The sequence below is a fragment of the Amycolatopsis sp. NPDC059657 genome, assembly GCF_042734395.1.
Taxonomy (GTDB): Bacteria; Actinomycetota; Actinomycetes; order Mycobacteriales; family Pseudonocardiaceae; genus Amycolatopsis.
This window is the reverse complement of the sequence record NZ_JBHWEB010000047.1, coordinates 1-56,082: the sequence shown is the minus strand read 5'-3', so window position 1 is coordinate 56,082 and position 56,082 is coordinate 1. Positions and strand designations below refer to the sequence as shown.

General features: G+C 68.5%; 55 protein-coding genes (1 of these 55 only partly in view). 27 read left to right on the top strand and 28 right to left on the bottom strand.

Annotated features, from left to right (window positions below; genetic code table 11):
- Together ACFV15_RS24915 and ACFV15_RS24910 are read left to right on the top strand one after the other, a co-directional pair.
- On the top strand, positions 1–291 hold the 3' portion of the coding sequence (locus tag ACFV15_RS24915; RefSeq protein ID WP_378352991.1) for a DUF3027 domain-containing protein. Its footprint begins 486 nt before the window's first position; 291 of the gene's 777 nt are visible here — the last part of the coding sequence; its start codon lies beyond the left edge, outside the window; it ends in the stop codon at positions 289–291.
- Positions 292–389: 98 nt separating this feature from the next.
- Positions 390–3,167 carry a sacsin N-terminal ATP-binding-like domain-containing protein gene (locus ACFV15_RS24910; RefSeq protein WP_378352990.1) on the top strand — a complete coding sequence of 926 codons (2,778 nt, stop codon included), beginning with the start codon at positions 390–392 and terminating at the stop codon, positions 3,165–3,167.
- Between the two features lie 142 nt (positions 3,168–3,309).
- Here the strand turns inward: ACFV15_RS24910 and ACFV15_RS24905 are convergent, their stop codons facing one another.
- Entirely contained in the window at positions 3,310–3,537 is a 228-nt protein-coding gene (locus tag ACFV15_RS24905) for a DUF2530 domain-containing protein (protein WP_378353012.1), read from the bottom strand.
- A 67-nt stretch (positions 3,538–3,604) separates the two neighbouring features.
- Between ACFV15_RS24905 and ACFV15_RS24900 the strand changes: the two genes are divergently transcribed.
- From ACFV15_RS24900 to ACFV15_RS24890, 3 genes are all read left to right on the top strand, one after another.
- Positions 3,605–5,047, top strand: a complete 1,443-nt coding sequence (locus tag ACFV15_RS24900; protein ID WP_378352989.1) for an NCS2 family permease — start codon at positions 3,605–3,607, stop codon at positions 5,045–5,047.
- A 122-nt stretch (positions 5,048–5,169) separates the two neighbouring features.
- Positions 5,170–5,601 (top strand): MarR family winged helix-turn-helix transcriptional regulator, encoded by a 432-nt coding sequence (locus tag ACFV15_RS24895; protein WP_378352988.1) that lies wholly within the window; start codon positions 5,170–5,172, stop codon positions 5,599–5,601.
- Positions 5,602–5,702: 101 nt separating this feature from the next.
- Complete coding sequence (locus tag ACFV15_RS24890; RefSeq protein WP_378352987.1) at positions 5,703–6,953, top strand: MFS transporter; 1,251 nt, start codon at positions 5,703–5,705, stop codon at positions 6,951–6,953.
- A 192-nt stretch (positions 6,954–7,145) separates the two neighbouring features.
- On the opposite strand, the gene ACFV15_RS24885 is transcribed toward ACFV15_RS24890, so the two are convergent.
- From ACFV15_RS24885 to ACFV15_RS24865, 5 genes are all read right to left on the bottom strand, one after another.
- On the bottom strand, positions 7,146–7,913 hold the full coding sequence (locus tag ACFV15_RS24885; RefSeq protein WP_378352986.1) for an arylamine N-acetyltransferase: 768 nt from the start codon (positions 7,911–7,913) through the stop codon (positions 7,146–7,148).
- 73 nt (positions 7,914–7,986) lie between these two features.
- Entirely contained in the window at positions 7,987–8,610 is a 624-nt protein-coding gene (locus ACFV15_RS24880) for a superoxide dismutase (RefSeq protein WP_091288052.1), read from the bottom strand.
- Positions 8,611–8,903: 293 nt separating this feature from the next.
- The gene (locus ACFV15_RS24875) at positions 8,904–9,566 is read right to left on the bottom strand and encodes a heme oxygenase (biliverdin-producing) (protein ID WP_378352985.1); all 663 of its coding nucleotides are present in this window, start codon (positions 9,564–9,566) and stop codon (positions 8,904–8,906) included.
- A 71-nt stretch (positions 9,567–9,637) separates the two neighbouring features.
- The gene (locus tag ACFV15_RS24870) at positions 9,638–10,240 is read right to left on the bottom strand and encodes a TetR/AcrR family transcriptional regulator (RefSeq protein WP_378352984.1); all 603 of its coding nucleotides are present in this window, start codon (positions 10,238–10,240) and stop codon (positions 9,638–9,640) included.
- A gap of 32 nt (positions 10,241–10,272) precedes the next feature.
- The gene (locus ACFV15_RS24865; RefSeq protein ID WP_378352983.1) at positions 10,273–11,772 is read right to left on the bottom strand and encodes a glutamate-cysteine ligase family protein; all 1,500 of its coding nucleotides are present in this window, start codon (positions 11,770–11,772) and stop codon (positions 10,273–10,275) included.
- A gap of 223 nt (positions 11,773–11,995) precedes the next feature.
- Here ACFV15_RS24865 and ACFV15_RS24860 point away from each other — a divergent pair, with 223 nt between their 5' ends.
- From ACFV15_RS24860 to ACFV15_RS24850, 3 genes are read left to right on the top strand one after another with little or no spacing between them, the layout of a single operon-like run.
- Complete coding sequence (locus ACFV15_RS24860) at positions 11,996–12,829, top strand: TrmH family RNA methyltransferase (RefSeq protein WP_378352982.1); 834 nt, start codon at positions 11,996–11,998, stop codon at positions 12,827–12,829.
- Positions 12,807–13,424 carry a DUF2537 domain-containing protein gene (locus tag ACFV15_RS24855; RefSeq protein WP_378352981.1) on the top strand — a complete coding sequence of 206 codons (618 nt, stop codon included), beginning with the start codon at positions 12,807–12,809 and terminating at the stop codon, positions 13,422–13,424. The genes ACFV15_RS24860 and ACFV15_RS24855 overlap by 23 nt, the downstream gene beginning before the upstream one ends.
- The gene (locus ACFV15_RS24850) at positions 13,421–13,786 is read left to right on the top strand and encodes an MmcQ/YjbR family DNA-binding protein (protein WP_378352980.1); all 366 of its coding nucleotides are present in this window, start codon (positions 13,421–13,423) and stop codon (positions 13,784–13,786) included. Before ACFV15_RS24855 ends, ACFV15_RS24850 begins: the two co-directional genes overlap by 4 nt.
- Positions 13,787–13,843: 57 nt before the next feature.
- Here ACFV15_RS24850 and sepH read toward each other — a convergent pair whose 3' ends face one another.
- The 3 genes from sepH to ACFV15_RS24835 all read right to left on the bottom strand — a co-directional run bounded on the left by sepH (position 13,844) and on the right by ACFV15_RS24835 (position 16,656).
- A complete protein-coding gene (gene sepH, locus ACFV15_RS24845) occupies positions 13,844–14,689 on the bottom strand; it encodes a septation protein SepH (protein WP_378352979.1) in 846 nt (281 codons plus the stop codon).
- A 159-nt stretch (positions 14,690–14,848) separates the two neighbouring features.
- Entirely contained in the window at positions 14,849–16,000 is a 1,152-nt protein-coding gene (locus tag ACFV15_RS24840; protein ID WP_378352978.1) for an ATP-binding protein, read from the bottom strand.
- Positions 15,997–16,656: a response regulator transcription factor gene (locus ACFV15_RS24835; protein WP_378352977.1), complete on the bottom strand. Its 660-nt coding sequence runs from the start codon at positions 16,654–16,656 to the stop codon at positions 15,997–15,999. Before ACFV15_RS24835 ends, ACFV15_RS24840 begins: the two co-directional genes overlap by 4 nt.
- Positions 16,657–16,810: 154 nt before the next feature.
- Here ACFV15_RS24835 and ACFV15_RS24830 point away from each other — a divergent pair, with 154 nt between their 5' ends.
- The 5 genes from ACFV15_RS24830 to ACFV15_RS24810 all read left to right on the top strand — a co-directional run bounded on the left by ACFV15_RS24830 (position 16,811) and on the right by ACFV15_RS24810 (position 21,928).
- A complete protein-coding gene (locus tag ACFV15_RS24830; RefSeq protein WP_378352976.1) occupies positions 16,811–17,356 on the top strand; it encodes a hypothetical protein in 546 nt (181 codons plus the stop codon).
- Positions 17,353–18,444: a peptidoglycan-binding protein gene (locus ACFV15_RS24825; RefSeq protein WP_378352975.1), complete on the top strand. Its 1,092-nt coding sequence runs from the start codon at positions 17,353–17,355 to the stop codon at positions 18,442–18,444. Before ACFV15_RS24830 ends, ACFV15_RS24825 begins: the two co-directional genes overlap by 4 nt.
- Complete coding sequence (locus ACFV15_RS24820) at positions 18,441–19,133, top strand: ABC transporter ATP-binding protein (RefSeq protein ID WP_378352974.1); 693 nt, start codon at positions 18,441–18,443, stop codon at positions 19,131–19,133. Before ACFV15_RS24825 ends, ACFV15_RS24820 begins: the two co-directional genes overlap by 4 nt.
- Positions 19,130–20,338, top strand: a complete 1,209-nt coding sequence (locus tag ACFV15_RS24815) for an ABC transporter permease (RefSeq protein WP_378352973.1) — start codon at positions 19,130–19,132, stop codon at positions 20,336–20,338. Before ACFV15_RS24820 ends, ACFV15_RS24815 begins: the two co-directional genes overlap by 4 nt.
- A gap of 114 nt (positions 20,339–20,452) precedes the next feature.
- Positions 20,453–21,928 carry an amidohydrolase family protein gene (locus tag ACFV15_RS24810; RefSeq protein ID WP_378352972.1) on the top strand — a complete coding sequence of 492 codons (1,476 nt, stop codon included), beginning with the start codon at positions 20,453–20,455 and terminating at the stop codon, positions 21,926–21,928.
- A 492-nt stretch (positions 21,929–22,420) separates the two neighbouring features.
- Here ACFV15_RS24810 and ACFV15_RS24805 read toward each other — a convergent pair whose 3' ends face one another.
- A complete protein-coding gene (locus ACFV15_RS24805) occupies positions 22,421–23,365 on the bottom strand; it encodes a CHRD domain-containing protein (protein ID WP_378352971.1) in 945 nt (314 codons plus the stop codon).
- 166 nt (positions 23,366–23,531) lie between these two features.
- Between ACFV15_RS24805 and ACFV15_RS24800 the strand changes: the two genes are divergently transcribed.
- Positions 23,532–24,767 carry a glycosyltransferase 87 family protein gene (locus ACFV15_RS24800; RefSeq protein ID WP_378352970.1) on the top strand — a complete coding sequence of 412 codons (1,236 nt, stop codon included), beginning with the start codon at positions 23,532–23,534 and terminating at the stop codon, positions 24,765–24,767.
- Here the strand turns inward: ACFV15_RS24800 and serC are convergent.
- The 6 genes from serC to ACFV15_RS24770 all read right to left on the bottom strand — a co-directional run bounded on the left by serC (position 24,678) and on the right by ACFV15_RS24770 (position 31,152).
- Positions 24,678–25,805 (bottom strand): phosphoserine transaminase, encoded by a 1,128-nt coding sequence (gene serC / locus ACFV15_RS24795; protein WP_378352969.1) that lies wholly within the window; start codon positions 25,803–25,805, stop codon positions 24,678–24,680. The two genes, ACFV15_RS24800 and serC, sit on opposite strands and share 90 nt — an antisense overlap.
- Positions 25,806–26,351: 546 nt before the next feature.
- Complete coding sequence (locus ACFV15_RS24790; RefSeq protein ID WP_378352968.1) at positions 26,352–27,701, bottom strand: serine hydrolase domain-containing protein; 1,350 nt, start codon at positions 27,699–27,701, stop codon at positions 26,352–26,354.
- A gap of 34 nt (positions 27,702–27,735) precedes the next feature.
- Positions 27,736–28,353, bottom strand: a complete 618-nt coding sequence (locus ACFV15_RS24785) for a response regulator (protein WP_378352967.1) — start codon at positions 28,351–28,353, stop codon at positions 27,736–27,738.
- Positions 28,350–29,528, bottom strand: coding sequence for a sensor histidine kinase (locus ACFV15_RS24780; protein WP_378352966.1), 1,179 nt, complete (start codon positions 29,526–29,528; stop codon positions 28,350–28,352). The genes ACFV15_RS24785 and ACFV15_RS24780 overlap by 4 nt, the downstream gene beginning before the upstream one ends.
- Positions 29,507–30,316 carry an ABC transporter permease gene (locus ACFV15_RS24775; RefSeq protein WP_378352965.1) on the bottom strand — a complete coding sequence of 270 codons (810 nt, stop codon included), beginning with the start codon at positions 30,314–30,316 and terminating at the stop codon, positions 29,507–29,509. Before ACFV15_RS24775 ends, ACFV15_RS24780 begins: the two co-directional genes overlap by 22 nt.
- Positions 30,313–31,152 carry an ABC transporter ATP-binding protein gene (locus ACFV15_RS24770; protein WP_378352964.1) on the bottom strand — a complete coding sequence of 280 codons (840 nt, stop codon included), beginning with the start codon at positions 31,150–31,152 and terminating at the stop codon, positions 30,313–30,315. Before ACFV15_RS24770 ends, ACFV15_RS24775 begins: the two co-directional genes overlap by 4 nt.
- Positions 31,153–31,283: 131 nt before the next feature.
- Between ACFV15_RS24770 and ACFV15_RS24765 the strand changes: the two genes are divergently transcribed.
- Genes ACFV15_RS24765 through ACFV15_RS24755 form a run of 3 tightly spaced genes read left to right on the top strand, consistent with a single transcriptional unit; the run spans position 31,284 to position 34,898 of the window.
- Positions 31,284–32,549, top strand: a complete 1,266-nt coding sequence (locus ACFV15_RS24765) for an MFS transporter (RefSeq protein WP_378352963.1) — start codon at positions 31,284–31,286, stop codon at positions 32,547–32,549.
- A 28-nt stretch (positions 32,550–32,577) separates the two neighbouring features.
- The gene (locus tag ACFV15_RS24760; RefSeq protein WP_378352962.1) at positions 32,578–34,290 is read left to right on the top strand and encodes an SDR family oxidoreductase; all 1,713 of its coding nucleotides are present in this window, start codon (positions 32,578–32,580) and stop codon (positions 34,288–34,290) included.
- A gap of 17 nt (positions 34,291–34,307) precedes the next feature.
- Complete coding sequence (locus tag ACFV15_RS24755) at positions 34,308–34,898, top strand: TetR/AcrR family transcriptional regulator (RefSeq protein WP_378353011.1); 591 nt, start codon at positions 34,308–34,310, stop codon at positions 34,896–34,898.
- A gap of 146 nt (positions 34,899–35,044) precedes the next feature.
- On the opposite strand, the gene ACFV15_RS24750 is transcribed toward ACFV15_RS24755, so the two are convergent.
- Entirely contained in the window at positions 35,045–36,199 is a 1,155-nt protein-coding gene (locus ACFV15_RS24750) for a citrate synthase 2 (protein WP_378352961.1), read from the bottom strand.
- A gap of 257 nt (positions 36,200–36,456) precedes the next feature.
- On the opposite strand from ACFV15_RS24750, the gene ACFV15_RS24745 reads away from it, so the two are divergent.
- The 6 genes from ACFV15_RS24745 to ACFV15_RS24720 are packed head-to-tail and all read left to right on the top strand — an operon-like array spanning position 36,457 to position 40,913.
- A complete protein-coding gene (locus ACFV15_RS24745) occupies positions 36,457–36,759 on the top strand; it encodes an urease subunit gamma (RefSeq protein WP_378352960.1) in 303 nt (100 codons plus the stop codon).
- Between the two features lie 13 nt (positions 36,760–36,772).
- Positions 36,773–37,069 carry an urease subunit beta gene (locus tag ACFV15_RS24740; protein ID WP_378352959.1) on the top strand — a complete coding sequence of 99 codons (297 nt, stop codon included), beginning with the start codon at positions 36,773–36,775 and terminating at the stop codon, positions 37,067–37,069.
- Complete coding sequence (locus ACFV15_RS24735; protein WP_378352958.1) at positions 37,066–38,784, top strand: urease subunit alpha; 1,719 nt, start codon at positions 37,066–37,068, stop codon at positions 38,782–38,784. Before ACFV15_RS24740 ends, ACFV15_RS24735 begins: the two co-directional genes overlap by 4 nt.
- Positions 38,784–39,464, top strand: coding sequence for an urease accessory protein UreF (locus tag ACFV15_RS24730; RefSeq protein ID WP_378352957.1), 681 nt, complete (start codon positions 38,784–38,786; stop codon positions 39,462–39,464). The genes ACFV15_RS24735 and ACFV15_RS24730 overlap by 1 nt, the downstream gene beginning before the upstream one ends.
- Positions 39,454–40,155: an urease accessory protein UreG gene (gene ureG, locus ACFV15_RS24725; protein WP_378352956.1), complete on the top strand. Its 702-nt coding sequence runs from the start codon at positions 39,454–39,456 to the stop codon at positions 40,153–40,155. The genes ACFV15_RS24730 and ureG overlap by 11 nt, the downstream gene beginning before the upstream one ends.
- Positions 40,152–40,913: an urease accessory protein UreD gene (locus ACFV15_RS24720; protein WP_378352955.1), complete on the top strand. Its 762-nt coding sequence runs from the start codon at positions 40,152–40,154 to the stop codon at positions 40,911–40,913. The genes ureG and ACFV15_RS24720 overlap by 4 nt, the downstream gene beginning before the upstream one ends.
- 37 nt (positions 40,914–40,950) lie before the next feature.
- Here the strand turns inward: ACFV15_RS24720 and ACFV15_RS24715 are convergent, their stop codons facing one another.
- Positions 40,951–42,051 carry a lipase family protein gene (locus ACFV15_RS24715; RefSeq protein ID WP_378352954.1) on the bottom strand — a complete coding sequence of 367 codons (1,101 nt, stop codon included), beginning with the start codon at positions 42,049–42,051 and terminating at the stop codon, positions 40,951–40,953.
- A 107-nt stretch (positions 42,052–42,158) separates the two neighbouring features.
- Between ACFV15_RS24715 and ACFV15_RS24710 the strand changes: the two genes are divergently transcribed.
- Entirely contained in the window at positions 42,159–42,776 is a 618-nt protein-coding gene (locus tag ACFV15_RS24710) for a TetR/AcrR family transcriptional regulator (RefSeq protein ID WP_378352953.1), read from the top strand.
- Between the two features lie 38 nt (positions 42,777–42,814).
- On the opposite strand, the gene ACFV15_RS24705 is transcribed toward ACFV15_RS24710, so the two are convergent.
- From ACFV15_RS24705 to ACFV15_RS24670, 8 genes are all read right to left on the bottom strand, one after another.
- The gene (locus ACFV15_RS24705; RefSeq protein ID WP_378353010.1) at positions 42,815–43,348 is read right to left on the bottom strand and encodes an ATP/GTP-binding protein; all 534 of its coding nucleotides are present in this window, start codon (positions 43,346–43,348) and stop codon (positions 42,815–42,817) included.
- Positions 43,349–43,385: 37 nt separating this feature from the next.
- Positions 43,386–43,742, bottom strand: a complete 357-nt coding sequence (locus tag ACFV15_RS24700) for a DUF742 domain-containing protein (protein ID WP_378352952.1) — start codon at positions 43,740–43,742, stop codon at positions 43,386–43,388.
- Positions 43,743–43,744: 2 nt separating this feature from the next.
- Complete coding sequence (locus ACFV15_RS24695; RefSeq protein ID WP_378352951.1) at positions 43,745–44,170, bottom strand: roadblock/LC7 domain-containing protein; 426 nt, start codon at positions 44,168–44,170, stop codon at positions 43,745–43,747.
- A complete protein-coding gene (locus tag ACFV15_RS24690; protein WP_378352950.1) occupies positions 44,167–46,818 on the bottom strand; it encodes a nitrate- and nitrite sensing domain-containing protein in 2,652 nt (883 codons plus the stop codon). The genes ACFV15_RS24695 and ACFV15_RS24690 overlap by 4 nt, the downstream gene beginning before the upstream one ends.
- 23 nt (positions 46,819–46,841) lie before the next feature.
- Positions 46,842–47,609, bottom strand: a complete 768-nt coding sequence (locus ACFV15_RS24685) for an ABC transporter ATP-binding protein (RefSeq protein ID WP_378352949.1) — start codon at positions 47,607–47,609, stop codon at positions 46,842–46,844.
- Positions 47,606–48,562, bottom strand: coding sequence for an ABC transporter permease (locus ACFV15_RS24680; RefSeq protein ID WP_378352948.1), 957 nt, complete (start codon positions 48,560–48,562; stop codon positions 47,606–47,608). Before ACFV15_RS24680 ends, ACFV15_RS24685 begins: the two co-directional genes overlap by 4 nt.
- Positions 48,559–49,557, bottom strand: coding sequence for an ABC transporter substrate-binding protein (locus tag ACFV15_RS24675; protein ID WP_378352947.1), 999 nt, complete (start codon positions 49,555–49,557; stop codon positions 48,559–48,561). Before ACFV15_RS24675 ends, ACFV15_RS24680 begins: the two co-directional genes overlap by 4 nt.
- A gap of 154 nt (positions 49,558–49,711) precedes the next feature.
- A complete protein-coding gene (locus ACFV15_RS24670; RefSeq protein ID WP_378352946.1) occupies positions 49,712–51,376 on the bottom strand; it encodes a purine-cytosine permease family protein in 1,665 nt (554 codons plus the stop codon).
- Between the two features lie 232 nt (positions 51,377–51,608).
- On the opposite strand from ACFV15_RS24670, the gene pdxH reads away from it, so the two are divergent.
- The 3 genes from pdxH (at position 51,609) to ACFV15_RS24655 (ending at position 54,159) form a co-directional block, all read left to right on the top strand.
- Positions 51,609–52,280 (top strand): pyridoxamine 5'-phosphate oxidase, encoded by a 672-nt coding sequence (gene pdxH, locus ACFV15_RS24665; RefSeq protein WP_378352945.1) that lies wholly within the window; start codon positions 51,609–51,611, stop codon positions 52,278–52,280.
- 103 nt (positions 52,281–52,383) lie between these two features.
- Positions 52,384–53,619: an MFS transporter gene (locus ACFV15_RS24660; RefSeq protein ID WP_378353009.1), complete on the top strand. Its 1,236-nt coding sequence runs from the start codon at positions 52,384–52,386 to the stop codon at positions 53,617–53,619.
- A gap of 9 nt (positions 53,620–53,628) precedes the next feature.
- On the top strand, positions 53,629–54,159 hold the full coding sequence (locus tag ACFV15_RS24655) for a DUF3558 domain-containing protein (RefSeq protein WP_378352944.1): 531 nt from the start codon (positions 53,629–53,631) through the stop codon (positions 54,157–54,159).
- A 284-nt stretch (positions 54,160–54,443) separates the two neighbouring features.
- Here the strand turns inward: ACFV15_RS24655 and ACFV15_RS24650 are convergent, their stop codons facing one another.
- Both ACFV15_RS24650 and ACFV15_RS24645 read right to left on the bottom strand, forming a co-directional pair.
- Positions 54,444–55,241, bottom strand: a complete 798-nt coding sequence (locus tag ACFV15_RS24650; protein WP_378352943.1) for an MBL fold metallo-hydrolase — start codon at positions 55,239–55,241, stop codon at positions 54,444–54,446.
- Positions 55,238–55,969 (bottom strand): MBL fold metallo-hydrolase, encoded by a 732-nt coding sequence (locus ACFV15_RS24645; protein WP_378353008.1) that lies wholly within the window; start codon positions 55,967–55,969, stop codon positions 55,238–55,240. The genes ACFV15_RS24650 and ACFV15_RS24645 overlap by 4 nt, the downstream gene beginning before the upstream one ends.
- Between the last annotated feature and the right edge of the window lie 113 nt (positions 55,970–56,082).

Genomic DNA, 56,082 nt, shown 5'->3' with positions numbered 1-56,082 from the left:
GCCCGCTGGCGCGGTGGCGAGTACGGCCCGCGCTCGGACATGGCGCGCAGCGCGCCCGGTCAGTGCGGGACCTGCGGTTTCTACGTGTCGCTCGCGGGTTCGCTGCGCGGCGCGTTCGGTGTCTGCACCAATGACATCTCGCCTGCCGACGCGCACGTGGTCAACGTCGAGTACGGCTGCGGCGCGCACTCGGAGATCGAGATCGAGGTGACCTCCTCGGTCCCGGTGGCCGAGCTGGTCTACGACGACTCGCTCATCGACCTTCTCGAAGACGACAGCGTCGACGCCTGATTTCTTCGCACTAGGGCCCCCGCCTTCCGGCCGGAGGCCCTATTGTCGCGCCGTCGAATACCCGCTGAACGTGAATTTGACTCAGGAGGAGCGCTCTCGTGGCGACGCTTGATCCTTTCGGCACGGAAGCACTGCGCTCGTCGGTACTGCGGGCATGGGCCGATTCGCCGACCCGCTTCACCGAGGACACGAACTCCGAGCACGACCTGCGCGTCGGTGGCTACCGCGACCGGCTCTTCGTCGAGCTCGCGCAGAACGCCGCCGACGCCGCGCTGCTCGCCAAGGAACCCGGCGTGGTCCGGGTGTCCCTTGTGGACAATGAACTCCGCGTCGCCAACACCGGCGCCCCGCTCGACGCTTCCGGTGTCGCCTCGCTGGCCTCGCTGCGCGCGTCCGCGAAGGGCGAGGGCACGGTCGGCCGGTTCGGCGTCGGCTTCGCGGCCGTACTGACCGTGACGTCCGAGCCGCGCGTGGTCTCGGCGGGCGGTGGCGTCCGGTTCTCGGAGGCGCTGACCCGCGAGGAGTCGGGGCGGACCGGTGACGTGCCGGTGCTGCGGCTGCCGTGGGCCTTCGAAGCCGTTGTCCCGCAAGGCTTCGACACTGAAGTGCAGCTGCCGCTGCGCGACGGCGTCGACGGTGCCGCGTTGCTGGAGGGGATTGCTTCAGAGGCGCCGGATCTCCTGCTCGCGTTGCCGTGGCTGGCGCGCGTCGAGGTGGGCGACCAGGTGTGGACGCGCTCGTCCGCCGAGGACGACATCGTCGAGATCGGCTCGCCGGACGGTTCGGTGCGGCGATGGCTGACCGAGGGCGGCTGGGCGGTTCCGGTCGACGCGGACGGTGTCCCGCAGCCGTTGACCGAAGACGTGCTGTACGCGCCGACCCCGACCGACGAGCGGCTTTCGTTGCCAGCGCGGTTGCTGGCGTCGGTGCCGATCGAGCCGTCGCGGCGCCGAGTGCTGCCGGGCGCGCGTGCAGTCTTCGAGGCCGCGGCGGGCGTTTACCCTGCCCTGGTAAGGAAACTGCCCGCCGAGCACCGGCTCGCGCTGGTGCCGGCCGGTGGCTTCCCTCTGTCCGAAGTAGACGGTCAGTTGCGTGAGCTGGTGCTCGCGGCGCTGAGTTCGTCGGACTGGCTTCCGTCGGCGGCAGGTCCGGAGCTTTCCGGTTCCCGCGCCAGGGTTTTGGATGCCGAGGCGCCCGAGCTTGTCTCGCTGCTCGCCGAGGTCGTCCCCGGTCTTTGTGCGCTGTCGGGGCTTCCGGTCGTGCGCGCGCTGGCCGTGGTCGGCTCGGATTCGTTGCCGGTGGCCGAAATCGTCGACCTGCTGACCGGGGTCACGCGGGAACCGTCCTGGTGGCGGTCGGTGTACGACGCGCTGCTGCCGCTGCTGGAGTCGCACGAGGTCACCGCCGACGACCTCGGCGCGCTGCCGGTGCCGCTCTCCGACGGCCGCACGCTGCCCGGCCCTCGTGGCGCGCTGCTGGTCGGCGGCTCGGCCGAGCTGCTCGAACTACTGTCCGATGTGGACATCGCGGGCCTGCGTCTTGTCCACCCCGAAGCGGCACACCCGTTGCTCGAACGCTTGGACGCCAAGCACGCCGAAGCCCGCGAACTGCTCGACGCGCCGGAACTGCTGGAGGCCGTCGAGCGCAGCGTCGAGGACGCGAACGCCGGGCTGGACGGCATGGCGCTGGCAGGCGCTGTACTGCGACTGGTCGCGGAGACCTCGGCCGACATCGACTGGCTGGGCGCGCTGGCGTTGCCGTGCGACGACGGCTGGCGTCGCGCCGACGAGCTGGTGCTCCCGAACTCGCCGCTGCTGGAGATCTTCGACCCCGAGGCGTTCGCCGAAGACGGCCCGGTCTCGGTGCTCGACGACGACTTCGCCTCGGACTGGCCCGCCGAGACGTTGTCGGCGGCCGGTGTGCTCGACACCTTCGCGGTCGTCTCGGATTCCGACCCGGTCGAGCCCGACCACGACCTCCCCGACGAAGAGGCCTGGTGGGACTCGCTCGCCAAGCCGCCGGCGCGCGTGCTCGCGATCCGCGACCTCGACCTGGTCGGCGACGACGCCTGGCCCGCGGCACTGCGCCTCATCGCGTCCCGCCCGGAAACCTGGCGCGCGCTGGCCGAGCCCGACGGCCACACCGCCTGGTGGCTCGCCCGCTACGCACTGCTCGGCGACGAACCGCCTCGCCACTGGCGGCTGGCGAGCGCTTCGGCGTTGGCCGGGTTGTACGACCCGGTCCCCGACGTCGGCCTCCCCGCCGAACTACTCGCGGCCGCCGGCGTCCGCGCTGCACTCGGCGGCGACGAGGAAGACCTGCTCGACCGCCTCGGCGACCCCTCGCGGACGATCCCGGCAGGACTGGTCGTCCACGCGCACGGCGCGTTGACCGGCGAACACGAGCCCGCCCGCATGCGCGCGATGGACGGCTCGGTCGTCGACGCCGAAGACGCGGTCGTACTGGACGTCCCCTGGCCGGTCGCGGTCGTCCCCCGCTCCCGCCTGATCGGTGTGGTCGAGGACCCGGCGGGCTTCGCGTCGCGCATGGACCTCGCGGTCGCCAGCGACCTCGCGGCCGAGGTGACCTCGGAAGGCGACTTCGTGCTGTGGGCCGACCTCGAAGCGGTCACTCTCGCGGCCGAGCTATTGGGCGTTCCGGTCCCCGACGGCGGCCTGCTGCTCCACGAGTCCCTGACCGTCTCGTTCGACGGCGCTTCCCACGACGCCCACTGGTGGCACGACTCCCGCCTCCACGCCGCCGACACCCCCGAAGGCCTGGCGAAAGCGTTCGCGTGGGCCACGGACCGCTGGGCCGACCGCCACGTCGTACTGGCCCTGATCAACGAACCCGACGCCACCACCCTGCTCGCGTAGGTGGCCCGGCCAAAAAAATCCCAATGCGGCTTTGGTCAGCTGTGGAACCCCCAATGTGGCTTTCGTCAGCTCTGAGCTGACGAAAGCCACATTTGGGAGGCTGAAACCTGACGAATGCCGCATTGGGATTTTTTTCCCAGGGCTAGAGGCGCTGGGCCGACTTCGAGCCACGCCGGGCGGCCGAGCGCTGCCACCAGATGATGCCGAGGCCGATGAAGCCGAGCACGATCCCGGCGAATGACGTCCACACCCACACGCCCTCGGACGAGACGAACAACACCACCAGCGCGACCGTCCAGATCACGGTGCCTACGATCACCACCGGCGTCAGGTCGGTCAGCCTTTTGGGCAGTTCCGGGGTCGGGCGCAGCGAGGAGTTGTTCGATTCGGCCACGTGGGGCAGGGTACCTGCCGTCGGGCGAAGGGCAGGGGTTGCGATGGTGTCCACACTGGACCGTTTCTTCAAGATCACGGAGCGTGGCTCGACGCCCGCGCGGGAGATCCGCGGCGGTGTGATCACCTTCGTCACGATGGCGTACATCGTCGTGCTGAACCCGCTGATCATCGGGAGCTTCGCGCCGGACGACGCGGCGGCGCACAAGGACGTGCTCGGCGGGATCCTGCCGGTGCCGCAGGTCGCCGCCGTGACCGCGCTGGTCGCCGGCGTGCTGACCATCCTGATGGGACTCGTGGCGAACTACCCGTTCGCCATCGCCACCGGCCTCGGCATCAACAGCCTGGTCGCGGTCACCATGGCGCCGAAGATGACCTGGCCGGAGGCGATGGGCCTGGTGGTCATCGAGGGCCTGATCATCGTGGCGCTGGTGTTCACCGGCTTCCGCACGGCCGTGTTCCGCGCGGTGCCCGCGCCGCTGAAGTCGGCGATCGCGGTCGGCATCGGTGTGTTCATCTGCCTGATCGGGCTGGTCGACGCCGGTTTCGTGCGGCGGCTGCCGGACGACGCGCACACCACGGTCCCGGTCGGGCTCGGCATCGGCGGCTCGATCGCGTCGTGGCCGACGGCGGTGTTCGTGGTCGGCCTGCTGGTCACCGGGATCCTGGTGGCGAAGCGGGTCAAGGGCGGCATCCTGATCGGCGTGCTCGTCACGACCGTGCTGGCCATCGTGGTCGAGACGATCGTCAAGGCCGGCCCGTCGAAGGGCACGAACCCCAAGGGCTGGAACCTCGGCTATCCCGCGCTGCCCGACCAGGTGGTCGGCCTGCCGGACCTCTCACTGGTCGGTGACGTGTCGTTCGGCGCATGGACGCGGCTGCCGATCATCACCGTGGTCCTGTTCGTGTTCACGCTCGTGCTCGCCGACTTCTTCGACGCCATGGGCACCATGACCGGCCTCGGCAAAGAGGCGGGGCTCGTCGGCAAGGACGGCCAGCTCCCCAACATCGGCAAGGCTCTCTTCGTCGAAGGCCTCGCGGGCGCGGCGGGTGGTTTCGGCTCGGCCAGCTCGAACACGGTCTTCGTCGAATCGGCGTCCGGCATCGCCGAGGGCGCCCGCACCGGGCTCGCGAACGTGGTCACCGGCGTGCTGTTCCTGGCGGCGATGTTCTTCACCCCGCTCTACCAGGTCGTCCCGGTCGAGGCCGCCGCACCGGCACTGGTGGTCGTCGGCGCGCTGATGATGAGCCAGGTCAAGGAAATCGACTTCACGGACTTCTCGATCGCGCTGCCCGCGTTCCTGACGATCGTGGTCATGCCGTTCACCTACTCGATCGCCAACGGCATCGGCGCGGGCTTCATCAGCTACGTCGCGATCCGTGCGGTCACCGGCAAGGCGCGCGGCGTGCACCCGCTCATGTGGCTGATCGCGGTGGCGTTCGTGGCCTACTTCGCGGTCGGGCCCATCCAGGACGCGTTGAGGTAAAAGGACTCGTGAGTGTTTTGGCCGGTTAGAACCGGTCAAAACACTCACGACCCACGCTCCTGGCGCTTGGTCGCGATGGAGATCACCGGTCCGGCCGATAGTTCGTGAGGTATGCTAACTATATGTCCGACGACGCCCACGAGCGCTCACTGGCGAGCCGCTTGCGGCTGGCCGTCGTCCGGCTCAACCGCAAACTCCGTGCGCAGCGGGCGGGTGAGGGCGTCTCTCTGACGCAGATCTCCGCCTTGTCCACTTTGCACAAGTGCGGGGCGCTGACCCCTGGTCAGCTGGCCGCCAAGGAGGGTGTGCAGCCGCCTTCGATGACGAGGGTCATCGCCGCGCTGGAGGAGCGCGGCTATGTCGAGCGGCGCCCGCATCCGACGGACGGCCGCCAGGCCATCGTTGAGGTTTCGGCCGCTGGGCACGCCTATGTCCAGGAGACGATCTCCGCGCGTGAGGCCTGGTTGGACGAAAAGCTAGCGGAACTGAGCGCGGACGAGAGAGTGACCCTCTCCCGTGCCGCCGAGATCATCGACAGGATGGCGGGGAACTAACCAAGGTGCGGGGCATAACGGGTAGCGAAACGGACAGTCGGCAGTCGACACCTATTCGGAACCCCGCCCCACCTCCACCGCCGCCGAAGTCGCGCGGCGCCATGTTCTCGTCGCTGCGGATCCGCAATTACCGGCTGTTCTTCACCGGCCAGGTCGTGTCCAACATCGGCACCTGGATGCAGCGCATCGCACAGGACTGGCTGGTGTTCAGCCTCAGCGACCACAGTCCGATCGCGCTCGGGATGGCCGTCGCGCTCCAGTTCACGCCGACGCTGTTCCTCTCGCTCTGGGCAGGCGTGCTCGCGGACCGCGTCGACAAGCGGCGGCTGCTGATCGGGATCCAAGCCGCCGTCGTGCTGCAGGCCACGGTGCTCGGCGTGCTCGACGTGACCGGGTTCGTGCAGCTGTGGCACGTCTACCTGCTGTGCTTCACGTTCGGCTGCACGGCCGCGCTCGAAGTGCCGACCAGGCAATCGTTCGTCGCCGAGATGGTGGGCAGGGAGCAGATCACCAACGCGGTCGCGCTGAACTCCTCGATCTTCAACATGGCGCGCATCGTCGGCCCTGCCATCGCCGGGTTCATCATCACCTGGGTCGGCACCGGCTGGCTGTTCATCGCCAACGCGGCCAGCACGGGCGCCGTGATCGCCGGTCTGGTCATGATGAACCCCGACAAGCTTTTCCGCGGCCCCGCCGTGCCCCGTGAGAAGGGGCAGTTGCGTGAAGGCCTGCGCTACGTGCGGCGGCGCTCGGACCTGATGACGGTGATGGGGCTGGTGTTCTTCGTCAGCACCTTCGGCATCACCTACTTCACCTCGCTCGCGATCGTCGCGGCGAACGTGTTCCACACCCAGGCCGACGGCTATGGCCTGCTGTCGACGCTGCTCGCGGTCGGCACGTTCACCGGCGCGCTGATGTCGGCGCGGCGCGGGACGCGTGGCGGGCCGAGTGTGCGGTTGCTGCTGCTCGCCGCGTTCAGCCTGGGCGCGCTGGAGTTCGCCACCGCGTTCATGCCGACCTACCTGGCCTTCGGCATTGCGCTCATCCCTCTCGGGTACGCCACGATCACCTTCCTCAACACCGCCAACGCGCTCGTCCAGACCGCGGTCAGCCCGGAGATGCGCGGCCGCGTGATGGGCATCTACGTGCTGGTGCTGATCGGCGGCAGCCCGCTGGGCGCGCCGATGACCGGCTGGCTGGCCGACACGCTCGGCGGCCGGTCCACCTTCTACGTCGGTGGCGGGATCTCGGCCATCGTGGCGGTGGTCGCGGCGATCATCCTGCTGCGCCGTGGCGGCGTGAAGCTGACCGCGCGCCGCTTCGGGCGGCAACGGGTACTGACTCGTCGCTGAGTTCTGTCGCGGTAGTCAGCATCTCGCGCGCACAGGCTCAGGCGAATGGGTGAGATGTGGATCTCCACGAACGCGGCCTTGCCTGACCATGTGAGGTTAGGCTAACCTCATACATGTCCGCTTCGTGGTGGGAGCGGCAGTCAGTTCGGGAACGGACGGAGCTCCGGGGCAATGCCTCGGAGCTCCGTTCATTTAGGAGAACGTGCGTACCCGTGGCACCTGGTCCAGCTCGATCCCGAAGCTCGTCCGGTAGGCGTCGAGGATCTCCGCGTCGCCGGTCAGTGTGCGCTCCTCGCGCACGCCGTCCACGGTTTCGATCAACTTGTCGCCCGAAAGGGTGACCCGTCCGGCAGGGGTCGGCCGTGAGCACGTCAGGCTCTTCGTGAAGTGCGACTTCGGCGAGGTCGAATGCCACCACGCCATCGGCACGAATTCGGCCAGCTCGCGCGGCCTCGGCTCGATCCGGTTCGCCGGCCTGCCGTTGTGCAGCACGTCGAGCTCGCCGAACGGCGCCTCGCGCACCTCGAACTCACCTTCCGGATCCGCCTGGACGCCCCGGAAATCGAGTCGCAGCGGATACCGGCAGAACCGGCCGAACCCGACATCGGCCAGCCACGGCTCGTCGAGTTCGACGCGCAGCGCGAGATGGTCGTACGGCGGCCCGAGCCTGCCCTCGTCGCCGAACACGCGGACGGCGTGCAGCGTCACCTCGAAGCCGAGTTCGCGCAGCAGCAACGCGAACGCGCCGTTGAGCTCGAAGCAGAAGCCGCCACGGCCACGCCGGACGATCTTGCCGACCAAAGCGGCGGGATCGAGGTCGATCGGCTCCGGCAGGTGCACGCTCAGGTTTTCGAAGGGCACGCGCAGCAGATGCGCCTCCTGCAGCGTGCGCAGCGCCTCGGCGTCGAGTTTCGCCGGGCGGGCGACGCCGATCCTCGCCAGGTACGCGTCCACGTCCATGTCGTTCCCCTTCGCTGGGTGCGAAAAAGGGGCCCTTCCTGGCCGGAAGAGCCCCCTTTGCCTGACGAAAGCCTCAGCCGAGCAGGAGGCCGTTCCCGCCGGCGACGGCGTTGTCGAACCGCTTGCTGATCTCGGCCCAGTTGAAGATGTTCCAGAGCGCCTCGACGTACTTCGGCTTGACGTTCTTGTAGTCGAGGTAGAAGGCGTGCTCCCAGACGTCGACCAGCAGGATCGGCGTGGTCGGCAGCACCAGGTTGTTGTGGTGGTCGCGCAGCTGCTGGGTGATCAGCGTCTTGCCGATCGGGTCCCAGGACAGCGCGCCCCAGCCGTTGCCCTGGATGGTCGTGGCCACCGCGGTGAACTGCGCCTTGAACTTGTCGAACGAGCCGAACGCCTCGTCGATCGCGGCCGCGAGCTCGCCGGTCGGCTTGTCGCCGCCTTCCGGGGACAGGATCTTCCACCACACCACGTGGTTGGCGTGCCCGGCCAGGTGGAACGCCAGCGTGGTCTGCAGGCCGACGATGTCGCCGAAGTTGCCGGCGTCGCGCGCCTCGGCGATCTTGTCGAGGGTGTCGTTCGCGCCCTTGACGTAGGTCGCGTGGTGCTTGCTGTGGTGCAGCTCGTTGATCTCGGCGGAAATATGCGGCGCGAGGGCGCTGTAGTCGTAGTCGAGATCGGGGAGCTCGTACCGGGCCATTGGCCCTCCTTCATCGTTTCGACACAAGTCTTTCGGTAACGAACCTAGTAGCACTCACCCGTCTGTGGCGACCTGGGGCCGCGCTGTCTTCCAGGCTGGAACGCTCCGGTTCTCCGGCTTAGTGCCCGTGGGCCCCGCGCCGTAAACCCCAGCCTGCTACCTCCACTTAGCTGGAGGTCAACGGGGTGTGACGGCCGTCGCTCGCCGTGTTCGCCCGAAATCGACTCACGTGATCGGCGCATCCGCTGGTGGACGAGCGAATACCGGCTCTCGCTCCCCATGCCACCCGGAACTCAGGCCGCCCGGTACTGCTCCATGCCGGCGGCGAGTTCCGCGAAGACGGCGATGTTGCACTCGAACGCCACCAGCGTCTCGTCGATGATCCGGGCGCGCTCGCCGGAGGACCACGGCGCCTCGTCGAGCTGAGTGCGGTAGCGGTCGCGGAACGCGGGCGCGCTGCCGATCTCGTCGAAGTGGTAGAACAGCGAGCCGTCCCCGGTGACCTCGTACTTCTTCGCGATGAGCCGCCGGATCACCTGGCCGCCCGCGATGTCGCCGAGGTAGCGCGTGTAGTGGTGCGCGACGTACCCGCCCGCCCAGGATGACGCCTCTCGCACGCGATCCGCGTAGGCCAGCGTGGCCGGCAGCGGGCTGACCTCCTTCGGCCAGTCCCGGCCGATGAGGTAGTTCAGGTCGCGGTCGAGTTTCGGCAGCCTGCGCAGCTCGTCGAAGACGAACCGCGACCCGACCGGGTCGATCCGCATCCGGTCGCTGGCCTGCTCGATCGCCTGGTAGATGAAGTAGTACTGGACGGCCAGCTGGGTGTACCCCGCCAGCGTGAGCTCGCCGCCGAGCAGCGCGTTCATGTAGCCGGAGTGATTGGCCTTGTCGTGCACGCCCAGAGTGGAGCTGCGGAGCGTCTTCGAGAACGGGATCTGCTCGAGGTCCGTGGTCATCCGTCGACTCCTCTTTCTGACAAGCTGTCAGAAAGAGCTTAGGTGATGAACGCGAGTTAGGCTACCCTAAATTACCGCGATTCACTCGAACCGACCGCGCGCAGCACGAACCGGACGGCCGCGTCGATGGCGGATTCGACCTGCTCAGGCGGCACATCGATGATCGAGCGCGTGGACAGCGCCGAGGTGATCATCGGGATCAGGATGTCCGGATCCTCGTCGGCGAGCTGCCCGCTGCGCCTGCCCGCGGCCAGGATGTCGCGCAGCTGATCGGTGATCGGATCGGCGTGCGCGCTGATCCGCCGGTACGCGGCAGGCGCCAGCGCCGACGCGAGCGCGGTGCCCGGTGGCAGGTGGTACTCGGCGAGTACCCGCAGCTGGAGCCTGACGAACGTGGCGAGCTTGGCGACCGGGTCGTCGACCGCGCCGACGGCCTCAGTGAGGCGCTCGACGTAGCGGGTCGCCTCGTCCTCGACGAACGCGACGAGCAGGGATTCCTTGTCGGGGAAGTGGTTGTACATCGCGGTGCGGCCGAGTCCGGCCTCCGCGGCGACCCCGGCGAGGGTCACCGCGTCGAAGCCGCGTTCGTAGAGCTGGGTGCGCAGGACGTCGAAGACCTTGGCACGCACTTGCCGCCGGTGCGCTTCGAGCGACCCGCCGATGATCTTCGGCATCCCACCTCCCCGGATCCATCGATCGTAGAAGGTCAGTCTTGGACCGGCCAGGTGTGCACCGGCGTCTCGCTCTCGGAAAGTTCGAGGTAGCGGGTGAGCATGCGGGCCAGTGCCGCGTCGCGCTCGAGGCCGCGTTCCTGCGCCCGCAGCACGTAGTCGCGTTGCCACGACGAACCCGTGCGCCGGGCCAGGCAGCGCTGCTCGATGATGCCGAGGTAGCGCTCCCGTGCTTCGTCGGAGACGTCGGAGCGGCGGAGGCCTTCGTGGGCCATGGGCAGCAGGACGCGCAGTACCAGCTCGTCCGGCGGGATCCAGCCGATGCCCGGCCAGTAGAGCTGGGCGTCGAAACCCTGGCGTGCGCCCGCGTAAAGGTTTTCTTCGGCGGCTTGGAAGGACATCTGGGACCAGACCGGGCGGTCGGACTCGGCGAGTGCCCGTTGCGCGCCGTAGAAGAACGCCGCGTTGGCGACGATGTCGAGCACGGTCGGGCCCGCCGCCAGCACGCGGTTCTCCACGCGCAGGTGAGGCAGGCCGTCGACGACGTCGTATACCGGGCGGTTCCATCTCCAGACGGTCCCGTTGTGCATGCGGAGCTCGGTGAGCTTGGGCGCGTTGCCGGACTCGAGCGCCTCGATCGGGTCCTCGGCGTCGGTTTCCGGGAGCAGGCCGGGGAAATAGCGGACGTTCTCCTCGAACAGGTCGAAGATCGACGTGATCCAGCGCTCGCCGAACCACACGCGCGGCCGCACGCCCTGGTTCTTGAGCTCCTCCGGCCTGGTGTCGGTCGCCTGCAGGAAAAGCGGGATGCGGGTCTCGTGCCACAGCGCCTTGCCCAGCAGGAACGGTGAGTTCGCGCCGAGTGCGACCTGCACGCCTGCCAGGCACTGCGCGGCGTTCCAGTGCGCGGCGAACTCTTCCGGCGCCACCTGGAGGTGCAGCTGCACCGACGTGCAGGCGGCCTCGGGGAGTATGGACTCGGCGTAGCTGCGCAAACGCTCGGGTTTGTGGCCGTCGAGCGCCGCGCCTTCCATGGCCAGCACGGTGTGCTCACCGCGGGCGGCGAAGATTTCGTCGTTCAGCAACGAGTATCGCGCGTTGTTGGTCAGCCACTTCTGGTCGAAGTGCTCATGCCGCAGCGTGGGCAGGATGCCGATCATCGCGAGCAGTGAGCCGGCGCCCTCGGCCTTCGAGCGTGCCGCCGTGAGGTACGCGCGGAGGTCTTCTTCCAGTGTCAGCGCGGAATCCCCGGCGAGCGGGCGGGGCGGCACGTTGAGTTCCAGGTTGTGCTGGCCCAGTTCGGTGGTGAACGAGGGGTCGTTCAACGCCTCGAGCACGGTGGTGTTGGTCATCGACGGCCGCATCTCGCGGTCGACGAGGTTCAGCTCGACCTCGAGGCCGATGTTCTTGCGGGGGAAGGAAAAACTGCCGTCGGAGAGCATGCGGGCGAGCGTGTCGAGACAGCGCTGGACCTTACGGCGGTATCGCCCTCGATCACGCGAGGTGAAGGTGTCCGCCGACAGGTCCTGGCCCATGGTGGTCCTTTGCGCTCGTCGTCGTGGTGCCGTCCGGGCGTTGTTACTACCCGGTTGACCACCGTTTCACGCACGACGGAATCGGTATAGCGCCAATCTGGTGCTGTCTGTCACCGGTGGTTAACAGCGAGCCAAAACTGCGCCGTTCGTCGCAGGAGACCCCGTGGCGTTCGGACCAATGCGGCCCCTTCCGGGCGGATGAAACACTCATCTGGTGGTACAGATGATCTCCGTCGATGATGTGACCGATTCGAGACTTGACGATTTCCGTGATCTCGCCACGGCCGATCGCCGCCCGGACCGCCCCGGCGGCCGTGGCCTGGTGATCGCCGAGGGGACCGTGGTCGTCGGACGGCTGCTGGAATCCCGCTATCCCGTACGGGCTTTGCTCGGTGTCGAGCGCCGGATCAGCGAACTCGACCTTGACGGCGTCGACGTGCCCGCGTACGTCGCGTCGGCCGACACGATGGCCCAGGTGGTCGGCTTCCATCTCAACCGCGGCGTGCTCGCGGTGGCGGACCGGCCGGTGCAGCCGGCGGCCGAGGAGATCATCGACGGCGCCCGTGTGCTCGCCGTGCTGGAAGGCGTGCAGGACCACGAGAATCTGGGATCGATCTTCCGCAACGCCGCCGCGCTCGGCGTCGACGGCGTGCTGCTCGGCGCCGGCTGTTCCGACCCGCTGTACCGGCGGAGCGTGCGGGTCTCGATGGGGCACGTGCTGCGCGTCCCGTTCGCGACCTTCGACGAGTGGCCGAATGGACTGGACCAGTTGCGGGCACACGGGTTCACCATCGCGGCGCTGACCCCGCGCGCCGACTCGGTTTCCTTGCGTTCCCTGGGGGATTTCGAGCGCGTCGCGGTGCTGCTGGGCTCGGAGGGGCCAGGATTGACCCCGATCGCGCTGGCCGCGTCCGACGTCGCCGTGCGCATCCCGATGGCGGGCGGGGTCGACTCGCTCAACGTGGCCACCGCCGCGGCCGTGGCGTTTTACGAACTGGCCGGTAAATTGAGCTCGGCTGACGGGAGGTACCTGGGTGGAGCTGCGGATCCGCGGTGATCGTGCGGTGCTGGCCGGACCGGGCGGGCCCGCCGCGCGCGAGATCGACCCGCGTTCGCTGGCGATCGGCGCCGACCTGGCCGAGGCATTGCACGAGTGGGCGCGTGTCGCGTCCGCCGTCCAGCGCGAGAACGGCGAATCCGAGGCGGCGGCGGTGGTTTCCCGGCGCGGCAGGCAGCTGGCCGCGCGTGTCGCGGCGGTGATGAACACCCCGGTCCGCTACCTCGACCCGGTCACCGAGGTCGAGACGGTCGTCGATCCGCACCCGCCGGAGGTGACCGAGCCTGCCATCTCGGTGACCGAACGCCTCCTCGGCGCGCGTGCCTCCGAGGACGAGCCGACCCCGTGGCTGACCGGCCTCACGATCGCGGTCTTCGTCGGCGCGGTGATCGTCGTGGCCATGCTCGCGCTGGCGACCACGCTCGCCAAGGAGACCACCGGCTTCCTCGCGATCGCGGCCTCGGTGGTGGTGACCGCGGGGCTGACCCCGTCGTTGTGGCTGGCCCGCAAACTCCCGATCGTGCGCTGGGTGGCGCTCGGCGCGGGCGCGGGCGTGGCGATCGCCTGGATCGGCGTGCTGGTCGTGTCACTGTGACGCCGCTCGAGTCGCTGCGCCGCATCTGCCTCGCGCTGCCGGAGTCGACCGAACGCCTCAGCCACAACGAGCCGACGTGGTTCGTCCGCGGCAAGAGGACCTTCGTGATGTTCGCGGACCGGCACCATGACGACCGCGTCGGTTTCTGGTGCCCAGCCCCGCCCGGCGCACAGGAGGAACTGGTCGCCGCGGAACCCGAGCGTTTCTTCCGTCCGCCGTATGTCGGCGTGCACGGCTGGCTGGGCGTGCGCCTGGACGCCGACGTCGACTGGGACGAGGTCGCGGCCATCGTGCTCGACGCCTACCGCCTGGTCGCGCCCAAGAAACTGCTGGCCGAGCTGGACACGCCCAAGGAGTCGTGAGTGGTACGGCCGGTTCTAACCGGCCAAACCACTCACGACCTTTGAGCTGCGGAAACGCTAGCCGCGCTGGGAGCGGACGCCGAGCAGGACGTCTTCCCACGACGGGATCGTCGGGTGGTTCTTCTTCGACTTCGGGCGCGGCGCCGGTTCGGGCTTGGGCGGGGGCGCGGGTTCCTCGGCGGGCACACGCGGGATCTCGCGTGTCTCCTCCTCGGGCTCGACCTCGATGACGTCGGCGAGTGGCTCGGCCGAGTCGAGCGTCGGCTGCTCGACGTCCTCGACCGGGTCGGGCTCGACCGCGCGCAGCTGGCGGGGCGCGCGGTACGAAGTGGGGTCGAGCAGGTCGTCGGCGTGCTCGTCGAGCGCGTGGACGGTGCCGCCGTGCGCTCCCGGCGAGAACGACCAGTGCGCGCGGTTGTCCGAACGGCCCGCCTTCCAGCGGAGCACGACGACCCACTTGCCGTCGTCGCCCTTCCAGGAGTCCCACTTGGCCTGCGAGTAGTCGTGGCCGCGCACGCCGAACGAGTAGGCGACGACCTCGCCGAGCGTCTGCACGTCGGGGCCGTCCTCGCGGATCGGGTGCGCGTGCTGCGCGAGTTCGGCGGTGCGCGAGCGCTCCAGCAGCACCGGGTACGCGTACCGCTCGATGCGCTGCTCGGGAACCCCCGCCGTGGCCGCGACCTGGGCGACGGACTCGCCTGCCCGGATCCGGGTCTGGATCTCGCGTGGCCGCATCTGACTCTCCAACTCGATTTCGATCTGGCCGAGCCGGGTGATGTCTCCCCTCGCCGCCGCCCGCAGTCTTTCATCGGCGGGCAGCAGGAAACGCGTGCGGCTCGCCGGGTCTTCGCACACGATGGACTTGCCGTCCTCGTGCAGCCCGACAACCCGTAGCGCTCGCATCTCCGCCTCCCCGGATACTTCACCGTTGTGGGTGTCTACGTTAGAACGGCGCGTCGACTTGACGGGCTAGGCGCGCCGAGTATTCACTCTTCTGTTTTCTCGTTGATCATGAGTGTCACCCATCGGGACAGTGAACGGTATGTGACACGCCGCGCACCATCAGTGACCCAGCCGGACGGTGACGATCAGCCCGCCACGGCGCCCCGGCTCCGCCGCCGCCGTCCCGCCGTGCGCCTGCGCGACCGAGCGCACGATCGACAGCCCCAGCCCGGCGTTGCGTGAATCGGTCCGCTCACCCGACAAGCGCCTGAACGGCTCGAACAGGGCGGGGACCGCGTCCAGCGGGACCATCGGGCCGGAGTTGCGGACCACCAGCGCCGGGTCGTTGCCGACGTCGACATGCACCCAGCCGCCGCGCTGGTTGTAGGTGATCGCGTTGTGCACGAGGTTCGTCACGAGCCGCTCCAGCAGTATCGGGTCGCCCGAAACCATCCGGGGGCGCACGCGCGACTCGATGGTCACGCCCGCCTCCTCGGCCATCGCCGCCGACGACCGGACCACCGCGCTCGCGATCTCGTCCAGCCGGACCGGCGACCGTGACACCAGGCCGCGGTCACTGCGAGCGAGCACGAGCAGGCCTTCGATCATCCTTTCGCTTCGCTCGTTCGTGTACAGCAGCTGCTCGCCGAGCTTGCGCACCTCCGGCTTGACGTCCGGATCGGCCATCGCCACCTCGACCAGCGTGCGCTGCACGGCCAGCGGGGTCCGCAGCTCGTGCGACGCGTTCGCGACGAACCGCTTCTGGCTGTCGAAGGAGACCGCGAGCCGGTCGAGCATGCCGTCGAAGGTGTCGGCCAGTTCCTTCAGCTCGTCTTGGGGGCCGTCGTGGTTGATCCGGCGTTCCATGTTCTCGGCACCGAGCTTGCGCGCGGTCGCGGTGATCGAATGCAGCGGCCGCAGCACCCGGCTCGCCACCACCCAGCCGAGCAGCACCGCGAGCACGGCCGTGATCACCAGCGCGATGATCGACTGGGTGAGCAAAGTGGACAGTGTGGTCGACTTGAAGTCCGCCAGCGAGTCGACGGCGAACGCGACCGCTTCCGGCTTGCCCGCGATGATCGTCGGCGAGACCTCCTGGGTGGGTACGGCCGTCACGTCGATCGTCCTGGCCGCCGTCGCGACGAAGCTGGCAGGTTCCGGCAGCTTGTCGTTGACCAGTATGTAGTTGATCGCCATCAGCACCATGCCGACCAGCAGGAACAGCCCGCCGTACAGCGCGGTCAGCTTGGCCCGCACCGAGACGCCGTTCACGAGCCGAACCGGTATCCGGCGCCGGGAACGGTCTCGATCAGCTGCGGCTGCCCGAGCTTGCGCCGCAGCGTCATGACCGCGACGCGGACCGCGTTGGTGAACGGGTCCGCGTGCTCGTCCCAGGCCTTCTCGAGCAGATCCTCGGCACTGACCACCGTGCCTTCCGCACGCATGAGCACCTCGAGCACGGCGAACTCCTTCGGCGAGAGCGGCAGGAACCGGCCGTCGCGCGCGGCCTGGTGGCGTGGCAGGTCGAGCACGACCCCGCCGCGTTCGAGCACCGGCGGCAGCGCGGGCCTGGCGCGGCGCGCGAGCGCCTGCACCCTGGCCACCAGCTCGGCGAACGCGAACGGCTTGGTCAGGTAGTCGTCGGCGCCGAGCCCGAGCCCGTTCACCCGATCGGTGACATCCGCGGCGGCGGTCAGCATCAGGACCCTGGCCTCCCCGCCCGCCGACAGCACGGCGCGGCACACGTCGTCGCCGTGCACGACGGGCAGATCACGGTCGAGCACGACCACGTCGTAGTCGTGCACGCCGATGCGCAGCAACGCCTCGGCACCGTCGTAGACCACATCGACGGCCATCGAAAGCCGTCGCAATCCCTCGGCGATCGTGTCCGCCATCAGCCGTTCGTCCTCAACCACCAGTACCCGCACCCGATCAGTGTCCGGTATCCGGGCATAAGCGCGAGATAAACAACTTCGCTTAACGCGCCGAAATCACCCGATCCGTAGACCTATGGCCGTGGCGGGCCGGTCTTGCCGGGGGCCGGCCCGCCACTCACGGATTTCACAGGAAAGGGAATGGCTGATGAAACTGCGATACGCGTTCGTACTCGCCGGGGTGTTCGCGCTGTCCGCGTGTGGCGGTGGCGACGACGGCGGGAACAAGGTCGCCTCGATCAACGGGCCCAAGTCGAGCGAGTCCGCGCCACCGGGCGCCAGCAACGCGGGCAATGACGAGGAAAAGCAGCGGGCGTTCGCGAAATGCATGCGTGAGCACGGCGTCGACATGCCGGATCCGAAGCCGGTGGGCGACGGCGGCGGCATGGCGCAGGCCATCCCGATTCCCGAGGGCGGCCAGGACAAGATGAACGCCGCGGACGAGGCCTGCAAGAAGCTGCTGCCGAACGGCGGTGAGATGAAGCCGCCAAGCCCCGAGGAGCTCGACAAAAGGCGCAAGGAAGCCAAGTGCATGCGTGAGCACGGCGTCGACTGGCCGGACCCCGACGCCGAAAACGGCAAGCGCGGCATCACGCTCGGCGGCCCCGACGGCGACATGGGGAAGATGGACGAGGCGATGAAGGCCTGCGGCATGGGCGGCATGGTCAGGCTCCCGGTGGAGCCGGGCAAATGAGCGAGCACGAGGGACCTGGCGCGGTCCGCAAAGGACGCCGCGCACGTTGGCTGATCGTCGCGGCGATCGCGATCGTGCTGCTGGGCACCGGCTCGGTGGTGGTGCTGACCAGGGTGTCGGCCGGAGCGTCCACAGGGGACCAGACACCGGCGCCGGGCGCGTCCACGACGGACATCGTGAAGACCACGCTCACCGAGGAGGAGACCGCGGACGCGACACTCGGCTACGGCGCGGAGACCTCGGTGACCGGCCGCAAGGAGGGCACGATCACCTCGCTGCCGCAGGTCGGCTCGAAGATCGAGCGGGGTAAGAAAGTTTACGATGTCAACGCGAAGCCGGTGCCGCTGTTCTACGGCACTTTGCCGTTCTACCGCGACCTGTCCGACGGCGTCGACAAGGGCCCGGACGTCAAGCAGCTCGAAGAGAACCTGAAAGCACTGGGATTCGGGGGTTTCGGCGCACCGGACGAGAAGTTCACCTCGGCCACCGCCGCCGCGCTCAAGAAGTGGCAGAAGTCGCTGGGGCTGGAGCAGACCGGGACATTCGGCCAGGGCGACGTGGTGCTCGCGCCCGGCCCGATCCGGGTATCGGCCGTCTCCGCCCAGCCGGGTTCCCCCGCTGGCTCGGAGCTGCTGAAGTTCACCGGGATGGACAGGGTCGTCACCGCGAAACTCGACGCCAAGAAGCAGTCGCTCGCCCAGCAGGGCGGGAAGGTCGGTCTCGAGATCAGCGGGAAGCAGGGGACCGGGACGGTCGACAAGATCGGCACCAGCGCCGACAAGGACCAGAACGACCCTGGCGCCAAACCGAAGATCGAGGTGTCGATCAAGCTCGACGACCAGTCGACGGCTGGCTCACTCGACTCGGCGCCGGTCACCGTGCACTTCACCAAGGGCAAGCGGGAAAACGTGCTCGCGGTTCCGGTCGGCGCGCTGCTCGCACTGGCCGAAGGCGGCTTCGCCGTCGAGGTCGACGAGGGCGGCAAGCGCAGGCTCGTGGCCGTCCAAACCGGACTGTTCAGCGGTGGCAAGGTCGAGATCACCGGTGACGGGCTGAAGGCCGGCATGAAGGTGGTGACCACCTCGTGATCCCGGTGCTGGCCGTGCACGAGGCCACCAGGACCTATCCAGGCGGGGTGGCGGCGCTGCAAGCGGTATCACTGTCCATCATGGACGGAGAGATGGTCGCCATCGTCGGCCCGTCCGGCTCCGGCAAGTCCACGCTGCTCCAGCTGATGGGCACGCTGGACAAGCCGTCGTCCGGCCGGATCGAACTGCGCGGCAACGACGTCGCGAAGCTTTCGGACCGCAGCATTTCGGCGTTGCGGTCACGCTGGATCGGGTTCGTGTTCCAGCAGTTCTTTCTCAGCGACGGGGTGAGTGCGGTCGACAACGTCGCGCAGGGGCTGCTCTACGCCGGTGTGCCGAAACGAAAACGGCGCCCGCTCGCGCTGGCCGCGCTCGACCGGGTGGGGCTCGGCCATCGCGCCGGGCACTTCCCCGGCGAGCTGTCCGGTGGTGAACGCCAGCGCGTCGCGATCGCCCGCGCGGTGGTCAACGAGCCCGCGATCCTGCTGGCCGACGAGCCGACCGGCAACCTCGACACCCGCAACGGCGAGGCGATCCTCGGCCTGCTGGCCGATCTCAGCGCGGACGGCACCACGATCGTGATCATCACGCACGACCGCGAGATCGCGGCCGGCATGCCGAGACGGATCGAGCTGCTCGACGGCACGCTCCGGCTCGACACCGGATCACCGATGGGGGTGGCGGTATGACGGCGACCATCGCTCCACCTGCCCCGGCAAGGCTCGGTCCCGGCGATGTGGTTTCCCTTGGCGCGCACGGGATGCGCACCCGGCCGATGCGCGCGGTGCTGTCCGCGCTCGGCATCGGGATCGGCGTCGCGGCGATGGTCGCGGTGCTGGCGATCCCGGCGTCCGGCGCGCAGGCGCTGCATGACAAGCTCGCCGCGCTCGGCACCAACCTGCTCGTCGCGGGGCCAGGCAAGACCTTGTTCGACAAGGATGCCAAGCTTCCCGACAGCGCCGTGCCGATGGCCAAACGCATCGCGCCGGTCACGGCGGCGTCGGCCACCGGGAAGACCGGAAAGACCGTGCGGCGCAACGACAAGATCGAGGCGGGGGAGACATCGGGCCTCACCGTCAACGCGGCGCGGCCCGACCTGCTCGACGTGCTCGGCGGGAAGGCGCGTGAGGGCACGTTCCTGACCGCGGCCAACTCGGGGTTCCAGGCCGTCGTGCTCGGTTCCATCGCGGCGCAGCGGCTGGGCATCGACCACATCGACCCGAAGCACCCGCCGCAGGTGTGGATCGGCGACCAGTGGTTCACCGTGGTCGGCATCCTCTCGCCGATGCCGCTCGCGCCCGAAGTGGAGCGTTCGGTGCTGCTCGGCTGGGACGCCGCGATCAAGTATCTCGGCTTCGACGGGCACCCGAGCTCGGTGTACCTGCGCGCTCCCGAGTCCGATGTGGACAGTGTGCGCAGTGTGCTCGGCCAGACGCTGAGCCCGCAGGCGCCCAACGAGGTCGAGGTGCGCCGTCCGTCAGAGGCGTTGGCGGCGCAGAAACTCACCAACAGCACCTACGACGCGCTGTTCCTCGGGCTCGGCGGGGTCGCGCTGCTCGTCGGCGGTGTCGGGGTCGCGAACACGATGGTGATCTCGGTGCTCGAACGACGCCGCGAGATCGGGCTGCGGCGTGCGCTCGGCGCTACGAAACGGCAGATCCGAGGGCAGTTCCTCACCGAGTCGGTGCTGTTGTCCGGACTCGGTGGCCTATGTGGAGTGATCGTCGGGGTGGTGGTCACCGCGAGTTACGCGCTCAGCCAAGGCTGGCCCGCGGTGCTCCCGTTTGGAGCATTGCTCGGCGGGGTCGGCGTCGCCGCGCTCGTCGGCGCCGTCGCCGGTGCGTATCCGGCGATGCGGGCGGCCAAGCTGCCGCCGACCCAGGCTCTCGCTTGAGCATTTTTTGGGCAGTCACCTTGGGGGAGATTTCCCCTAAGGTGACTCTCAGGCGTATGGCTGGGTTCTGTGGAGGGCCGAAAAATGCTCGGGCGGCGTGATTTTCTCAAATGGGTGGCTGCGGGCAGCGCCGGAGTGGCACTGCCAGGGGTGATTTCGCCGGGCGCGCGGGCCGCCGCCGCGGAAATCACCGTTTTGAAGCAGGTCACGGTGATCGACGGCTCGGGCGCGGCGCCCCGGCGTGACATGACGATCGTGCTCGTCGGCGACCGGATCGCCTGGCTCGGCCGGGATCGCGATCTGCCCGATGTGGAGGGTGTGCGCGCGCTCGACTGCCGGGGCAAGTACGTCATCCCAGGGCTCTGGGACATGCACACTCACGGCCTGGACCTGGTGGACATCTTCCCGCCGCTCTACATCGCGAACGGTGTCACCGGTATCCGCGAGATGTGGGGCTACGAGGAGAACCGCGCCGCGCACGAGCAGATCGAGAACGGCACGCTGCTCGGCCCGCGCGCGGTGGTGGGCAGCAGCATCGTGGACGGTCCCGTCTCGCTGCTGCAACCGCCGGTCAGTCATGTTTCGAACGAGGCCGAGGCTCGCGCGTTCGTGCGTGCCGAGAAGGCGTTGGGCGCCAAGTTCATCAAGGTCTACTCGTACCTCGGCCGCGACGAGCTCTACACGATCGCCGACGAGGCGCGGCGGCAAGGACTCCCGTTCGCGGGGCACGTGTCGTACCGCTTGAGCGTGCTAGAGGCCAGTGAAGCAGGCCAGCGGAGTCTCGAGCACCTTTTCGGCACCACGTTCCAGGTTTCGCTGAAGGAAAAGGAATTCCTCGCGCGCTTGGCGGCGACCCCGATCGACCCGGAATCGCCTCGCGATTTCTTCAATCTTGCCCGAGAGCTCGAGCGGCAGGCGATGCTGGAGTACAGCAAGCCGAAGGCCGACCGGCTCTTCGCGCAGTTCGTCCGCAACGGGACATGGCAGTCGCCGACGCTGGTGGTGAACAGGGTGATCTCGATGCCGGCGGACACCTACATCCATGACCCCCGGCTGAAGTACATCCCGGCTGACCTGAAGGCCCACTGGGCGGACCGGATCCAGCTGTTCGCGCCGAAAACGCCCCAAGAGATCCAGGAGCAGAGCGTCTACCTCGCCTCGAGGATCGAGATGGTCGGCGCGATGCACGAGGCGGGCGTCGGGATCATCGGCGGCACGGACAGCCTCAATCCCTACTGTTTCCCGGGTTTCAGCCTGCACGATGAGCTCGGCCTGATGGTCGACGCCGGGCTCAGCCCGATGGACTCACTGCGCGCGGTCACCAGCGAGGCGGCCAGGTTCCTCGGGCTGGAGCACAGCACCGGCACCGTCACCGCGGGCAAGTTCGCCGATCTGGTGGTGCTCGACGCCAACCCGCTCGACGACATCCGCAACACCCAGAAGATCCACGCGGTGGTGACCCGTGGCCGGGTGATCGACCGCGCCCAGCGGGAAAAGCTGCTCGCGGACGTCGAAGCGGCAGCCTCGCAGCCGCCCGCCTCGGCGCGCTCCGCCACGTTCGCCCGCCTGGCAAAGCAAGGCTGCTGCTGAGGGTCGTGAGTGTTCCCGACGGTTCTATTGTGCGGAAAGGCGAATGTGGCTGGCTGGTGAGGGATTCCTTTACCAAGTCCGGCGGGGTGCCCGTAAGCCTCGGGCGGGCTTGAGGTGAGGGGGCCGTTGGGTGCGTAGTACGCACTCGGGGGCCCCCTCGCTTCACGAGGGGGTCCGCGAGTGGTAAGTCTGGTGCATCTAACGGAGCAGAGTTGCCACTCGCCCGCAACCGTCACCGCAGACCCCGTCCGGGGCTAGGCTCTCCATCGCGAGCATGCACGACTCCGATCGGCTGGGGTGTGTGGGTTTTGGGGCGTTAGGCGACGCAAAACCCACACACCAAGCCCCGGTGTGGAGGGTTTGCGTCGCCTAACGCCGCAAACCCTCCACAGTCACTCTTTCGTGGCCAGGGCTGAAGCGGGCCAAGGTCGCCAGCGCGACGTGACACCTTTGCCCTTCCGCCCAATAACCGTCGGGAACACTCACGAGTCCTTACCAGCGGTTGGTCTCCGAGGTGTCGAAGAGCTGGCCACGCACCGCGCCCGCGGGCAGCGCGGCGGTGTGCAGGTTGGTGTAGAACTCGCCGGGGTTGTTGTTCAGCTTGCGGACGATGTCGCCGGGAACCTTCGTGGCCGTGCCCGCGATGCCGTTGATCGAAGCCGGAAGCCCGCCGTCGGCGGTGAACAACGGCACCACGACCGCGCCGTTGACGCCCGCCGCGCCCTGGTGGATGTGACCGAGCGTGGGCGCGCCGATGTTGGCGAAGGCGAACGAGAAGTCGACTTCACCGTGCTTCGCGGACACGAACGACGTCGCGGAGCCGTCGGGGTCGCCCGCCGCCGGTCCGCCGGGGACCTGGACTTCCTGGTCACCGCTCGCGAGCGAGCTCAGGTCGCCGGCGTGCAGCACGCGGTTGAGGTCGACCGGCTTGTCGATCTTCTTGAACTGGCCGCGCACGGCGCCACCGGGGAACTCGGCCGTGTGCAGGTTCGCGTAGAAGTTGCCGGGGTTGGCCTTGAGCGCGTCGAGCAGCACCTTGTCGTCGACGGTCACCTTGCCGGTCACCGCGCTGAGCGTGGCCGGCAGCGCGGTGGCGAAGAAACCGACCTTGACCGGGCCGTTCGACTTCGCGTCACCCTGGTGGATGTGGCCTGCGGTCGGCGCGCCGATGTTCTTCCATTTGATGCCGAACGACACCTGATCGCCCTGGATTCTGATGACCTGGACCGCCTTGCCGTCCGGATCACCGACCTGGGGCCCGCCTGGCACCGGAATTTCGTTCTTGCCGGTCAGCTCGGCGGCGAGGAAGACCGGGGTTCCGCTGGTGTCCACCGGGCCCGGCGCGGGCATGGGGTGGTCGTCGTGCGCGAACGCGATGCCGGTGCCCGCGGCGATTCCGAGTGAGACGGCGACAGCGGAGAGCAGGATCTTGCGCATGGGTTACCTCTTCGGAGAGCGGGGCACCGCGCCGTTCGCGGTGCCCGACGCCCTTCACACGCAGCGTTTCCTTGAACGGTTCAACTCTTTGCGAGAATTCTTTCGAGGCGACTTGTCGCTAAAGCCCTGGTGATCAGGGGAGCCGGTCGTCGTGTTGGATGGCCATATGTCGAAGAAGACCCTGGGGGCGCTGCTCGCCTTGGAAGTGGCGGTCATCGTCGCGGTGTTCCTGCTCAGGGGCTTCCCGGGGCTCGATCTCGAGGTTTACGTCGGCGGCGCGCGCAAGCTCGCGGAAAGCGGCACCCCGTACGAGGGAATGGTCGCGACCACGCAGAACATCTCGCTGCCGTTCACCTACACGCCGTTCGCGGCCGTGCTGTTCCTCGCCGGGACGATCGCGCCGGTGAAGGCCGTGCTCGTCGTGTTGAACGTGCTTTCACTGCTCGGCTTGGGCCTGGTGGCGTTCCTCTGCCTGGTCAAGACCGGTGTGCGGCGGCGTACCGCGGCTTACGTGTCACTCGCGGTCCAGTTGAGCGCGACGCTGGTCGAGCCGGTGCTCGCGACGCTCAACTACGGTCAGATCAACATCCTGCTGATGCTCGCCGTGGTCGTCGACGTGCTGGTCCCGTGGCGTCGCTGGCCGCGCGGGGTGCTGGTCGGCCTGGTCGCCGCGATCAAGCTGACCCCGCTGGTGTTCTGCCTGTTCTTCTTGCTGCGCAAGGATTACCGATCACTGGGACGCTGCGTCGGCACGTTCGCGGGCGTGGCCGCGGTGATGTGGGCGGTGCTGCCGTCGGCGTCCGAGCGGTTCTGGCTGCACCTGATGCTGGCGACCAGCCGGATCGGCGATCTCTGGTACGTCGGCAACCAGTCGCTGCGCGGCCTGCTGGCGCGCGCCGGATATTCGGGCTCGCTGCTGTGGGTGCTCGGGGTGCTGGTGCTGCTGGCGCTGACGATCTTCGCGATCAGGGCGGCGCTGCGGGCCGGTCAGGTGCCGCTGGCGCTGGTCGCGTGCGCGGTCGGCGGACTGCTCGTCTCGCCGGTCTCGTGGACGCACCACTGGGTCTGGTGCGCGCCCGCGGTGGTGCTGCTGGGTGCGCTGGGCTTGCGGTGGCGGGAATCGGACCGCTTGCTCGGCAACGGTTTGCTGGTGTTCGCCGGGCTCAACGCCCTGCTGTTCGTGAGCTATCTGCCGTGGCTGATGCCGTTCCCCGCGCTGTCGGCGGGTGCTCGCATCGGAGCCGAGGCGTACACGATCGCCGGCGTGCTGATGCTCGGGGTCATCGCCTGGGCAGCAGCACGCCGGTCCGGATCAGCTCAGCTTGTCGACCACGAACTCGATGCTCTGGGTGAGCAGCGTGATGTCGTCAGGGTCGATGGCCGGGAACAGGCCGACGCGTAGCTGGTTGCGGCCCAGCTTCCGGTACGGCTCGGTGTCGACGATCCCGTTGGCGCGCAACACCTTCGCCACGGCGGACGCGTCGACCTCATCGGCGAAGTCGATCGTGCCGACGACCTGCGAGCGCAGTGCCGGGTCGGCCACGAACGGCGTGGTGTAGTCGGTCTTCTCGGCCCACTCGTAGAGACGGCTCGAGGAGTCCTTGGTGCGCGCGGTCGTCCACTCGAGACCGCCGTTGCCGAGCATCCACTCGATCTGGTCGGCCAGCATGAACAGCGTCGCCACCGCGGGCGTGTTGTACGTCTGGTCCTTGCGCGAGTTGTCGAGCGCGGTGGTCAGCGACAGGAACTCGGGGATCCAGCGGTCGCTCGCGCCGATCTCGCCGATGCGCTCGACGGCCGCAGGCGAGGCCAGCGAGATCCAGAGGCCACCGTCGGAGGCGAACGACTTCTGCGGCGCGAAGTAGTAGACGTCGAAGTCCTCGGCCTTGACAGGGAGCCCGCCCGCGCCACTCGTGGCGTCGATCGCGACGAGCGCGCCTTCGCTGCCCTCGGGCCGCTTCACCGGCACCGCGACACCGGTCGAGGTCTCGTTGTGCGCCCAGCCGACCAGGTCGACGCCGGGCTGGAAGGCGATCTCCGGCGCGGTGCCGGGGTCGGACTTGACGACGATCGGGTCGGCGAGGAACGGGGCGCCTTTGGTCACGGTGGCGAACTTCGACGAGAACTCGCCATAGGTGAAGTGCTGCGACCGCTCCTTGATCAACCCGAAGGCGGCGGCGTCCCAGAATGCGGTCGTCCCGCCGTTGCCGAGGATGACCTCGTAACCGTCGGGGAGCCCGAACAACTCGGTCAGCCCAGCGCGAACCCGGCCGACGAGCGACTTCACCGGCTTCTGGCGATGGGACGTGCCGAGGTACTCCGCCCCGGATTTCGCCAGGTTGGCCAGTTGCGACTCGCGGACCTTGGAGGGTCCGCAGCCGAACCGTCCGTCGGCAGGCTTGAGTTCTGCGGGGATGGTCACCTCAGCTGCATCGGTCATGCTGGCAGTCTCTCAGGCCCCGTCCACGCGATTCCGGCCAACCCGACCCACGCTCACGATGTGGGATTTCCCGGCGCGCCCGCCAGTTCCCATCCCCCGCCACTCCCAGGGGGCCGGCCCCACATCGATCTTATCGGGCCCAGGCGCTCGAACCCCGGCGGAAGCCTGGTTGTCCACAGGGGCGGCGAGGTGTGGATAGCGAGTAAAAGCCCAGCTCAGGCCGGGTTTATTGGGTGCCCTGGGTATCGCTGGGCAAGGCTGTGACCGGTCGGTTTTTCGGGCCTGTTCGGGACCTCGAAAACCCCGGCTCGCCAGAAATCCGCGCCTGGCGAGTGGGCTTTGCGACAGGCGAACCGGGCAATTCGGTCAGAAGACCCTCGTTTGGCGACGCAAATCCAACTCGCCACCGAGCCGGGCGGACGAAGCCCCGCCCGAGCACCTCGCAAACCCCTCATTTCGGGCAGCCAAACCGCTCGAACCCGTGTGAACGCCTCGTTCACAACGCTCAACGTTGTGAACGAGGCGTTCACAACGACCAACCCAAGCTCAGGCCCGCCATCCGTCGGGGTCCACCCCGCCTGGGATGGGGGCGTCCAAGGCATAAGGCGTGCGCGAGAAGATGAACGTCGCCAGGTCCAAGCTCCGGGCCTCACCGGAAGCGTCGCGCCCGACGGTCAGCGTCTCGCCCGCGTAGTAGCCGTCCAGGCCCAGCCAGACATCGTCCGACACAGGGCGGAACCGCGAAGCCCGACCGGAGCCCTCGGCCGGTGCGAGGCTGAAGCAGCCGTCGGGCAGCATGCGCAGGTGGTACGCCGTCGGTCCCCAGTGCCACAACCCCGTCAGCGCCAGCGCCCGGGAGTCCACAATGGACGGAATCCACTCGGCGGGGAAGCGGGGTTCGTGTTCCTCGGTCAGGTTGATCAGGTCGATCGCGAGCTGGACCAAGGCCACGCCCGCGGTCGTGTTCGCCATGACCAGCGCGCCGGTCTGGGTCGCCGGGTCGATGAGCGAGCAGGCCAGGAAGCCCGGCATCGAGCCGGTGTGCCCGGCCAGCGCCCGGCCCTGCGTGCGGACGAGCTGCATGCCCAGTCCGTAGCCGCTCGTCCAGATGTCGCCGTCGTCGACGGTGACCATGTCGCGCATCTCGGCGACGGTCTCCGCTCGCAGCACGCCGCCGGTGTGCCCGCCGACGAACGTGGTCCAGCGCGCGAGGTCGTTGATGGTCGACCACAGCTGACCGGCGGGCGCCATCGCGCCGGCGTCGTGCGACGGCTCGGGGAGCACCATGTCCGCGAACGGGTGCACGGCCAGGCCGGGCGCGAACGGCGCTTCGGGTGAAGGCGTCGTGCGGGTCATGCCGAGCGGTGTCAGTACCTCGTCGCGGACCGCGTCGAACCAGCCGGTGCCGCGGTGCCGCGCGATGACCTCGCCGAGCACGCCGTAGCCGACGTTCGAGTAGTGGAAGCGGGCGCCGGGACGGTGCTTCAGCGAGTCGGTCGCGAGACTCGTCTCGAGTGCCTTCCAGTCGTCGCCGACCGTGCGCTCCCACCACAGCCCCGGCGACTCCGCCGTGAGACCCGCCGTGTGCGAGAGCAGCTGGCCGATCGTCGACGAGCCGAACGACGTGCCCGCGACGTGCTTGTCGAGCGGGTCGTTCAGGTCGAGCTTGCCTTCGTCACGCAGGCGCATCACGACCGCGGCCACGATCGACTTGGTGATCGAGCCGAGCCGGTACTGCGTGTCGTCGCCCGGCGTCTGGCCGTCGACCCGCCCACGCGCGCCTGACCAGGCGATTTCCCCATCGCGGACGACGGCGGCGACCAAGGACGGTACCCGGCGCATCGCCTGCTCCGTGGCGATCCGGCGAAGCAGCGCTAGCTCGGTGGTAGGCAGCATGGCGGCCATTCTGTCGTGCGGCGCCGCGCTTCGCTCAAAGAACCCCCGCGTTCATCGCGGCCATCACGGCGGCGGTCCGATCGGACACGTCGAGTTTCGCGAAAACGCGCAGCAGGTGCGTTTTCACCGTCGCCTCGCTGATGTGCAGCGCCCGCCCGATGTCGGCGTTCGTGCTGCCCTTCGACACCAGCCGCAGCACCTCGATCTCCCGCGCGGACAACGGTTGCGGCGCCGGATTGCGTACCCGGTTGACCAGCTTCCCCGCCACCGACGGCGCCAGCACGGTCTCGCCCCGCGAGGCCGCGCGGATCGCGTCCGCGAGCTCCGTGCGCGACGCGTCCTTCAACAGGTAGCCCGCAGCGCCCGCTTCGACCGCACGCAGGATGTCGGCGTCGCTTTCGTACGTCGTCAGCACCACGACCCGCTGACCCGGGGACTCGGCCAGTATCTTGCGCGTCGCGCCGACGCCGTCGAGACCGGGCATCCGCAGGTCCATCAGGATCACGTCCGGCTGCTTGACCCTGGTCAGCGCGACCGCCTCGTCGCCGGAACCCGCCTCGCCGACCACGGTCAGGTCCGGCTCGGCCTCCAGCATCCCGCGCAGCCCCTCGCGCACGACCGGGTGGTCGTCCACCAGCATCACGGTGATCACGCCGGTACCTCCAGTGTCACGGTCGTCCCATCGGAACGTCCACTTCGGATGGTCAGCGACCCGCCGACCTGCTCCGCGCGCGCCCGCATCCCGCGCAGCCCGAAACCGTCCGGCGGCTCGCCGGTGGCGAACCCGGTGCCGTCGTCGGTCACCATAAGCCGCACCACGCCGTCGGACGCGGCCAGTCGCAGCTCCACTGTGGACGCGCGGGCGTGCTTGACGATATTGGTCAACGCCTCCTGCGCCGCACGCAGGACGACCACCTCGGCGGCCGTCCCGAGCGGCGGCAGCGACGAGATCACGCAGTTCACGCGCAGCGCCGACTCCTCGCCGAGCCGCTCGGCCTGCCGCCGGATCGCGTCTTCCAGCGTCCCGGCGGCGAGCGCGGACGGGGTCAGTGCCGCGACCATCGCCCGCGCCTCGGCGAGGTTCTCCCGTGCGGTACGGGCCGCCAGCGCCAGATGCCGTTTCGCCGCGGCCGGATCGGTGTCCATTTCGGACTCGATGGCCTGGGTGAGCGTGACGATGCTGGTGAAGCCCTGCGCGAGCGTGTCGTGGATCTCCCGAGCGAGACGTTCCCGCTCCGCCGCCGTCCCGGCCTCATGCGAAAGCCGCGAGACCTCCGCCTGGCTGGCCTCGAGCCTTTCGATCAGCCCGGCACGTTCCTTGCTCTGCTCGATGACCTTGGTGATCCAGCGCCCGATGAACACCCCGAACACGATCATCAGCGCGCTCATCGGCAGCAGCGTGCCGAGTGCCGGATCGCCGAAACCGTTGTGCACCACCACCGATACCACCGGGGTGAGCACCAGCAGCCCGGTCAGCGCCGACGCCATCCCGACCGGCTGCGTCATGAACGCCATCGGGCAGATGGCGAACAACGCGTAGCCCGTCGTCGAGCACGAGAGCACCGCGATCAGGAACAGCACCAGCACGATCACACCGAACAGGTAGCCCTGCTTGCCCGCGTCGTGATCGCGCACCGACCGCCTGCCCAGCAGCAGGTACGCGACCAGGATGCCGGTGACCGCCGCCGAGCTGGCCAGCTTGGCGGCGGTGTCGCTGGTGTCGTTGAGCAGGATCAGCGCGATGGTGGCCAGGTAGGCGACCGCGAAGTAGGACTCCCAGATCCAGTACCAGCGATCCCAGATGTCTACCTGCCGGTGTTCGTCCACCGGAAGCTCAGCCTCGCCAGCAGCAGCCCGGCGACGACCCAGCTGCCAAGCACCAGTGCGATCCGAGGGAGTTCCCATGAGCCAGCCATTTCGTTGATGACAGCGCTGTCCGGCAGGAAGACCGACCGGAAGCCCTGGCAGATCCACTTCACCGGGAAGAACGACGCGATGTCGACCATAACCTTCGGCAGGTGCGTGATCGGCGTGACGAACACCCCCGACACGAACTGCAGCGAGATGAAGACCAGGTTCATCACCGCGACCGCGCCGCTGACCGACTTCACCAGCGAGCCGATGGTGATCCCGAGCAGCGTGCACGAGGTGATCCCGAGCAGGAACACCCAGGCGAGCGTCAGCCACTTCATCGGGTCGGTGGGCAGCGTCAGGTCGAACAGCAGCGTGCCGACCACGATCATCAGCAGCGCCTGCGCCAGGCTCGACACCGCGACCAGCACGATCTTGCCGAGGAAGAACGACGCGGCGGGCATCGGCGTGCCGCGCAGGCGTTTCAGCGTGCCGTCCTCGCGGTCACCCGCCAATCCGATCCCGATGCTGTTGAACGAGGTCGAGATGATGCCGGAGCCGATCATCCCCGCCGCGAGCACCGTGCCGGAGGTGACGCCGCCGCCGATGTCGCCGTTCAGCATCGAGCCGAGCAGGATCATGATGAACGACGGCATGGCGAAGGTGAAGATCACCTGTTCCTTGTGGCGGAAGAACTCCTTGAGCTCCGCGCCGCCGCGGATCAGCCCGACGGTGAGGGTGCCGGGCAGTGCCAGCGTGGTCATGCGCGTTCTCCGATCAGATCAAGGTAGATGTCCTCCAGGCTGGGCCGGGTGACCGTGAGTTCGGCCAGCTCCCTACCCCCGGCAGAGAGCTGATTGATGAGCTTGGTGGGGAAGTTCGTGTGCTCCGAGCGCGTGCCGTTGGCGTCGGTCCAGCTCACGACGGCCTCGGCCTTCTCGCGCCCGCCCAGGTTCTGCGGGGTGCCTTCGGCGACGATGCGGCCGCGTGCGATGACCGCCACCCGGTCGGCGAGCGCCTCGGCCTCGTCGAGGTAATGGGTGGTGAGCAGGATGGTGGTGCCCTCCGCGGCGAGCCCGGAGATGAGACCCCAGAACCGGCGGCGGGCTTCGGGGTCGAACCCGGTGGTCGGCTCGTCGAGGAAGAGCAGCTCCGGGCGGCCGATGATGCCGAGCGCGACGTCGACCCGCCTGCGCTGCCCGCCCGAGAGCGTTTTGACGCGGCTCTTGGCCTTCGCGGTCAGCCCGACCTTCTCGATCACCTCGTCGGGGTCACTGGCATCGGCGTAGTACCTGGCGAAATGGCGGACCGTCTCGGCGACGGTGAGCTCGGCGGCGTCATTGGCCGTCTGCAGCACGATGCCGAGCTTGGCGCGCCAGGCGCGGCCGGCCTTGCCGGGGTCCTCGCCCAGCACGAGCGCGTCGCCCGCGGTGCGGTCCCGGTGCCCTTCGAGGATCTCGACGGTCGTCGTCTTGCCGGCGCCGTTGGGCCCGAGCAGCGCGAACACCTCGCCGCGGTGGATGTCGAGATCCAGGCCGTCCACCGCGACGTGGCCGGGATACTCCTTGCGCAGTCCGCGCACTGTCACTGCTGCTGTCATGGGACAAGCTTCCGTCGGGAAGGTGCGTTCGCGGGACGTCCGCGCGGTTGAACCTGGTTGTCAACCGAACGATGGACAGTCCTCCTAAAGAAGGACGACCGCGCCGCGTGCCGCCCTTACCGTGGTCAGGCATGGGGGAGCCATTGAAACGCAGTGAGCAGAACGAACTCGCGGCGATGCTGACCAAAGGGCCGGTGGAGGTACTCGACTTCTTCCTGCCGCTCTGGGTGGGCAGTCAGCTCGGCGCGTCGGCCGGGGAGGTCGGCGCGCTGACCGCGCTGGAGACGCTGGTCTCGTTCCTGGTACGGCCACTCGCCGGTCATCTCGCGGACCGGCATGACAGGGGCCTGGTCGCCGCGTTCGGCGCTGTCCTTTATGGACTGTCCTTTGTGGGCTACGCGGTGACGCCGGGAATCGGGCTCGCGTACGCGGCGGCCGTGCTCGGGGGCGCGGGCGGCGCGTTGTTCTGGGTGGCGCTGCGGGCCCGGGTCGGCGAAGGGCTACTGGACGACAGCGGTGCGTTCAGCAAGCTCTTCGCCGCCGAGGGCGGCGGCACCTGGATCGCGTTCGTCGCGGCGATGATCCTGGTCAACCAGATCGGCTACCGCGGCGTGTTCTGGCTCGGGGCGGCCGCGTGCCTGGTCGCGGCCGTGGTGATGCTGGTGCGGATCGGCGAGAACCAGGTCGTCGAAAACGCGCCGAAGCTGCGCCAGCTGGGGAAACGGCTCCGGCCGATGCTGGTGCTGGTGGCGATCACCGCGATGGTCGAGGCCGGGATCGCGTTGCTGCTCCTGATGCATCTGCAGCGCGGGCATCACCTGAACCTGGGGCAGATCGCGGCCGTGTTCCTGCCGGGGTTCATCGTCTACAGCCTGCTCCCGGACGTGCTGCACAAGGCCGTTCGCCGGATCGGCCGTCCGCTCATGCTCGCGCTGGCGATGCTCGCCAGCGCGGCGTTCGCGGTCGGGCTCTCGTTCGCGCCGGACCCGAAGGTGATCACGGTGCTGTGGATCCTGTCGGCGGCCGCGTTCGCCGCGGCGATGCCGGTCGAACAGTCGATCGTGGCCGAAGCGGCCGGGCTCAGCCTGGGGCGCGCGATGGGCGTTTACGAGAGCGCGACGTTACTCGGAGCGACGATCGGGACGTTCGCGGCGGGCCAGTTGTACGACACGGGCGGCGGCTGGCGGGTCGCGTGCTGGGGTGCGGCGGGCGTGCTTTTACTCGGATCGATCTTGGTTTCTGGCGCGATACGGCGTGTCGGGGTTGCGAAGTTTCCCGTGGAACATTCGAAAACCCCGGAAAACTCGGAAAAACCTGGTCAAGGCATGCCTGAGGCCGACCCGAAATCGGCCAACGAGGTGAAACCGGGGACGAACAACCAGGCGAAGGATTTCTAACTGTTGACAACTTGTCTAACATGACAGGATGTCTCATACGTGGGTGACGGCCAGCGACGGCGTGCGTCTTTCGGTCCGCGTGACGGGCCCGGAGGACGCACCCACAGTGATCTGTGTGCACGGCTATCCGGACAACGGCTCACTGTGGGACGGGGTGGTGGCCGAGCTGTCGAGCCGGTTCCGCGTCGTCGTGTACGACGTGCGCGGCGCGGGCCTTTCGGACAAACCGCGGGGTCGCGAGTCCTACAAGTTGGGCCAGCTGTCCCGGGACGTCTTCGCCGTCGCCGAAGCGGTCGCGCCCGGCGGGCGGTTCCACCTGCTCGCGCACGACTGGGGCTCGATCCAGGCTTGGCACGCCGTCACCGGCGGCGACCCGAGGATCGCGTCGTTCACCTCGATCTCGGGGCCTGACCTGGACTACGTCGGCGCCTGGTTCCGCGATCAGCTGCGCAGGCCGACGCCGCGACGGCTGTGGCACGCGCTGAACCAGTTCCTGCATTCGACGTACATCCTGTTCTTCCACATCCCGGTGGTGCCACAGCTGTTCTGGCGGCTCGGGATCATGCGGCGGCTGTTCAAGATCGTCGAGCCCGAGCTGGCCGATCCCGAGGTCTCGGACGGCGTGCACGGGATCAAGCTGTACCGCGCCAACATCTTCACGCGGCTCGGGCGGCCGGAGCCGAAGCAGGTGCACATCCCGGTCCAGGTGCTCGCGCCGACCGGCGACCCGTACGTGTCCGCCCCGATGCAGACCGAGATCGCCAAGTGGGTGCCCGATCTGCGGATCAGGCGGGTCGTCGGCAGGCACTGGATCGCCCGCGCCAAGCCGGTTCTCGTCGCCGAGGCGGCCGCGGAACTGGTCGATTTCGTGGAAGGCGGCGAGGAGTCGCGCGCGCTGCGCCGCGCGAAGGTCAACCGCCGCAAGAAATTCGCCGACCAGCTGGTGGTGATCACCGGTGGCGGCAGCGGCATCGGCCGTGCGACCGCGCTCGCTTTCGCGGACTCCGGCGCCGACGTCGTCATCACCGACATCAACTCCGGCGCCGCCGCGGAGACGGTCTCCTCGTTGCGTGCCAAGGGAGTCACCGCCGCCGAGTACACAGTGGACTCCGCGGACGCGGACGCGATGGGACAGTTCGCCAAGCAGGTCCGCGACGAGCACGGCGTACCGGACATCGTCATCAACAACGCGGGCATCGGCGTGTCGGGCCCGTTCCTGGACACCTCGGTCGCCGACTGGGAACGCGTCATCGACGTCAACCTGTGGGGCGTCATCCACGGCTGCCGGGTGTTCGCCGAGCAGATGCGCGAGCGCGGTGAAGGCGGCCAGATCGTCAACCTCGCCTCGGCCGCGGCGTACCTGCCGTCGAAGATCCTTTCCGCTTACGCCACAACGAAATCCGCCGTGCTGACGTTGAGCGTCTGCCTGCGTGCCGAACTCGCCGCCGACAAGATCGGCGTCACCGCGGTCTGCCCCGGCATCGTGGCCACGAACATCACGAACACGACGCGCTTCGTCGGCGTCAACCCCGACGAGGAGCACCGCCGCCAGAAGGCCAGCACCGGGCTGTACGCGCGGCGCGGCTTCGGGCCGGAAAAGGTCGCGCGTGACATCCTCAAGGCCGTCTCGAAGGACAAGGCGATCGCGCCGTCGACCCCGGAAGCCAAGCTCGCCTTGGTGTTCTCCCGGCTCACTCCCGGCGTGCTGCGCGGAATCGCGAAGCTGGACGTCACCCCGTGACACGCAAGCCCCGCCGGATGACCCCGCAAGCCCGCCGAGACGACCTGATCGCCGCCGCACTCGACCTGTTCAGCAGCCGCGCGCCCGAGCTGGTCACGGTCGACGACATCGTCTCGCGCGCGGACGTCTCGCGGCCGCTGTTCTACCGCTACTTCTCCAGCCTGCGTGAACTGCAGATCGAAGCACTGCGCACGGTCACGGACGGCCTGATCGACGGCCTCGCGCACCTCGACGACGGCCCGCCGCTGGACCGGCTGCGCGCGGCCGTGCGCGGGCTGATCTCGGTCGCGGGCAACTACCGCGCGGGCTACATCGCGCTCCTGCGCGGCGGCTCGGTCATCGCCACGTCCGAAACCGACGCCGTGGTCGACCAGGTCCGCAACCGCGCGGTCGAGCTGATCCTCGAGGCGATCGAGATCGACGAACCCACCCCGCTGCTCCTGCTCACGCTGCGCTGCTGGACCGCGGTCGTCGAGGGCACCCTGCTGGCCTGGCTCCAGGAGGACAAGGTCCCCCGCGAAGGCCTCGACGAATGGCTGGTCGACCAGCTGGTCGCGATGATGGCGGTAACCCAGGCCCGCCTGGCCGCCGCACCCGCCGCCCCCTGAAACCCCAGCTCACGGGTCGAAAAACCCCAATGCGTCGCTCGGTCCTTGGTGGGGACCGAAAGACGCATTGGGGACCTGCCAAGACCCCGAATGTGGCTTTCGTCAGATGAGACCTGACGAAAGCCACATTCGGGGTTTCACGAACCTCAGGCGTGGGGGACCAGGTCCCAGCCCTCGACGTCCTCGGGCTTGCGGGGCCCGGGGCCGACGTACTTGGCCGACGGGCGCACGAGGCGGCCGGTCCGCTTCTGCTCCAGGATGTGCGCCGCCCAGCCCGCGGTACGGGCGGAGCTGAACATCGCGGGCATCATGTGCGGCGGGACCTCGGCGAAGTCGAGGATGACCGCGGCCCAGAACTCGACGTTCGTCTCGATCGGGTGATCGGGGCGACGCTCACGCAGCTCGGCCAGCGCGGCCTGCTCGAGCGCGGCGGCCGCTTCGTAGCGGGTCGCGTTCAGCTCGCGGCAGGTGCGGCGCAGCACGCGGGCGCGCGGGTCCTCCGCGCGGTAGACGCGGTGGCCGAAGCCCATCAGGCGGTCCTTGCGGTCGAGGATGCCCTTGACCAGACCTGCGGCGTCACCGGTCCGCTCGACCTCTTCGATCATCGGCAGCACGCGTGCCGGCGCGCCGCCGTGGAGCGGGCCCGACATGGCGCCGATCGCGCCGGACATGGCGGCCGCGACGTCCGCGCCGGTCGAGGCGATGACACGGGCGGTGAACGTCGACGCGTTCAGGCCGTGCTCGGCCGCCGAGACCCAGTAGGCGTCGATGGCCTTGACGTGGGCCGGGTCCGGCTCGCCGCGCCAGCGGATCATGAAGCGCTCGGTGATCGAGTGGGCCTCGTCGACCCGCGACTGCGGCACCGCGGGCTGGCCGATGCCGCGCGCCGACTGCGCGACGTACGACAGCGCCATGACCGAGGCGCGCGCGAGCTGGTCGCGGGCCTCTTCGTCGGTGATGTCGAGCAGGGGGCGGTAGCCCCAGATCGGCGCCAGCATGGCGAGCGCGGCCTGGACGTCGACCCGCACGTCACCGGTGTGCACCGGCAGCGGGAACGGCTCGGCGGGCGGCAGGCCGTGGCCGAACCGGCTGTCGACCAGAAGACCCCAGACATCTCCGAAGCTCACCTTGCCTGCGAGGTCTTCGATGTCGACCCCGCGGTAGCGCAGCGCGCCACCATCACGGTCGGGCTCGGCGATCTCGGTGCGGAAGGCGATGACCCCTTCGAGACCTGGACGGAATCCGTCGTCGACCTCGTCTGTAGACGCGGTCTTCGTAGATACGGGCGCTGACGTAGTCACTATCCGTTGACCTTTCAATGCGCGTTCCCCGGCATCTTTATCGGGCACTGTGTTTCCCACGCTGACGGGCCACACGCAAAGCGCGCCTCATCGCACGGTTTGGAGCAACCTTGCTCCTCGAACCGGCCGGTAGCAATCAAAAGAATGGGTGGTTTGTGTCACGATTACGAGAACGATTCAGTCCAGGCGGCGTGTGACACGTAAATCCTGTGTTTCATCCAGGGGCGCGCTGCCCCGGCGGGTGATACACATGCGCCATGCATCTGAGCCCTCAGGAGCGGGACAAGCTGCTCGTCCACGTCGCGGCCGACGTCGCGCGCAAGCGGCTGGAGCGCGGGGTGCTGCTCAACTACCCGGAGTCGGTCGCGTTGATCACCGACCATGTGCTCGAAGGCGCCCGCGACGGCAGGACGGTCAGCGAGCTCGTCTCCAGTGGCCGCAGCGTGCTCTCGCGTGCGCAGGTGCAGTCCGGAATCCCGGAAATGATCGACTCGGTGCAGGTCGAGGCCACTTTCCCGGACGGCACCAAGCTCGTCACCGTGCATGACCCGATCGTCTAGGAGCGAGCTGGCGATGCGCCCAGGAGAGATCATTCCCGGCGACGAGCCGGTCGAGCTGAACCCCGGCCGCCCCCGGGTGCGGCTGCTCGTGCGCAACCTCGGCGACCGGCCCGTGCAGGTCGGTTCGCATTTCCACTTCGCGTCGGTCAACCCCGGCCTCGAATTCGACCGCGACGCCGCGCGCGGGCACCGGCTGGACGTGCCCGCGGGCACCTCGGTCCGGTTCGAGCCGGGCGTCGAACGGGAAGTCGACCTTGTTCCGCTGGCCGGGAGCCGGAAGGTTCCGGGGTTGCGTAGGGAGCCGTCTTGACGCATATCGACCGCGAGCGCTACGTCGAGCTGTTCGGCCCGACCGTCGGCGACCGGATCCGCCTCGCCGACACCGATCTGCTGATCGAGGTCACCGAGGACCGCAGCATGGGCGCCGGCAGCGGCGACGAGGTGCTCTTCGGCGGCGGCAAGGTCATCCGCGAGTCGATGGGCCAGGGCATGGCCACCCGCGCGGAAGGCGCGCCGGACCTCGTCATCACCGGCGTTGTCATCCTCGACCACTGGGGGATCGTCAAGGCCGACGTCGGCGTGCGCGACGGCCGCATCGTCGGCATCGGCAAGGCGGGCAACCCGGACACGATGGACGGGGTCGACCCGGCGCTGGTCATCGGGCCGTCCACGGAGATCTTGTCCGGCAACGGAAAGATCCTCACCGCGGGCGGAATCGACTGTCACGTCCACTTCATCTGCCCGCAGCTGGTGGACACCGCGCTGGCGTCCGGGCTGACGACGCTGGTCGGTGGCGGCACCGGGCCCAACGAGGGCACCAAGGCCACCACGATCACGCCGGGTGCCTGGAACCTCGGGCGCATGCTGCAGGCGATGGACGCGTACCCGATCAATGTCTTGTTGCTGGGTAAGGGAAACACCGTCCGGCACGAGGCGCTGCGCGAGCAGCTCGCGGCCGGCGCGGGCGGATTCAAGCTGCACGAGGACTGGGGCACGACGCCTGCCGCGATCGACGCTTGCCTGACCGTGGCCGACGAGTCCGGCGTCCAGGTCGCCATCCACACCGACACGCTCAACGAAGCCGGGTTCTTGGAGTCCACTGTGGACGCCATCGCCGGGCGTTCGATCAACGCGTACCACACCGAGGGCGCCGGTGGCGGGCACGCGCCGGACATCATCCGCGTCGCCGGGCTTGCGAACGTGCTCCCGTCGTCGACGAACCCGACGCGCCCGCACACGGCCAACACCTTGGACGAGCACCTCGACATGCTCGTGGTTTGCCATCACCTGAACCCGTCCGTGCCGGAAGACCTGGCGTTCGCGGAGAGCCGGATCCGGCCGACCACGATCGCCGCCGAGGACGTGCTGCACGACATCGGCGCGATCTCGATGATGAGCTCGGATTCGCAGGCGATGGGCCGGATCGGCGAGGTCATCATCAGGACCTGGCAGACCGCGCACGTGATGAAACGCCGTCGCGGCACACTGCCCGGCGACGGCAGGGCCGACAACCTGCGTGCCCGCCGCTACGTCGCGAAGTACACGATCAATCCGGCCATCGCGCACGGCATGGAGGCCGAGATCGGCTCGGTAGAGATCGGCAAGCTCGCGGATCTTGTCTTGTGGGAACCGAAATTCTTCGGTGTTCGCCCGCATGTCGTGCTCAAAGGCGGGTTCATCGCCTGGGCCGCGATGGGTGACGCGAACGCGTCCATCCCGACTCCGCAGCCCGTGCTCGCGCGGCCGATGTTCGGTGCCTCGCCCGTGGTGGCGGCCGCCTCGTCGTTCCACTTCGTCGCGCCGGAGGCGGTCGACGCCGGTGTCCGCGAACGGTTCGGCATCGCGCGGCCGCTGGTGCCCGTGTCGAACATGCGGCGGCGCACCAAGGCCGACATGGTGCTCAACGACGCACTGCCGGACATCAGGGTGGAGCCGGACAGCTTCGCGGTGCACGTCGACGGCGAGCTGATCGAGCCGCAGCCGGTGACGGAATTGCCGATGGCCCAACGTTATTTCCTGTTCTGATGGACCTGTCAGCATTGATTCTGGCCGACTCCCGGTTTCCCGGCGGCGGCCACGTCCATTCCGGCGGCTTGGAAGAGGCCGTCGCGCGACGCCTGATAGTCGACGTCCGGGATTTGGCGGGCTTCATCTCAGGCCGTCTGCGCACGGCCGGATCGCTCGCCGCGGTTTTCGCCGCCGCGGCAGCGCATGCAGCCGCGCGTGATGTCCAAAGTGGATATTGGAAGCGGCTCGACCTCGAGCTGGACGCGCGAACGCCTTCGGTCGCGCAACGGGAAGCGTCGCGCGCGCAGGGGCGCGGGACCGCGCGGGCGGGCAAGGCGGCGTGGCCGTCGCCGGTGCTGAACGCGATGCTCGCCGAAACGCCGCGGCCGCATCACCCGATCATGCTGGGCGTCCTCGTCGGCGTCGCCGGCGGCTCACCGCTGGACGCGGCGACCGCCGTCGCGTACCTCGCGGTGAGCGGACCGGCTTCGGCGGCAGTGCGCCTGCTGGGCCTGGATCCCTTCGCTGTCAACGCCGCCGTGGCGAAACTCGATGTGCACGCGGTAGCTCTGGACGCCGCGTCGTCAGCGGGTTTGGCGCCGTCAGAGCTTCCGTCGCCGGGTTCGCCGGCGCTGGATCTGTTCGCCGAGGCACATGCCCGGCACCACAAGGAAGAGGTGCGTCTCTTTGCCAGCTGAGCACGGTCACGGCCACGGGCACGTCCACCCGGTCAACTTCGACCCGACCGCGGCGGAACCCGATCACTACGACGCCGCCCCGACGGCGGGGCGCGCCTACCGGATCGGCATCGGCGGCCCGGTCGGCAGCGGCAAGACCGCGCTGGTCGCCGCGCTGTGCCGCGCGCTGGGCGACGAGCTGAACCTCGCGGTCGTCACCAACGACATCTACACCACCGAGGACGCCGACTTCCTGCGCAAAGCAGGCGTGCTCGACGCCGAACGCATCGAGGCCGTGCAGACCGGCGCGTGCCCGCACACGGCGATCCGCGACGACATCACGGCCAACCTGGACGCGGTCGAGCGGCTCGAAGACCGTTACCCCGGCCTGGATCTCGTGATCATCGAGAGCGGCGGCGACAACCTGACGGCCGTGTTCAGCCGTGGCCTGGCGGACTCCCAGGTGTTCGTCGTCGACGTCGCGGGCGGCGACAAGGTGCCGCGCAAGGGCGGTCCTGGCGTCACGACCGCGGACCTGCTGGTGATCAACAAGATCGACATCGCGCACCTGGTCGGCGCGGACATGGACGTCATGACCTCCGACGCACACCGCATGCGTGGCTCGCTACCGGTGATCACTCAGTCCCTTGTGGACACTCCCAATGCGCCGGACGTGGCCGATTGGGTGCGTTCACTGGTCAAAGCCGGGTGAAAGCGCACGCCCGGCTGGTCGCCTGTTTCTCGGACGGCCGGACGATCCTGCGTGAGCTGCGCTCGATGGCGCCGCTCACCCTCTTCCCCAAGCGAGGCACCGGCGCCACGGCGGTGGTCCACCTCGTCAGCTCGGCCACCGCGCCCTTGGGTGGCGACGAGCTTCTGCTGTCGGTGCACGTCGGGCCGGGCGCTTCACTGCGCCTGTCCGGCGTCGCCGCGACGATCGCACTGCCAGGGCTTCGCGGTGAGTCCAGTTCGTCCACAGTGGACATCACGGTCGACGCGGGTGGCTCACTCGAATACCTGCCGGAGCCGACGGTCATCACGGCGCACGCGCGGCACAACGCCCTGCTGCGCGCTTCGCTCGCCTCCGACGCCTACCTGCACACTCGCGAGGTCCTGGTGCTCGGCCGAGCCAACGAACGCCCCGGTCACCTGACGACGACCCAGCACATCACCCGTGCCGAAACCCCTGTGCTGCGCCAAACCCTCACGATCGGCTCGGACCTGGACGGCTCACTCGCCCACCTGGCGGGTCGCCGGGTCCTCGCCACCGACCTGGTCGTCGGCGGCCCCGACCTCCCCGCCGCCTCGGGTGAGTGGTGGTCCCGCAGCCCCCTCGCCGCGGGCGGCACCCTCACCACCTCACTGGCCCCCGACGCCGTCACGGCCCTCGCCGGGCTCGGGTCCGGGGAAAAAAATCCCAATGTGGCTTTCGTCAGCTGGGAGCTGACGAAAGCCACATTGGGGGGTTGAAACCTGACGAATGCCGCATTGGGATTTTTTTTCCCGGCTAGAACTTGGTGCCCAGCCATTCCATGGCGACCGGGCCGCCGACCGAGACGCCGCCGATGTGTTCGAGCAGCGGGTATTCGGCCCAGGTCACGGTGGCGCCCAAGGCTTTGTAGCGGGCGAGGAGGCCCTTGCCGACCGCGAGCGGGATCAGTTCGTCGAGCTGGGCGTGGTAGAGGAAGACCGGGGCTTTGGGCTTGATGGTGCCCGCGTAGTTCTCGGCGAGGCGCTTCTGCCAGCGGGGGTCGGAGACGATGTCCGGGTCGGTGACGAAGTCGCGGAGGCGGGAGAACGGGGCCGCCGCGCCCAGTGCGATCGTGCAGTAGTCCTTGATCTTCTCGACCGTCGCCTTGCCGCGCGAGTTCAGGACCGACGCGAACGGGACCTCGGGGTAAGCCGTCGAAAGACCGAGAGCCGCGCCGAGCACCAGGCCGAAGGCCGCGCCGCCGTCGTTGGACTTCATGACCGCGTTCAGGTCGGCGGGGACGCCGCCCGTGGCGACACCGACGACGTTCAGGTCGGGTGCGTAGCCGCCCTGCAGCTCACCGGCGAAAGCCGCCGCCTGGCCGCCCTGCGAGTAGCCGAAGACGCCCACGGGGCCGTCAGAAGAGAGCCCGGTGCCGGGAACCTTGTAGGCGGCGCGGGCGGCGTCGAGGACGGCACGGCCTTCGGACTGGCCGACCGCGTAGGTGTGGGTGCCCGGCGTGCCGAGGCCTTCGTAGTCGGTGAGGACCACGGCCCAGCCCTTGTAGAGGGCCTGCGAGATGATCGCGACCTCGTTCTCCGTGCCGTTCTGCAGCTTGACCGACGGCGCGCACTGGTCGCCGAGGCCGTGCGTGCCGACGGCGTAGGTAATCAGGGGCCGCGGTCCCTTGGTCCACGGGATCGACGGGACCAGCAGGATGCCGGAGACGGCGTTGGCCTTCCCGGTCGCCGAGGTCGACTGGTAGAGCAGCTCCCACGCCTGGACCGGCGCGGGCACGATGGCGGTCACCCGATGCTGTTCGAGCAGGTCACCTGGGCTGGACGCCTGGGCGGCCGGAGTGGCCACCGCGCCCGTCAGCAGTAAGGCCAGTAGTGGAACCAGGACTCGACGAAGCACCGTTGCCTCCAGAGTGTGGTAACTGTAATTTTCACAATGTAAGTCAGTCGAGTACTGTCTGGCAATCCCCATTCTTTAGAAAGCACTGTCAGAATCTTGGAGGTTCGGTGGTCCGCTCCTACGGCGGTATCCCCCCTGAACAGCGCAAAGCCGAGCGCCGCGAGCGGCTGCTGACGGCCGCGCTCGACCTCTTCACCAGCGAGGGCTTCCAGCAGGCGAAGATCACCCACCTCTGCAAGCTGGCCGGTGTCTCGACGCGCAACTTCTACGAGGAGTTCGAGAACAAGGAGAAGGTGCTGCTCGTACTGCACGACAGCATCAACCGCCTCGCGCTGGAGCACGTCACCGCGACGCTCGCCGAGCTCACCGACACCGACGCCGTCACTCGCATCGAGACACTGCTCGACGTCTTCGTCGCGACGGTCACCGCCGACCCGCGCATGCCGAGGCTGAACTACGTCGAGGCCGTCGGGGTCAACCAGGAACTCGAGGCGCAGCACCAGGAATGGGTCGACCGCTGGGCGGACTTCATCGAAGCCGAAGCCCGTCACGCCGCCGAACACGGTCTCGCGCCGAAGCGGAACTACCGGCTGACGGCCATCGCGCTGGTCGGCGCGTTCACGGGCCTGCTCCGTGAATGGCAGGCCCGTGAGCTACCGGTCGGCGAGGTCACCGAAGAGCTGCGCGGCCTGATGCTGGCCGCGATCACGCGTATGCCCTCGTGAGTGGTATGGCCGGTTCTAACCGGTCATACCACTCACGATCACGCGCTGGCCGAAGCCTTCGCGAAGGTGTTGTGCAGCACCGCGAGCAGCGCGTCGCGCACGGACAGCTTGTTGCGCGCGTCGAAGGCGATCACCGGCACGTCGTCGCCGACGGCCAGCGCCCAGCGGACGTCGTTGAGCTCGTGCGCCATCAGGCCGTCGAACCGGTTGATCCCGACGACGAACGGCAGCCCGGCCTTCTCGAAGTAGTCGACGGCCGGGTAGCAGTCGTCGAGACGGCGGGTGTCCACGATGACCAGCGCGCCCAGCGCGCCGATCACGATGTCCTGCCACATGAAGCCGAAGCGGTCCTGGCCGGGCGTGCCGAACAGGTACAGCTTGACGTCGGAGTCGATGGTGATGCAGCCGAAGTCGAGCGCCACCGTGGTGGTGGTCTTCGACGGCACGTGCCCGGTCCGGTCGATGCCCGCCGCCACCGAGGTGATCGCCGCCTCGGTGGTGAGCGGCTTGATCTCGGAGATGGCGCCGACGGCCGTGGTCTTGCCGACCCCGAACCCGCCCGCGATGACGATCTTGACCGGCGCGGGCGGCCGGGCACCGGCACCGGGTTCAGCGAATGGCTTCGAGTCCACGAATGACCCTTTCGATCATGCCGAGGTCCTGGGCGAACTTCGTCGCCGGCCTGCGCAGCACCACGTAGCCGAGTGCGGCCAGATCGGCCACCAGCACCCTGGCCACGCCGATGTGCAGGCCGAGCAGCGCGCCGATCTCCGCCACCGATTTGGTGTCGCGGCACAGCGAGACGATCTCGCGCCGCTCGAAGGTGAGCTTCGGCTGCGAGGCCGCGCCGAGCCTGCTCGTCAGGACCTGGGCCTCGATTTCCAATGTGTGGTCGACCGGCTTCGTGCGGCCAGAAGTGAGCAGATACGGGCGCAACGGTGAAACGTCCGAATCGTCATTTCTCATCGCTAGCTCCCGACGGTGTTTTTGAGCTCCTCGATAAGGCTTGGCGTGAGCACTTCGGTGGCCCGGTTCGCGAACATGGCCATCTCGTACGCGATCGTGCCCAGGCTGGCCTGCTTGGTGGCCAGCACGCCCAGTGAACAGCCGATGCTGATCGTGCAGACCAGCAGGTAGCCGTGCTCCAACTCGATGATGATCTTGTCGGGCCTGCCGAGCGGGTGGCTCTCGGAGACGCCGTGCGCCAGCCCGAGCATCGCCGACGAGATGGCGGCCAGCCGGTCGGCGTTCGCCCGTTCCAGCTGGGACGACATGGCGATCAGCAGGCCGTCGGCCGACACGGCGATGGCCCCGATCGCGCCGGCGGTGTTCTGCGCGAAGCGGGTCACCAGCCAGTTGAAATTGCGCGCCTCGACGCTGACTCCGGTGGTCATTCCTTGCTCTCTTCTCTCTGTTCGGTATCCCGATCGGCCATGGCCAAGCCCGTGCTGAACGCGTCGAAAGCGGCGCGCTCGGCGTTGGGGTCCCGTTGGTGCCTTGGTGCTGACGCGGCCATACGTGCCGGCTGACGTCCGGCAGGCTGCTGGGCGAGTCCCGGCGCGAGCTGCGCGCCGGGCACCCGCCTGGTGAGACCCGAGTGCGCCGCCGACGGAGCCTGCGGGCTGGCCGCGGCGACCGGCTGGAACGGTGGTGGTTTCACCGGTTCCGGCGCTGGTGGGGTGACGACCGGCTCGGGCGCCGGCGGGTTCGCCTTGGCGAAGCCCGATTCGTACGCGTCGAAGGCGGCCTTCGCCGCTTCGGGGTCGTGCTGCACCTTCTTCTTCGCGGGCATGCTGACCAAAGTGGATTCGCCGACGCCGGGAAGCTGCGCTCCCGCGACACGACGGCGAAGCCCGCCCCTGGTCTCCCCGGAGTCGGCGGGCACGGTGACCGGCGCGGCCACCACGATCGGTTCGAGTACCGGCGCAGGCGGGGGCACCGGTTCCGGCACGCGCACGGGCAGCTGCTCGGGCACCCGTGCCGGTTCCTCCGCTTCCTGCTTGAACCAGCGGAAATCCTCGAGCTGATCGGGATCGCGGGGAGCCATCCCCGGCACCGCGAGCGCAGGCAGCCTGCCGGGTTCGTCGGCCGGTTCGGACTCCGGCCAGACGGGCGGCGCGTGGAACTCGGCCGCCCGGTGCGCCAGCAGCGCCGGCGGGATGACCATCCGCGCCGTGATGCCGGTACCTGGCGTCGGCACCAGCTCGACGGTCAGCCCGTGCCGCCGCGCGAGGCGGCCGACCACGAACAGCCCGAGCACACTGGTCGGCGCCAGCTCCAGCCGTTCACGCTCGACGAGCCGCCGGTTCTCCTCGGCGAGCCGGTCGTCGGTCATGCCGATGCCCTGGTCGACGATGACGACCAGCAGCGAGCCGTCGGACAGGAACTCGGTGTCGACGTCCACATAGGACTCCGGCGGCGAGAACGAGGTCGCGTTCTCCAGCAGTTCCGCGAAGATCAGCACGACGTCGGAGCTGAACACCGACGCGAGCCGCACGTCGGCGACCATGCCGAGCCGGACCCGCTGGTAGTCCTCGATCTCCGCGAGCGCGGAGCGCAGCGCCGTCGACAGCTCGGCGGGACCGGCGATCCTGGTCTCGTCACGGGTACCCGAGACGACGAGCAGGTTTTCCGCGTTCCGCCGCAGGCGCGTCGACAGGTGGTCGAGGCGGTACAGGCTTTCCAGCAGCCGGGGATCCTGTTCGTTGCGCTCCAGCTCGTCGACCAGCGCCAGCTGCCTGCCGACGAGGTTCTGCGTGCGCTTCGCGACGTTGGCGAACATGAGGCTGACGTTGCGCCGGGTGAGCGCCTGGCGCTCGACCAGCTCGCCCGCGGTGGACTGCACCCGGTTGAACGCGGTCGCCAGCTTGCCCAGTTCGTCCTTTGAGGACACATCGATGGTGGCGAGCCTCGGCGCCTGCTCCTCGGCCGCCTCGGTGTCGGCGACGCGGACGAGCTCGGTTCCCGCGAGGTCGGCGACCGTCGTCGCGGCGGAGGTCAAGCGCCGCAACGGATCCGCGATCGAGCGGCTGACCGCGATGGCGAGGAACGCGACCAGCACGAACAGCAGCGCGGCACCGCCGCCGATGAGCCACGCCAGCCGGGCGGCGCTGTCGGCTCGGCCGGTCGCCGCGTCGGTGATCTGGCTGGTCACCTGTTCCTGGACGGCGCGCCGCTGCTTGTTGAGCGCCTCGACGGCACTCAGCACCTCGGCGATGAACGCCTGGTTCGCCTTCTCGTCGCGCACGTTCGGCAGCTGTGCCTCGAGTGTGTCGACCCGGCGGGCCTCCTCGCCCGTGTCGACCTTGACCACGGCCTTGGCGTGTTCGATGTCGGCCTGCTGCACGAACCTTTCGAGCTGCAGCGCCGACTCCGACGCGGAGTCGGCGAGGATTTCTTGGCCTGACTCGGCGTCGGCGGCGACGATGATCTGGGCCATGCCGCGCAGGCCCTTCTCCTCGTTCGCGCGCAGCAGCGAGTCCAGCGAGGTGAGCTGCCGGGTGCCCTCGGCGTCGGTGTTCTTCTGGCCGAGCAGCCGGGGCGCGTCGATCACGGCCTCGATGACCGCGTGATAGGTACGCGCCGCGCTGTCGAGCGAGACGGCGCGGCGCAGCGCGTTGGCCCTGATCTCGGCCAGCGAGCCGATCCGGACCAGCGCGGCCGAGACCTCGTCCGGCGCCTCCGGCCCGAGCCTGTCCCGCACCTTGTCGACGGTCTCGGTGACGATGCGGTGCTGCTGCATCAGCGCGCCGCTGCCCTGCGACGGCGACGCCACGTAGTCGACGGTCAGCAGCAGCTCACGCTGCAGCTCCCAGACCAGCGAACCGAGCTCGTTGGCCTGGCCTGCAGTGTCCGAGGTCTGCCCGGCGGACTGGGCGTTGCCGACCTGCCCCGCGACGTAGGGAACGGACACCAGCACCACCGCGGTCAGCGGCAGCATCAGGAGCAGGTTGAGCTTGCCCCTGATGCCCAGCCTGCCGAGCACGGCCTGCCACGTTCTGGATCCGGCAGTAGTCTTCCGCCGGACCTTCCCGAGTCTCATGGTCACCTTCCCCAACTGCGACCTCAGCCGCCGTGTCCGCGGTGCTGCTCACGCACGAGGTCCTCGATGGACGCCCGCAGCGCGAGGAACTCCGGCGTTCGCTTGACCGAGAGATCGCGATCGGCGGGCAGGTCGATCGCGACATCGGCGTGCACCCGGCCAGGGTCGCACGCCAGTACGACAACTCTGCCGCCGAGGAAGACCGCTTCCTCCACGTCGTGGGTCACCATCAGCACGGTGGTGCCGGTGTCGGCCCACACCTGCCTGATCAGGACCTGCATGTCCTCTTTGGTCTGCACGTCGAGCGCGCCGAACGGCTCGTCGAGCAGCAGCACCTCCGGCTCGCACGCCAGCGCCCTGGCGATCGCGACGCGCTGCCGCTGACCGCCGGAAAGCTCACGCGGCAACGACTTCCGGAACGCCGAAAGGCCGGTCTCGGCCAGGTACCAGTCAACGCGCCGAGCTCGCTCCGCACTGTCCACTGGCAACAGTTCGAGTCCATAAGCGACATTGCGCTCGACGGTCCGCCACGGGAACAGCGCACCGTCCTGGAACACGAGCCCGCGGTCGGGGCCAGGCCCGGCGACCGGCTCGCCGTCGAGGGTGATCCGGCCTTCCGAAGGCATGGTCAAGCCCGCGACCAGCGACAACAGTGTCGACTTCCCCGAGCCGCTCGCGCCGACGACACAGAGGAAGTCGCCACGCGAGACGGTCAGGTCGATCCCGTCGAGCGCACGCGCGCCGCGGTCGTAGTCCTTGGCGACACCACTCAGTTCCAGTACCCCGGTCATGCTGCCCACCTGCCGACCTTGGACCTGAGCAGCCGCAACGCCACGTCGGTCGCGAGACCGGAGAGCCCGATCACCACTAGGACGGCGAAGATCTTGTCGGTCTGCAGAAACCGCTGCGCCCGCACGATCCGGTAGCCGAGCCCGGCGGTGGAATTGACCAGCTCGGCCACCACCACGAAGTTCCAGGCCGCCGCGACGTTTACACGGATCGCGTCAATGATGCCTGGTAGTGAATAAGGCACGATCACCCTGCGTAGGACCTCAGCGCGCCGCGAGCCCAGTGTGTATGACACGTTGATGAGGTTGCGCGGCACACCCCCCACCACGTCGGCAACCATCAGTGTGTTGAAGAAGAAGGTACCTATGAACAAGAGCGCCACTTTGGACGGTTCACCGATGCCGAGCCAAATGATCAACAGCAGAATGAACGCGCTCGCTGGCATATATCGCACCAGCCCGACGATCGGTTCCGCGAGCGCTCGCGCCGCGGTAAACGTGCCCATCACGATGCCGAGTGGCACCGAGATCAGCACCGCCAGCCCGAATCCGAAAAGGATTCGCTGCACGGTCGCCCACAGGTCACCGAACAGCTCACCGGTCGACGCCATCTGCAGCCCGGCCTTGAGCACGGCAGGCGGCGACGGCAGGAAGGTCGGCGAGACGGCGCCGGTCGCGCTGAGGACCCACCAGATCGCCAGCGGCAGCGCGACGGATAGGACGGTCAGTGTCCACTTGGCACGCACCGGGATGGGCGTGCGGATGGTGAACAGCGCGGCCTTCGGCTTCGGCCGGGCACGGCGGGGCAGCGGCGCCCAGTTCGCGCGCTCGGGCAGCGCCGCCGTGGCCGCGTGCTCCTCGGCGAGGCGCTGCTCGTCCTCGAGGCGCTGGGCCTCGAGTTCGTCGGCCTCGGTGCCCGCCGCCGTCCGGCTGGCCGAGCCGGTCAGTTCGGTCACGGCACCGCCTTGATGAAGGTGTCGTCGAACAGGTTGTCGATCTGCGGCCTGGTCGCGGCCAGCCCGGCGCTGACCATGAAGTCGGCGATCTTGCCGGCCTGGAAGTTCAGGTGCTGCGGGGTGACGCCGGGGGTGAACGCGTCGATGTTCTGCTGCTTGGTGAAGATGGACGTGCCGGAGTCGTAGCTGCGGTACTCGGCCACGCTCACGCCACCACGCTTGGCCATGATGTCGATGGCCGCGTCCTTGTTGTCCTTGATCCAGGCGAGCGTCTCGAACCAGGTGTTCACCAGCGCCTGCACCTCTTTGGGGTGCTCCTTGGTGACCTTCTCGCCGAGCACCAGGTGGTCGGGGATGGCACCGGGAAACTCGGCCGAGCTGGCGATCGTGCGACTGTTGGGCCGCTCCAGCGCCTTCGAAGTGAACGGTGCGAACGCGGCGACCGCGTCGACCTGGCCGCCGACGAACGCGGCAGCTGCGGCGTCGGTGGGCAGCGAGACCAGCTGGAGGTCCTTTTCGGTGAGTTTCACACTCTGCAGCGCGAGTAGCAGGAGGTAATGGTCGACCGCGCCCTGCTCGACCGCGATCTTCTTGCCCTTGAGGTCGGCAAGGCTGGTGACGCCCTCACGCGCGATGATCTTGTCATTGCCGGTCGAGTTGTCGTTCACCAGCACAATGGACAGTTTCGCGCCGCCACTGACCGAGGCCAGAGTGTCGCCGAGAGTCTGACTGTTGGCGTCGATCGCGCCGCCGGAGAGCGCGTTGATGCTGTCGGTGTAGTTATCGAAGTACTTGAGATCGACGTTCACGCCGTTCTTCTTGAACAGCCCCTTCTCCTGCGCGACCTGCCACGGGAACCAGCCAGGCCACGCCGAGAACCCTAGGGTGATCTTGGCACCGTCGGCGGTGTCGCTCGAGCAGGCGGACAGGGCGGCGGCACCGGCCAGCGTGAGGGCGCAGAACAGGGCCGTCAGCCGTCGGGAACGGGAAATCACAGCGAAACTCCTGGGGAAGGGGAGTAGGGGGAGTTCCACAGGCAGTGAAAATCCCCCACTCTCCGTGAAGAAATTGTCACCCCTTGGCTCTCGGGCGAAAGCCTATCGAGTTATGCAAGATCCCCATAGTGCAAGTGTCAGCTCTTGTGCAAGATCACTTACGAACTGTGGGTAGTGGAAGCAGGGTCGGTTCACTCTGTTGGCACTGGTCGTGGCAGGTGGCGTCCAATGTGCAGCACAGCGAGCAGATGGCGCCGCCCTGCTTCGCGCAGTCCGCGATATCGGGCAACTCGTAGGCGTCGCCGCACACCGAGCAGTCGTGCGTCGCGCGCGGGTCGGCGTCCACACCGGGCCCGCTGACCGTGTTCGGCCTGGCGAGGTAGTACCTGCTCTTGGTGAGCGCGGCCAGTGCCGGCACCAGCGCGACCGCGATCACCAGCGCCATCAGCGGGCTGAACGCGGCGAGGGTCGGGCCGAAGGCGCCGAAGTACGCCGTGATCGACACCGCCGACGCGACGAGCATCGAGCCGAAGCCGACGGGGTTGATCTTGTGCAGGTAGGCGCGCTTGAACTCGATGTACTTCGGGGAGAGCCCGAGTGGTTTCGCGATGACGAGATCCGCGCAGACCGCACCGATCCAGGCGATCGCGACGTTGGAGTAGAAGCCGAGGATCTTGTTCAGGAAGGCGAACGCGCCGAACTCCATGAGCGCCAGCGCGATACCGCAGTTGACGAGCACGTACCAAACGCGTCCGGGGTGCCGGTGCAGCACTCGGGAAAAGAAGTTGGCGAACGAGAGCGAGCCCGAATAGGCGTTCGTCGTGTTGATCTTGATCTGCGAGACGACCACGAACAACGCGGCGAAGGTCAGCGCGACCGGCCCGAGTGCCGGTTTGACTGCCTCCAGGTACGGCGCGATCGGTTCCAGGGCGTGCGTCTCGCCGACCACCCCGAGCGCGAGGAAGGCGAGCAACGCGCCGCCGATCTGCTTGAGCGCGCCGAGTATCACCCAGCCGGGGCCCGCGGCGAGCACCGCGGCCCACCAAGATCGTTTGTTTTCGGCGGTCTTCTCCGGCATGAAGCGGAGATAGTCGGCTTGTTCACCTATTTGGCCGATCAAGGAAAGAGCAATACCCATGCCGAGTCCGAAACCGATCGCGGAAAAACCGGATCCGGCGCCCTGGGTGCCGCCGAAACTCGCGAATTCCGCGAACTTACCCGGTTCGCGGATCGCGACGACCACGAACGGCAGTACGAGCCCGGCGATCCACAGTGGCTGGGTCCAGGTTTGCATTTTGGCGACCGCGCCCATCCCGTAAAGCGCGAACGGCAGCACGATCAGGGTGGCGAGCAGGTACCCGACGGGCAGCGGGATGCCGAGCGCGAGCTGGAACGCCTGGCCCATGATCGAGCCCTCGAGCGAGAAGAAGATCACGGTGAAGCTGGCGTACACGAGCGACGTGAGCGTCGACCCGAAGTAGCCGAAACCGGCGCCTCGGGTCAGCAGGTCCATGTCGACGCCGTATTTCGCGCACGCGGACGCGATCGGCACGCCGGTCACGAAGATGATCACGGCCGCGGCGAGGATGGCGAGCACGCCCGAGGTGAACCCGTAGGACAGGACGATGCTCGCGCCGATCGCGAAGTCCGCGAGGTAGGCGATGCCGCCGAGCGCGGTCGTCGCGACCACGAACGGGGACCACTTGCGGAAGGAATGGGCCGCGAACCGGAGTGAGTAGTCCTCCCGGTTCTCGTTCGCGGCCAGCGCGGCGTAGCGCCGCTTCGGCTTCGAGGGAGCGTCTTCGAGGATGTCCGTCACGTCGCGGCCTCCTGGCGTGGTGGGGGCCCCGACGCTAGGTCGGCACTTTGTCGATTAAGCGGCATCGGGTAACCGACTTGTTACGAGTTGCTGTCCTGCGGTTACAGGCTGATGGCGTCCCGGGGTGGCAGGAGTCACCGTTAGGTGGGTTTCCCCGGCGGCTTCCAGGCAATACCGTCAGCAGACAGCCGAAGTCATCGAGGCCCTACAGGGCGCGCGCGGAGGGTTGGCCATGATGCCGGAGACCGAGATCACGGACGTAGCGATGCGACTGCCCGGAATGCGGGTGGCGTACGAGGGGGACGCGTTCACCGAGGCCTCGCTGGCGTCCACCTGGACAGAGCAGCTGCAGGCTTGGCTGAACCAGGCGATCGCGGCGGGTGTGCCCGAGGCGAACGCCATGGTGCTCGCCACCGCCGACGGCGAGGGCAGGCCGTCGTCCCGCTCGGTCCTGCTGAAGGGCCTGGACGAGCGCGGCGTCGTCTTCTACACGAACTACACCTCGGCCAAGAGCCACGACCTGACCGTCACGCGGTACGCGTCGGCGACGTTCCCCTGGTACCCGCTGCACCGCCAGGTCCACGTGCGCGGCGAGGTCGAGAAGGTCGACATCAAGGAAGGCGCCGAGTACTGGGCCTCCCGTCCGCGCGGCTCGCAGCTCGGGGCCTGGGCCTCGCCGCAGTCGCGGGTCGTCGACGGCCGCCGTGCGCTCGACAACGCGCTCAACTCCATCCAGCGCCGCTTCGCCGACACCGACGACATCCCCTTCCCGCCGCACTGGGGCGGGTGGCGCATCCGTCCCGACACGGTCGAGTTCTGGCAGGGCCGCGAGGACCGCATGCACGACCGTCTCACCTACGTCCGCGCCGACGACGGCTGGCGCATCGAGCGCGTCGCGCCGTAGTCCGTGGCGAGGTAAATCACTCGATCTCAATTAGTTAGCACGGCTAAGCTCATGTGTCGTGAGCGTTAAGGCGGGGACCACACGCAGGGTGCTCGGGTCGATCATGCTCGACCGGCGGCCGCTGAAGATCCCCGCCTATCGCCGTCTCTGGATGTCCTCGGCCGTCACGGCCATCGGCAGCCAGCTGACGGCCGTCGCCGTGCCCAAGCAGATCTTCGACATCACCGGCTCGTCCGGGTTCGTCGGGCTGACCGGCGCGGTCGCGCTCGTCCCGCTGCTCGTGTTCGGGCTGTGGGGCGGCGCGATCGCCGATACCGTCGACCGGCGCAAACTCCTGCTCGTGACCAACGTCGGCATCGCGCTGACGTCGGCCGTGCTGTGGCTGCAGGCGTTCATCGGCCTGCGCTCGGTCTGGCTGGTCCTCGCGCTGCTGGCGGTCAATCAGGCGTTCTTCGCGATCAACATGCCGACGCGCGGCGCGGTCATCGCCAGGCTGGTGCCCGAGCATCTGATCGCGCCCGCGGTCGCGCTCGGCTCGACCATGGCGACGTTCGGCATGGTGTTCGGGCCGCTGCTGGCCGGCGCGGTGCTGCCGCTGCTCGGACTGTCCACTTTGTACTTGATCGACGTTGTCGCGTTGTCGCTGACGTTGATCGCGGTCTGGAAACTGCCGCCGCTGCCGCCGTTGAACGGACCGTCGCGGCGCGCGGGACTGCGCGACGTGATCGACGGTTTCCGTTACCTGGCAACGCAAAAGGTCGTATTGGCTTCGTTCGTCGTCGACATCATCGCGATGGTGTTCGGCATGCCGCGCGCGTTGTTCCCGGAAATGGCCCAGCGGACCTTCGGCGACCCGCCGGGCGGCGGGCCCGCGCTGGGCTGGCTTTACGCGGCGATCCCGATCGGCTCGATGCTCGTCGGGCTTTTCTCCGGCTGGCTGACGCGGGTGCGCCGCCAGGGCGTGGCGGTCGTGGTGGCCATCTGCGCGTGGGGTGCGGCGGTGGCGGGGTTCGGGCTGAGCTCGTCGCTGTGGCTCGCGGTGATCTTCATCGCGCTCGCGGGCGCGGCCGACATGGTCTCCGCCATCTACCGGATGTCGATCCTGCAGGTCGCCACCACCGACGAGATGCGCGGCCGGCTCCAAGGCGTGTTCACGGTCGTTGTCGCAGGTGGACCGCGTATCGCGGACCTCACCCACGGCTGGGCGGCGGCCGGTGTCGGCACCGCGGCGGCGGCGACCGGCGGCGGCCTGATGGTGATCGCCGGAGTGCTGGTCGCGATGGCCTTGCTCCCCGCGTTCTTCCGCTACCGCGCGCCCGCCGAGCCGAAATCCGCCTAGAGTGGCGTTATGCGTTCCTGGCGAATTGTCCTGATTTCCGCTCTTGCCCTGGTGACGGTCGGCTGCTCGTCCGACGAGAAGCCCGCCGCGCCCAAGCCGTCGCCGACCAAGGCGGTCACGCTGAAGGAACCGTGCGCGGTGCTCGCGGGCGACGCGGTCGGCAAGGCCATCGAACGCCAGTCGGTCACCGGCGCGCCCGGCCCCGACCAGAACACCGCCGCCAACGGCGGCAAGGCCAAGACCTGCGTCTACTCCGCCGAGGGCAAGCAGGTCGGCGCGCTGGCCGTCACCCGCTACGACGGCAACAAGGTCAAGCCGGACGCGATGATCGCGGGCATCAAGGAGAAGAAGCCCGGCGCCCGCGACATTCCCGGTCTCGCCGAGGGCGCGCTCTACTACGTCGAGGAAGCCAAGACCGCGACCCTGGTCGCCGCGAAGGTCGTCGGCGGCGTCCCGATCCTGGTCAGCTACAGCGGCCCGGCCAAGATGACGGCCGAGCAGATGACACCCCTGGTCAAGCAGGCCATCGACGCCGAATAGTGCCTCGTGAGCGTTGCGGGCCGAGGTAGTCGTGGGTCGTGAGTGATACGGCCGGTTCTAGCCGGTCCAAACACTCACGACCACTCGCAGCCCGTCCGAGCCTCGCGACGTGAAAACCCCGGCGTCAGGTCCGCCGACCGCTGTCATGTGTGGGTTTTGCGTCATCTAACGCCTCGTTTCCCACACGCCAAGCCCCGAACCCCAGTCGTGAGTGTTGCCGACGGCTACTGCGCGGAAAGCCAAATGATTGGCTCTGGTGAGTCTGACGTCGGCCGAAGTCGCACTCACGAGTCTTTGAAGCCGGCGAACTCCGCGTGGTCGTGGGCGCTGAACACCCGCACCTCGTCCCCGTGATGGCGGACCAATTCCCGGAGCCTGCGTTCGTTGGCGAACCTGGGTTTCTTCTCCGTCTGCACCAGCCGCTGGAACGTCTCAAGCCCGCCCGGGCAGTGCCGCGCCACCGGATTCACCTGGCCGTGGTGGAAATACGCGTCGCCCGCGTGCAGGAGCCAGCCCGCGCCGGTGTCGACGGCGACGCCCGCGTGGCCCAGTGTGTGGCCGCCCAGCGGGATCAGGAGGATCTCCGGCGGCAAGCCCTTGAGCTCGCGCACGGCCTCGAAGCCGAACCAGCTTTCGCCGTCGGCGCGGTAGGTGCTCCACCGCGGCCCGTGCTCGAACTGGATCGAGCGGTAGCGGTACCGCTCGCGGAGGTTGGCGGGCGCCGTCGCCGCGCGGTGTTCCTCGGCGTGGACGTGGACGGTGGCGTGCGGGAAGTCCGCGAGGCCGCCCGCGTGGTCGCAGTCGAGGTGTGTGGTGACGATGTGGCGTACGTCTTCGATCGCGTAACCGAGCGCGCTGACCTGCGCGGCGGCGGTTTCGGACCGTTCGAGCTGCGCGCCGACCACCTTGGTCAACGCGGTGCCGAGCCACTTGCCAGGCTGTTCCAGCGCTCGGCTGCCGAAGCCGCTGTCGACCAGCACGAGACCGTCCGCCGCCTCGATCAGCAGGCAGTGCGCCACCATCTCGGGCAACCGGCCGCCGAGCGGGCGCATCGTCCCGCAGTTGAGATGGTGGACCTTCATACGGTGCTCCTCTCACGCAGCCGGTGGAATTCGGCCGCGTTGTGCGCGGAGAAGACGGTCACTTCGCCGCTGTGGTCACGGACAAGGTCGCGCAGCCGCCGCTGATTGTCCAGCCTCGCCTGCTTTTCGGTCTGTGCCACGCCTTCGAACAGCGAGAGCAGCGGCGGGCAATGCGGCTTCACCGGGTCGATCTCGCCAGGGTGGAAGTACGAATCACCCGCGTGGAGCAGCCAGCCGTCGCCGGTGTCCACCGCGACGCCCGCGTGGCCGCGCGTGTGCCCGGCGAGCGGGATGAGCAGGACATCGGGCGCGATCTCGCGCACGGCTTCGAAGCCGAACCATTCGTCACCGAGCGCGGCGTGCGCCGTCCACTTCGGACTGTGCGCGAACTGGACCGCCCGGTACCGCCCGATCTCGTCTTTACGCGGTTTCTGGAACGCGCGCAGTTCTTCGGCGTAGACATGGACGTTCGCGCCGGGGAAGTCGACGAGCCCGCCCGCGTGGTCGAGATCGAGGTGGGTGAGCAGGATGTCCCGCACGTCGCGCGGGTCGTACCCGAGCTTCCTGATCTGCGTGACGGCCGCTTCCTGGTCGAGTATCGGCCCGCTCACGCGGATGAACCGGCGGCCGAGCCATTCCTCACCGCGGGTCGCGATCGGCGAGCCCATGCCGGTTTCGACCAGGGTGAGCCCGTCGCCGGTTTCCAGCAGCAGGCAGTGGCAGACCATCTCGGCCCGTCCGAACAGCGATGACACCCCTTGTGTCAACCTCAAGATCAAAGTCAGGCTGCGGCCTGCTGTTCGGTGTCTCGTTGGGCGCCGCCGTGGCGGGTGGGGTTGTA

Bases quoted from the DNA above. Each gene is read 5' to 3' on its own strand.
- ACFV15_RS24880 (WP_091288052.1), bottom strand. From the start codon at position 8,610: ATGGCCCGGTACGAGCTCCCCGATCTCGACTACGACTACAGCGCCCTC.
- ACFV15_RS24790 (WP_378352968.1), bottom strand. From the start codon at position 27,701: ATGCTGCCTACCACCGAGCTAGCGCTGCTTCGCCGGATCGCCACGGAG.
- ACFV15_RS24655 (WP_378352944.1), top strand. From the start codon at position 53,629: ATGCGTTCCTGGCGAATTGTCCTGATTTCCGCTCTTGCCCTGGTGACG.
- ACFV15_RS24890 (WP_378352987.1), top strand. From the start codon at position 5,703: ATGTTCTCGTCGCTGCGGATCCGCAATTACCGGCTGTTCTTCACCGGC.
- pdxH (WP_378352945.1), top strand. From the start codon at position 51,609: ATGATGCCGGAGACCGAGATCACGGACGTAGCGATGCGACTGCCCGGA.
- ACFV15_RS24660 (WP_378353009.1), top strand. From the start codon at position 52,384: ATGCTCGACCGGCGGCCGCTGAAGATCCCCGCCTATCGCCGTCTCTGG.
- ACFV15_RS24695 (WP_378352951.1), bottom strand. From the start codon at position 44,170: ATGACCACCGGAGTCAGCGTCGAGGCGCGCAATTTCAACTGGCTGGTG.
- ACFV15_RS24745 (WP_378352960.1), top strand. From the start codon at position 36,457: ATGCATCTGAGCCCTCAGGAGCGGGACAAGCTGCTCGTCCACGTCGCG.
- ACFV15_RS24645 (WP_378353008.1), bottom strand. From the start codon at position 55,969: ATGGTCTGCCACTGCCTGCTGCTGGAAACCGGCGACGGGCTCACCCTG.
- ACFV15_RS24830 (WP_378352976.1), top strand. From the start codon at position 16,811: ATGAAACTGCGATACGCGTTCGTACTCGCCGGGGTGTTCGCGCTGTCC.
- ACFV15_RS24865 (WP_378352983.1), bottom strand. From the start codon at position 11,772: ATGGGCCAGGACCTGTCGGCGGACACCTTCACCTCGCGTGATCGAGGG.
- ACFV15_RS24730 (WP_378352957.1), top strand. From the start codon at position 38,784: ATGGACCTGTCAGCATTGATTCTGGCCGACTCCCGGTTTCCCGGCGGC.
- ACFV15_RS24760 (WP_378352962.1), top strand. From the start codon at position 32,578: ATGTCTCATACGTGGGTGACGGCCAGCGACGGCGTGCGTCTTTCGGTC.
- ACFV15_RS24885 (WP_378352986.1), bottom strand. From the start codon at position 7,913: ATGGACGTGGACGCGTACCTGGCGAGGATCGGCGTCGCCCGCCCGGCG.
- ACFV15_RS24700 (WP_378352952.1), bottom strand. From the start codon at position 43,742: ATGAGAAATGACGATTCGGACGTTTCACCGTTGCGCCCGTATCTGCTC.
- ACFV15_RS24900 (WP_378352989.1), top strand. From the start codon at position 3,605: ATGGTGTCCACACTGGACCGTTTCTTCAAGATCACGGAGCGTGGCTCG.
- ACFV15_RS24860 (WP_378352982.1), top strand. From the start codon at position 11,996: ATGATCTCCGTCGATGATGTGACCGATTCGAGACTTGACGATTTCCGT.
- serC (WP_378352969.1), bottom strand. From the start codon at position 25,805: ATGACCGATGCAGCTGAGGTGACCATCCCCGCAGAACTCAAGCCTGCC.
- ACFV15_RS24800 (WP_378352970.1), top strand. From the start codon at position 23,532: ATGTCGAAGAAGACCCTGGGGGCGCTGCTCGCCTTGGAAGTGGCGGTC.
- ACFV15_RS24770 (WP_378352964.1), bottom strand. From the start codon at position 31,152: ATGACAGCAGCAGTGACAGTGCGCGGACTGCGCAAGGAGTATCCCGGC.
- ACFV15_RS24690 (WP_378352950.1), bottom strand. From the start codon at position 46,818: ATGAGACTCGGGAAGGTCCGGCGGAAGACTACTGCCGGATCCAGAACG.
- ACFV15_RS24870 (WP_378352984.1), bottom strand. From the start codon at position 10,240: ATGCCGAAGATCATCGGCGGGTCGCTCGAAGCGCACCGGCGGCAAGTG.
- ACFV15_RS24875 (WP_378352985.1), bottom strand. From the start codon at position 9,566: ATGACCACGGACCTCGAGCAGATCCCGTTCTCGAAGACGCTCCGCAGC.
- ACFV15_RS24805 (WP_378352971.1), bottom strand. From the start codon at position 23,365: ATGCGCAAGATCCTGCTCTCCGCTGTCGCCGTCTCACTCGGAATCGCC.
- ACFV15_RS24685 (WP_378352949.1), bottom strand. From the start codon at position 47,609: ATGACCGGGGTACTGGAACTGAGTGGTGTCGCCAAGGACTACGACCGC.
- ACFV15_RS24815 (WP_378352973.1), top strand. From the start codon at position 19,130: ATGACGGCGACCATCGCTCCACCTGCCCCGGCAAGGCTCGGTCCCGGC.
- sepH (WP_378352979.1), bottom strand. From the start codon at position 14,689: ATGCGAGCGCTACGGGTTGTCGGGCTGCACGAGGACGGCAAGTCCATC.
- ACFV15_RS24825 (WP_378352975.1), top strand. From the start codon at position 17,353: ATGAGCGAGCACGAGGGACCTGGCGCGGTCCGCAAAGGACGCCGCGCA.
- ACFV15_RS24740 (WP_378352959.1), top strand. From the start codon at position 36,773: ATGCGCCCAGGAGAGATCATTCCCGGCGACGAGCCGGTCGAGCTGAAC.
- ACFV15_RS24775 (WP_378352965.1), bottom strand. From the start codon at position 30,316: ATGACCACGCTGGCACTGCCCGGCACCCTCACCGTCGGGCTGATCCGC.
- ACFV15_RS24755 (WP_378353011.1), top strand. From the start codon at position 34,308: ATGACCCCGCAAGCCCGCCGAGACGACCTGATCGCCGCCGCACTCGAC.
- ACFV15_RS24895 (WP_378352988.1), top strand. From the start codon at position 5,170: ATGTCCGACGACGCCCACGAGCGCTCACTGGCGAGCCGCTTGCGGCTG.
- ACFV15_RS24765 (WP_378352963.1), top strand. From the start codon at position 31,284: ATGGGGGAGCCATTGAAACGCAGTGAGCAGAACGAACTCGCGGCGATG.
- ACFV15_RS24650 (WP_378352943.1), bottom strand. From the start codon at position 55,241: ATGAAGGTCCACCATCTCAACTGCGGGACGATGCGCCCGCTCGGCGGC.